The organism is Mariniphaga anaerophila, from assembly GCF_900129025.1.
Lineage (GTDB): Bacteria > Bacteroidota > Bacteroidia > Bacteroidales > Prolixibacteraceae > Mariniphaga > Mariniphaga anaerophila.
This window is the reverse complement of record NZ_FQUM01000001.1, coordinates 115,344-173,014: the sequence shown is the minus strand read 5'-3', so window position 1 is coordinate 173,014 and position 57,671 is coordinate 115,344. Positions and strand designations below refer to the sequence as shown.

Annotated in this window: 39 protein-coding genes, 1 tRNA gene, 1 pseudogene and 1 riboswitch (2 of these 42 cut by a window edge); of the genes and pseudogenes, 22 read left to right on the top strand and 19 right to left on the bottom strand. The window is 40.3% G+C overall.

The window, feature by feature from the left end; translation table 11 throughout:
- The 12 genes and pseudogenes from BUB08_RS00585 to asnA all read right to left on the bottom strand — a co-directional run.
- Positions 1-1,007 carry the 5' portion of a ligand-binding sensor domain-containing protein gene (locus BUB08_RS00585; RefSeq protein WP_139249565.1) on the bottom strand. Its footprint begins 226 nt before the window's first position, so only the first 1,007 of its 1,233 coding nucleotides appear in the window; it begins with the start codon at positions 1,005-1,007; the stop codon falls past the left edge of the window.
- Positions 1,008-1,367: 360 nt separating this feature from the next.
- Complete coding sequence (gene ltrA / locus BUB08_RS00580) at positions 1,368-2,573, bottom strand: group II intron reverse transcriptase/maturase (protein WP_217651521.1); 1,206 nt, start codon at positions 2,571-2,573, stop codon at positions 1,368-1,370.
- Positions 2,574-2,618: 45 nt separating this feature from the next.
- Positions 2,619-2,771 carry a hypothetical protein gene (locus BUB08_RS20290; protein ID WP_175549901.1) on the bottom strand — a complete coding sequence of 51 codons (153 nt, stop codon included), beginning with the start codon at positions 2,769-2,771 and terminating at the stop codon, positions 2,619-2,621.
- Positions 2,771-3,482, bottom strand: a pseudogene (locus tag BUB08_RS20575) (IS630 family transposase); the annotation flags it as partial. The pseudogene BUB08_RS20575 and the gene BUB08_RS20290, both read right to left, overlap by 1 nt.
- A gap of 365 nt (positions 3,483-3,847) precedes the next feature.
- The gene (locus BUB08_RS00565) at positions 3,848-5,059 is read right to left on the bottom strand and encodes a hypothetical protein (RefSeq protein ID WP_139249563.1); all 1,212 of its coding nucleotides are present in this window, start codon (positions 5,057-5,059) and stop codon (positions 3,848-3,850) included.
- A gap of 307 nt (positions 5,060-5,366) precedes the next feature.
- Positions 5,367-7,025 carry a RagB/SusD family nutrient uptake outer membrane protein gene (locus tag BUB08_RS00560; protein WP_072997978.1) on the bottom strand — a complete coding sequence of 553 codons (1,659 nt, stop codon included), beginning with the start codon at positions 7,023-7,025 and terminating at the stop codon, positions 5,367-5,369.
- Positions 7,026-7,054: 29 nt separating this feature from the next.
- Positions 7,055-10,321: a SusC/RagA family TonB-linked outer membrane protein gene (locus BUB08_RS00555; RefSeq protein ID WP_072997977.1), complete on the bottom strand. Its 3,267-nt coding sequence runs from the start codon at positions 10,319-10,321 to the stop codon at positions 7,055-7,057.
- A gap of 171 nt (positions 10,322-10,492) precedes the next feature.
- Positions 10,493-11,485 carry a FecR family protein gene (locus BUB08_RS00550; protein ID WP_072997976.1) on the bottom strand — a complete coding sequence of 331 codons (993 nt, stop codon included), beginning with the start codon at positions 11,483-11,485 and terminating at the stop codon, positions 10,493-10,495.
- 135 nt (positions 11,486-11,620) lie between these two features.
- Positions 11,621-12,196 (bottom strand): RNA polymerase sigma-70 factor, encoded by a 576-nt coding sequence (locus BUB08_RS00545; RefSeq protein ID WP_072997974.1) that lies wholly within the window; start codon positions 12,194-12,196, stop codon positions 11,621-11,623.
- 449 nt (positions 12,197-12,645) lie between these two features.
- Positions 12,646-13,854: a site-specific integrase gene (locus BUB08_RS00540; protein ID WP_072997973.1), complete on the bottom strand. Its 1,209-nt coding sequence runs from the start codon at positions 13,852-13,854 to the stop codon at positions 12,646-12,648.
- Between the two features lie 291 nt (positions 13,855-14,145).
- Positions 14,146-14,219, bottom strand: a tRNA-Arg gene (locus BUB08_RS00535).
- Between the two features lie 125 nt (positions 14,220-14,344).
- Complete coding sequence (gene asnA, locus BUB08_RS00530) at positions 14,345-15,379, bottom strand: aspartate--ammonia ligase (RefSeq protein WP_072997972.1); 1,035 nt, start codon at positions 15,377-15,379, stop codon at positions 14,345-14,347.
- Between the two features lie 176 nt (positions 15,380-15,555).
- Between asnA and BUB08_RS00525 the strand changes: the two genes are divergently transcribed.
- The 22 genes from BUB08_RS00525 to BUB08_RS00415 all read left to right on the top strand — a co-directional run bounded on the left by BUB08_RS00525 (position 15,556) and on the right by BUB08_RS00415 (position 52,242).
- On the top strand, positions 15,556-16,728 hold the full coding sequence (locus BUB08_RS00525; protein WP_072997970.1) for an MFS transporter: 1,173 nt from the start codon (positions 15,556-15,558) through the stop codon (positions 16,726-16,728).
- Between the two features lie 64 nt (positions 16,729-16,792).
- Positions 16,793-18,928: a Tex family protein gene (locus BUB08_RS00520; protein ID WP_072997969.1), complete on the top strand. Its 2,136-nt coding sequence runs from the start codon at positions 16,793-16,795 to the stop codon at positions 18,926-18,928.
- A gap of 50 nt (positions 18,929-18,978) precedes the next feature.
- The gene (locus BUB08_RS00515; protein WP_072997968.1) at positions 18,979-19,548 is read left to right on the top strand and encodes a DUF4256 domain-containing protein; all 570 of its coding nucleotides are present in this window, start codon (positions 18,979-18,981) and stop codon (positions 19,546-19,548) included.
- 225 nt (positions 19,549-19,773) lie between these two features.
- The gene (locus BUB08_RS00510; RefSeq protein WP_072997966.1) at positions 19,774-22,797 is read left to right on the top strand and encodes a PAS domain S-box protein; all 3,024 of its coding nucleotides are present in this window, start codon (positions 19,774-19,776) and stop codon (positions 22,795-22,797) included.
- 65 nt (positions 22,798-22,862) lie between these two features.
- Positions 22,863-24,209, top strand: a complete 1,347-nt coding sequence (locus BUB08_RS00505; protein WP_083570484.1) for a PAS domain-containing protein — start codon at positions 22,863-22,865, stop codon at positions 24,207-24,209.
- A 46-nt stretch (positions 24,210-24,255) separates the two neighbouring features.
- Positions 24,256-24,765, top strand: coding sequence for a transporter substrate-binding domain-containing protein (locus BUB08_RS20570; protein ID WP_072997963.1), 510 nt, complete (start codon positions 24,256-24,258; stop codon positions 24,763-24,765).
- Complete coding sequence (locus tag BUB08_RS20730) at positions 24,732-26,531, top strand: ATP-binding protein (protein WP_139249562.1); 1,800 nt, start codon at positions 24,732-24,734, stop codon at positions 26,529-26,531. Before BUB08_RS20570 ends, BUB08_RS20730 begins: the two co-directional genes overlap by 34 nt.
- A 126-nt stretch (positions 26,532-26,657) precedes the next feature.
- Positions 26,658-27,101 carry a response regulator gene (locus BUB08_RS00490; RefSeq protein ID WP_072997960.1) on the top strand — a complete coding sequence of 148 codons (444 nt, stop codon included), beginning with the start codon at positions 26,658-26,660 and terminating at the stop codon, positions 27,099-27,101.
- A gap of 149 nt (positions 27,102-27,250) precedes the next feature.
- Entirely contained in the window at positions 27,251-29,545 is a 2,295-nt protein-coding gene (locus BUB08_RS00485) for a PAS domain S-box protein (protein WP_072997959.1), read from the top strand.
- Positions 29,546-29,648: 103 nt separating this feature from the next.
- Positions 29,649-30,779 carry a Re/Si-specific NAD(P)(+) transhydrogenase subunit alpha gene (locus BUB08_RS00480; protein WP_072997956.1) on the top strand — a complete coding sequence of 377 codons (1,131 nt, stop codon included), beginning with the start codon at positions 29,649-29,651 and terminating at the stop codon, positions 30,777-30,779.
- A gap of 11 nt (positions 30,780-30,790) precedes the next feature.
- Positions 30,791-31,105: an NAD(P) transhydrogenase subunit alpha part 2 gene (locus tag BUB08_RS00475; protein WP_072997953.1), complete on the top strand. Its 315-nt coding sequence runs from the start codon at positions 30,791-30,793 to the stop codon at positions 31,103-31,105.
- A 6-nt stretch (positions 31,106-31,111) separates the two neighbouring features.
- Positions 31,112-32,551 carry an NAD(P)(+) transhydrogenase (Re/Si-specific) subunit beta gene (locus BUB08_RS00470; RefSeq protein WP_072997951.1) on the top strand — a complete coding sequence of 480 codons (1,440 nt, stop codon included), beginning with the start codon at positions 31,112-31,114 and terminating at the stop codon, positions 32,549-32,551.
- 154 nt (positions 32,552-32,705) lie between these two features.
- Complete coding sequence (locus BUB08_RS00465; RefSeq protein WP_072997949.1) at positions 32,706-33,848, top strand: sensor histidine kinase; 1,143 nt, start codon at positions 32,706-32,708, stop codon at positions 33,846-33,848.
- Between the two features lie 825 nt (positions 33,849-34,673).
- Positions 34,674-37,754: a SusC/RagA family TonB-linked outer membrane protein gene (locus BUB08_RS00455; RefSeq protein WP_072997945.1), complete on the top strand. Its 3,081-nt coding sequence runs from the start codon at positions 34,674-34,676 to the stop codon at positions 37,752-37,754.
- An 11-nt stretch (positions 37,755-37,765) separates the two neighbouring features.
- On the top strand, positions 37,766-39,337 hold the full coding sequence (locus BUB08_RS00450) for a SusD/RagB family nutrient-binding outer membrane lipoprotein (protein WP_072997943.1): 1,572 nt from the start codon (positions 37,766-37,768) through the stop codon (positions 39,335-39,337).
- 16 nt (positions 39,338-39,353) lie between these two features.
- Positions 39,354-40,211 carry a hypothetical protein gene (locus BUB08_RS00445; protein WP_072997942.1) on the top strand — a complete coding sequence of 286 codons (858 nt, stop codon included), beginning with the start codon at positions 39,354-39,356 and terminating at the stop codon, positions 40,209-40,211.
- Between the two features lie 24 nt (positions 40,212-40,235).
- Positions 40,236-41,864, top strand: coding sequence for a PKD domain-containing protein (locus tag BUB08_RS20715; protein WP_072997940.1), 1,629 nt, complete (start codon positions 40,236-40,238; stop codon positions 41,862-41,864).
- Positions 41,865-42,032: 168 nt separating this feature from the next.
- A complete protein-coding gene (locus tag BUB08_RS00435) occupies positions 42,033-44,495 on the top strand; it encodes a phosphodiester glycosidase family protein (RefSeq protein WP_175549897.1) in 2,463 nt (820 codons plus the stop codon).
- Positions 44,496-44,546: 51 nt separating this feature from the next.
- On the top strand, positions 44,547-47,330 hold the full coding sequence (locus tag BUB08_RS00430) for a family 10 glycosylhydrolase (RefSeq protein WP_072997936.1): 2,784 nt from the start codon (positions 44,547-44,549) through the stop codon (positions 47,328-47,330).
- Positions 47,331-47,381: 51 nt separating this feature from the next.
- Entirely contained in the window at positions 47,382-48,293 is a 912-nt protein-coding gene (locus tag BUB08_RS00425; RefSeq protein WP_072997934.1) for a TolB-like translocation protein, read from the top strand.
- Positions 48,294-48,296: 3 nt separating this feature from the next.
- A complete protein-coding gene (locus BUB08_RS00420; RefSeq protein WP_072997932.1) occupies positions 48,297-50,708 on the top strand; it encodes an Ig-like domain-containing protein in 2,412 nt (803 codons plus the stop codon).
- A gap of 154 nt (positions 50,709-50,862) precedes the next feature.
- Positions 50,863-52,242 carry a T9SS type A sorting domain-containing protein gene (locus BUB08_RS00415; protein ID WP_175549895.1) on the top strand — a complete coding sequence of 460 codons (1,380 nt, stop codon included), beginning with the start codon at positions 50,863-50,865 and terminating at the stop codon, positions 52,240-52,242.
- Between the two features lie 113 nt (positions 52,243-52,355).
- Here the strand turns inward: BUB08_RS00415 and BUB08_RS00410 are convergent, their stop codons facing one another.
- The 7 genes from BUB08_RS00410 to BUB08_RS00380 all read right to left on the bottom strand — a co-directional run.
- Complete coding sequence (locus tag BUB08_RS00410) at positions 52,356-52,853, bottom strand: hypothetical protein (protein ID WP_072997929.1); 498 nt, start codon at positions 52,851-52,853, stop codon at positions 52,356-52,358.
- Positions 52,854-52,876: 23 nt separating this feature from the next.
- Positions 52,877-53,428, bottom strand: a complete 552-nt coding sequence (locus BUB08_RS00405) for a PepSY-associated TM helix domain-containing protein (protein ID WP_072997927.1) — start codon at positions 53,426-53,428, stop codon at positions 52,877-52,879.
- A gap of 285 nt (positions 53,429-53,713) precedes the next feature.
- A complete protein-coding gene (locus BUB08_RS00400) occupies positions 53,714-54,127 on the bottom strand; it encodes a DUF134 domain-containing protein (RefSeq protein ID WP_072997925.1) in 414 nt (137 codons plus the stop codon).
- 1 nt (position 54,128) lies between these two features.
- A complete protein-coding gene (gene aroC, locus BUB08_RS00395) occupies positions 54,129-55,202 on the bottom strand; it encodes a chorismate synthase (RefSeq protein WP_072997923.1) in 1,074 nt (357 codons plus the stop codon).
- Positions 55,203-55,287: 85 nt separating this feature from the next.
- Positions 55,288-55,869, bottom strand: coding sequence for an FKBP-type peptidyl-prolyl cis-trans isomerase (locus tag BUB08_RS00390; RefSeq protein ID WP_245820150.1), 582 nt, complete (start codon positions 55,867-55,869; stop codon positions 55,288-55,290).
- A gap of 329 nt (positions 55,870-56,198) precedes the next feature.
- Positions 56,199-57,164, bottom strand: a complete 966-nt coding sequence (locus BUB08_RS00385; RefSeq protein WP_072997921.1) for a DUF4465 domain-containing protein — start codon at positions 57,162-57,164, stop codon at positions 56,199-56,201.
- A gap of 101 nt (positions 57,165-57,265) precedes the next feature.
- Positions 57,266-57,454, bottom strand: a riboswitch (cobalamin riboswitch).
- A protein-coding gene (locus BUB08_RS00380) for a DUF5074 domain-containing protein (RefSeq protein ID WP_083570480.1) crosses the window boundary here: on the bottom strand, positions 57,445-57,671 show its final stretch. It continues 814 nt past the right edge of the window; only the last 227 of its 1,041 coding nucleotides appear in the window; its start codon lies off the right edge, out of view — the gene reads right to left on this strand; the stop codon is at positions 57,445-57,447. (Overlaps the previous riboswitch by 10 nt.)

Below are 57,671 nucleotides of genomic sequence, written 5' to 3'. Positions count from 1 at the left end.
AATACCCCAAAAGCTTCTTCCAGTAACCCATAACCGTGGGTTCCTGCAATAAAGTACAGTCTTTCCCATTTTTCATCCAGTGCTATATTTGGTGTGTAATGGGATTGATCAGGCATGCCTATGATATGTCCCAGGTCTTTTAGCTCATTGGTGTTTGGATTGAAACTCCAGACAAAACCATCTGTGGTAATGCCATAGATGGTGTTCATTGAAGAAACTACTGATGCCCTGAAATCCATCAATTTCCCCGGCAATACAATATCCAGGTCCATAAATTCCTGCGTGTCAGGATCGAACTTTGTCAGACCGCCAACATCATTGGCAAAATAACAATATCCATCATTATCCATAATCATTTCTCTCACCCTGTCTTTTAACCGGCTCATCCTTGCTACTGACTCATATCGGTTAAGTTCCATAGTGGAGACCTTTACACGCCAGAATTTTGCCCTGTCTACAGAAATACCATTGATAATGTCCCTTTTTTCATCGTAGTACATAGCAGCAACAGCCCCATAGGGCACAGGGATGCCTAAATATTCCGCATGTTTTGTTGAAGGGTCATACTTTATCAATGCCCCACCGGCATAACTCTTGGGGAAATATGCATCGGTATATTCATGAATAAAAGAATAGCCCATGTACCCGGCAAAATACAACCTGTCTTTAGAGTCTGTAACAATGTTTGCATGTATCTTACCATGGCCGGGCGTCTGCTCATTTGAATAGATGGCACTGGTAGAATTTAATTCCAACTCTTCAAATGATTGGTCTTGCATTGGATCATAATAACACAAAGTTGTGTTCCCAAAGCCCCATGGTCTTTCATATCGATCACTTTTGTCCCATTTCCCGGTAATTTCGTCTATGCCCCAGTGATCTCCCCCACAGAACCAAATCTTTCCATCACTTGTCTCTGTAATTTTACTCCAGGTTGTATTTTGCGTTGATTCGCCTTTCCATTCTAAGCCCTTTGCCAGGTACATGGGCAACCGAATTTGTTTCAAAGTTTCTACATCTATGGATTGCCCGTGAGCAAAGTAAGGAAAAACACAAAAGCAAATAAAAACAATTATTCCATATTTTTTTTCCATTTTTATAAGATTAAAATTGTTTGTTTTAAAAGGTATCATATGCGACAAAGTAATCCCAATGGGAGAACTCGCATGTATTTAAAAATACTCTTGGTGGTAAGATTTTCCCGGGTAGAGCAGTTCGTTACCTCCCTGCTCCCCCAAAGACCCGGACGAGCGGATTTCTCGCATCCGGTTCCTCGATAGTTAGTTTCGCTAAGTCTGTACATATGGTTTTGCTATAAAAGGTTTTATTAATGGTTGCCACTCCCCGGTTAACTTAACTATGAACTTTCAGTCCCATTTGGTTTTACCTCTCCGGCGTCTTAACCATTTATACAATTTTCGCCTGACTTCTTCATAGTAGCGGTGGATACCATCGTAATTATGGATTATTCCATAATATTGATAATGCCCCCTTAACTTAAGGTTCAACATAACGATTAAATCTTTGAGTTTAATATGTCGGTTTTCTTTTATATAATTGTCGATGTTTATAACAGCCTTTGTGAACTTCCTGGAGCTTGTCTTTCGTTTCAGGACTTTCATCCCTTTACGGCTTTTCCCCAGATAGTGGGTAAAGCCCAAAAAGTCAAAGCTCCGGCCCGACAGGCCACCTGGTTTGTCCAAATCTATCAGTTTAGTTTTCTCAGGGTGTAGTGTGAGGTCATATTTGGCGAACCTTTTCGGTAAGACTTCCATTACCCTCTGAGCATCTGATTTATCTGAAAAGCCCAATACAAAATCATCTACGTATCTGATTATAAAACTCAGCCCTTTTAGCAATGGCTGGATTTGTTCCGAAAACCACTCATCCAGCACATAATGAAGATAAATATCGATCAATATCGGTAATATAATACCACCTTGAGGTGTACCTTCATCAGGGTAACTGATGTTCCCCGATTCCATTATTCCTGCCTTAAGCCACCTATTTATCATCTTTCTTACCACTCCATCATTAACCCTTTTGTCAAGAAAATCCCGGAGAAGGCCTTGATTTATACTCCCAAAATAGTTCTTTATGTCTGCATCAATTATATAATGCATCTTATCAAAACTAACTTTACGAAACATAAAATCTATGGCCTGGTGCGGTGAACGACCCGGTCGAAAACCATATGAAAAGTCCTTAAACCCCCCTTCAAATATTGGCTCAATAACCTTTCGTACACTTGCCTGCAAAATTTTGTCTTCAATGGTCGGGATACCTATTGGCCGCTTACTATGCTTGTCCTTGGGTATATACGCCCGCCTTATGGCTGGTGCCCTGTAACGTCCGGACTTGAACTCTTTTAAAAGATTTTCAAGCTTCTCTTTGAACCCTTCTTCTCCATAGTCCTGCCATGTTTTCCCATCAACTCCCTTTGCACTTTGCCGGTTGAGTTGTTTATAACTCCCCTCCAGCATTGGCAAATCAATGAAGTGGTGAAGATTATGCAAAGCTTCCCCTTCGAACTTCCTTGCCCGTTCGGCTATCTGCAATTCTACTGTTGACATTTCAATCATGTTTCTGGTACATTTTCATGTTTCTAAATTACAGTTCTAACTACCGGCATCCTCCTGTCTGCCCTGACAGGATTTTCCCTTCCCTACTCTCCGGCTTCCATCGGTCATGGTTTCTCGGTTTTCAATCGGTACTATGGGGATGCTAAGACTGCCTTCGTCCATCTCCCTTACTTCAGTTTCCCCTCCCATATCCTTTTTGCTTCTTCCGGCTTATATGTTTCATATAATGAGCCCGGTTTGTGCGTATTATGGTTGTCCATGACCAAGGTGATTTTGTCCGCATCTTTATATCTCACGGCTATTTCAGACAGGAATTCAGCCCAATCTTCCTTTGTTTTTGTTTCCGTGACCTTTACATACCGTTTCCCATTCAGTGGTTCGTTGGACATAAAAATGTTGCATAACCCTTTTCTGATGTATTCATAATCATGTTTCCCCTCGCTGCCCGGCTTCATCTCTATTGGTGTTTTTGTTTCCACGATAAGTTGTTTTGGGGACTCGTCCATACAAACAACCGGACGTGCCGGATTATTTGGACATTTATATACTTCCAATACCTTTTCCATATTTGCCACAAAATCACCGTTTTGCAAGGGTGGTATCACCCATCCTTTTTTCTTCAACGGTTTCAATTCGTTTTTTTAAAACCCTGCGCACGGTTTCATGCGATATTTCATCAACATATTCCAGTTCAACAGCTTTGTCTGCCAACATCCTCAAAGACCACCTTGAGAAACCTTCAGGTGCCTCGCTGCAGCTTAATGCTATAAGGCGCGCCTCAAGATCGCCATCTACTTTCTTTTTATACACCCTTTCCCCTTTGTGCCCTTCCAATGCTATATCCAGGCCTTCTTCAACAAACCGCATCTTTACACGGTCTATCTTTTTCATGATTATATCATTGCCATGACACTAGTGATAAAATATAAAAACATGTAATTACTTGTGGGCATGTCATAAAACTATCTTGTTGGGGAAATTTCTTTGATTATAAACTCATGTCTAAGATTCTCGGTTCTCCTAGAAAGGGTTTTACCAAATAGTTATAAAAACAACTGTCTTAACCTAACCAAAGGTAGCCACTTTGATTTGTTATATTACGTCCAATTCAACTTAAGGCTACCTTTGTTACTATTAATCTATTTTCACAAAAAATACTTTTGTTCAGAAATAATCATTTTCTATTATATCCTATTAATATTATTGCAAGGCATAAGCTTATAACTATTAAATTAATTTGAAGCGTTAAAAAATATTAACTTAATTTAATTCTTATTTTCTTTAATAACAATTTGATATACTGGATCAATATTACGATATAGTGATCCTGGACTAATCCTTTCAGCCATAGAACACATAGAAAACATTGTTAACTCAGTCAATAATTGCTCATCGTATGAGAATATCTCCGCTACAATCCTTTGCAATTCTTTGTCAGCAATTTTCATCATGCTTTTAGGCAAAATATTATGTTGTATTAATATATATATTTGACAAGGCAAATACCCCATCTTCCCACCTACTTTACCTTTACGAACATCATATTTTTCATAAGTTCCACTTTCGCCCTTTCCCAACAAATTTGATTCAAACCATTTCATTATAACATCAATTTGTTCATCAGCAACCTTTTTCACTGTAGGAAATTGACCTGAAAATATGTGTGAGACACCTGCAGTATATGGATCTAGGATTGCACGTATCACTCCTGAGGATGCATCATTATTTATAGGAGGGTTAAATTCAAGATAAAGCGAATCTTTGCTATATATTTCTCTAACTACATTATGATTAGCAAGCCAATTAATTGCATTTATACCTGCATAAAGATATCGCCTTTGCTCTTTTTCATCGAAAAGTTTAAAAAATACCTGGCCAGCATATCCCACAATCCAGGGATTTGAATCATTGGATTTTGACCACATGCCGTCACGAATACCACCTTCAGGATCGATATAGTTTTCTAAAACCAGGTTAGCAAAAGACTCAACAGAGTTAATATAGCGTTCTCTTTCCATTGGAATTCTACACCTTGTAGCAGTTGAGAGCAAGCCCATTGATATCTCGCCACAATCGGCAACGAACCACTCACCATCTGTTTCAAAAGGCTTACGACCGTAATTCATATAATATCCTCCCTTTGGAATCATTTTCTGCTGATTGGTAATCATACGATCTGACCAAATTTTCATTGTGTTAAGGTATTTTTCATTACCCGTTAAGTCGTAAGCGACTCCAAGAGCGCGTACTGCATATGCGTCTGCATAATATGGTACTTTTCGTAAAGGTGTATCTTGTGAATATTGTCTTTCTGGCAAACTCAATTTTCGTACTGCAAGATCACACAATTGAATGAATTTAGTTTCTAAATCACTTAGATTAAGTTCACCTGAAGGATATTGCTGAATATTCGTTTGAGTATATCCAACCATAGCAAGCAATATCATAATTAATGTTAATGTAATTGAATTTCTCATTTTCAAAGTTAAATTTAATGAATACTATTATTTTGTTTTTATCAAATATTATTTTTATCTATTAAACTTATAAACATACAACTGTATTTGTATATGTCCTTTTCTGAGGAACTCCTTTATTAAAATAGTCAATCTAAATATTTCCTATTTTTATTCAACTCGTAAAATATATATTAACTATTTGGAATTTAACCTTTTAATACAAATTTAAGACACTTCCAACAAGGACATATATAATCAGTTCTAATTATAATGAACACACTTTTTCCATATATCCATTAAAAACAAAACTATATTTTATGTTTTCCTAAAATCCTGGATTCTGTGGCATTTCTTTTGTTAAATTAGTATTAATCACCGACTCAGGTATAGGGAATAGTAAATCTCTATCAGTAATAAACTCTCCTCCTCGTTTATTGTATTTTTTTACCCTTTCCAGCCACTTGCCTGTCCTTAATAGTGTATAACGTCGATGCTCTTCCTGTAATAATTCGCGCGACCTTTCATCTAGAATAAAATCCATGTTTATATTATCAGATGTAATATCACTTGCATTAGACCTTCTTCTTAAAATATTAATTGTATTTGCAGCTTCTTGATTTGATCCAAGCATAAATTGAGCTTCTGCCTTTAGCAAATATGTCTCAGCCAACCTCAAATATATTTTATCAACATATTCATATGTATCTGTGAGACTAACAGGAGAACTACCTAAAAACTTCCTGCAAAATGGCCAACTATAACGTTGGGCTGCTTGATTTGTTGTAATATCTCCAGATGTATCAAGCCAAATCGTATCTCCATAATTATATCCGGATGGAAGTAAATCTGCTTTTGATAATTCTCCATTATCTTCTTTTAAAATGAAATATTTCCTTATTACATGTTGAGAACCCCTATCATCTTGTGGCTCATAATTCTCCCAAGCCCACCTTGTTAATGATGCATAGCTCATAGGTCTACCCCCTCTATCAAAAGAAATCTGTAAAGGAGTTACTCCGTTAACTGTAATTGCCCAATATCTGGAACCATACAAATAACGCAAGAAAGAACCTGCTCCACCAGTAACCCCATATTGATATTGCCATACCCATAATGCTTCAGTATTACCTTCCTCACGATTTGTATTACCATCGTAAAACATATCCATAAAAGGTACTCCCGGTTGATCTGCTTTTACACCATATCGCTCTGTGATAAGCTTGTAATTAGAATTTGAAATAACTTGATTTGTCCAATATAATGTACTATCTGGCATATCCAAAGTAATATACATCTCAGCTAAATAATGCTGAGCAGCACCTTTTGATATTCTCCCTCTTACTTTTGGTGAATCATCCAAATATTTTTGCGCAAACAATAAGTCTGATATTATTTGTTTTCTTACTAGTTTTACAGGCGTTCGTTCCCAATCTGTTTTAATTGTCGAACCAAGTGATTCATTCAAGCTCAAGGGCACATCTCCCCAACCATACGAAAGATGACGATATGCCCAAGCACGTATTGCTTTAGCTTCCGCAATGCTTCTATTTTTGTTTTCATCTGCACTATAATTCCCTCCAAACCAATTAATATCATCTCTACTTTCAGCTTGATTGATAATAGTATTTGCAGCGTTTATAACTGAATATAACCATAAAAAAATATTTTCATAGTCAGAAACCTGAGAATTATTGACATCTCCCCAATCCCGGGATATTTGCATAAATGCGCTACCTGTTTGAGCGGCATAATTATCAGTTCCCACCAAGTATAAATTGGCTGGCAGTAAACTTATACTGCTAATCCATTGAAATTCATATCTCACTCTTGAATATAGACCATTAATTCCAGTTTCAAATCCTTCAATTGATGAATACAAGCTTTTTGTAGTAATGGAATTAGGTGGATTTTCAAAAAGATAATCATCACTACAACTGGCTAATATCATTATCATAATTGCTACAATTGCATATAATCTTCTCATGATATATATATTTTATCTAAATATTAATTTTATAAATCTATTTTCAATCCAAATATTAAGGATCTTTCCAAAGGTAATTCGCCTGTAGGATACGTTGATTGGTTTACTTCTGGATCGTAACTAGTCCATTTTGTTAACGTGTACAAATTCCGACCTGTTACGTAAACATTTAACCCAGATAATCCAACTTTTTTTGCTATTTCAGAAAAATTATAGGATAGAACAACATCTTTTAAACGTATAAAACTTGCATTTTGATAAATTCTTCCAGACATATCTATTCCTCCTTGGAATGTAGAATACTTTTCATTCATAGGCCATTCATTTGAAGGATTATCTACTGTCCAGCGATTATAATTCAATATATTACGTCTAGTTTCTGCCGCTTGTTCTACCATTATTTTATTATTTTTGGTTACCCCGTGTACTCCATGTAAAAATATTCTTAGTGTTAAATTCCCATAGCTGAAAATGTTGGTCATTCCCCATAATATTTTGGGATCACTTTGACCTAAAACTTTCATGTCGTTGGTAGTAATTTTATAATCACCATCTAAGTCCTTAATTTTTACATATCCTGGTTTTGAACCCCATTTTGCTGCCTCTTCTGCCTCATCTAACTGCCATACACCATCAAAAACATAATTATAACTTACAGCAATTGGCTTACCGATGAACCACCTATTAGCAATATCATCAATCTCTATTCCACCTTCTTCTAATAAACCGTATAATGAAATTATTTTATTTTTAACATACGATATATTTCCTGATGTTGACCATTTGAAATTATTAATCAAATTCTTTGAATTAATTGAAAGTTCTATACCTTTATTTTGAGTTTTACCTAAGTTTGATGTTATACTTTTTATCCCATGTATTGATGAAATAGTTCTATCTAAAAGTAGATCCTGAGTATTTGTTCTATAGAAATTTAGATCTCCATAAACTCTCCCCATAAATAATCCATAATCCAAACCAAAATTAATTGTCTTGCTGGTTTCCCAACCTAGTTTATCTTGTCCTAATGTCGATGGAAAATAACCTGGCAAAGTTGTTGAACCACTAACATTATTTGCAGATGATAATCTACCAATTGATTGATATGGATTTACTGCCTGATTCCCATTTTCCCCCCAAGATGCCCTTAATTTTAATTGACTGAATAGATCCTTCCACGGGAAAAAGGTCTCTTCTGCAAGGTTCCAACCAAATGCAGTAGATGGAAAAACACCCCATTTATTATTGTCACCAAAACCTGAATAACCATCCCTTCGAGTAGTTAAAGTAATAAGATAACGACCATCGTAACCATAATTTAAGCGAAACATTTGAGACATTAGGACAGTTTTACTATATCCAAATCCAACACTTTTAGTACCAGCTTCGTTTGTTCCATACCAAGTTAAAATGTCATGAGAAAAATTTCTGCCTGATGTTGAAGATGCATTGTAAACATTATTTTCAAAACTATATAATAATGTTCCTGTAATACTATGTGCTTTAAAAACTTTATTATAAGATAATAAGTTTTCAAGAACATTTCTAGTTGAAATAGCAGTTCCTGTACTACTAGTCCCTTTAGATTCTAATCCCCTTTTAGTATTTCTTCCCGAATATGTTGCATTATCGCTGACATTCAATCTTAGTCCCGAATTAATTTTGTATTCTAATCCAGGAATAAAAGGAATATCAATATTTAATGAATTATTTGAAAAAACTCCATAAGCCCTATTTTTATCTTTGTATAGAGTGTATTCAAGAGGATTTGTAAAGTATACATCTTCCGGCCAAATGTAAATTCGGATCGTTCCATCGTCATTATATGGTTTTACTAAAGGATTTAGAACACCTCCGGCATCACCACCAAAATCTGGGCTTGCTCCATCTTGGTCTTCATATAATAATCTTGTATTTGTATTGAATGAAAGCCATTTAGTAATTGATGTTTTAAGGTTTACAGTACCTGAAGTACGTTTATAATTGTCATTGACACGAACACCCTTCACATCTAAATATCTTCCTGATATATAGTAGTTTGTTTTTTCAGTAGCTCCTGAAAATGCAAGATTGTGCTCTTGAGAGAAACCTTTTCTTAACGTAAGATCTTGCCAGTTTACCCAATCACCTGATTCATAAACTTCACGTTCAGTATTAGTCATCTCAGATGGAGAACGTTCCATTTTATATTTATAAAAACCATCACCAGTCAGATACTCTGGCAAATTTGTAGTATTACTAACAGAATAATAACCATCATAGGTAATTTTCGTTTTCCCTTTTATTCCCTCTTTGGTGGTAATAATGATTACTCCATTCGCACCCCTTGAACCATAGATAGCTCCTGAAGAAGCATCCTTTAAAATGTCAATAGATTTTATGTCTTTAGGATTAACATCATTAATAGACCCTGTGATACCATCTATAATTACCAAAGGACCGTTATTGGCTTTTATTGAATTACGTCCCCGAATCATAAGAACTTCATCCGGATTAGCTCCAGCAGAAGTTGTTTGAATCAAAACGCCAGGAACATCTCCTTGTATTGCCTGAGCAACATCAATAATAGGAGTGGAATTCAATCGTTCTTGAGAAACTGAAGCCACGGAACCTGTAATGTCACTTTTTTTCTGGGTCCCATACCCAATTGCCACAACCTCTTCAATCCCAATAGTCTCCTCTTCCATCACCACATTAATTGTAGTTTTACCTTCCATTGGAATTTCCTGTGTTCTCATTCCGATAAATGAAAACTGCAATGTGGCATCATCAGGTATATTCGATATCGTGTATTCCCCGTCTACATTAGTAACAGTACCGTTACTTGTTCCTTTTACTACAACTGTAACTCCGGGAAGGGCTGCACCAGAAGAATCGGTTACTTTACCTGAAATTTTGCTTTGATTTTGCTCTCCACTAGATAATGCCCGTTCGCCATTTTTTGAGATTACGATAATCCGATCAATTATCTGGTAAGAATACAGGTCTCTATCTAGTATTTCCTCTAATACAGTTTGAATTTTAGCATTCTTAAAATCAAAGTTGTACTGCCTATTCAAATCCAGCTGATTGGTTTGAAACATGAAACCATAATCGGTTTGACCTTCAATTTTCTCCAGTACCTGAATAATAGTGGCATTCTCTACGTGTAGATCAAATCGGATGTTTTGGGAATAACTTCCGGTAGCCATTGCCATTGCTGAAAGAAAAAGAAAAAAGCTCGTTAGTTTCATCATTACCAGTAATTTCATTACACCAAGGCTTCCAAAACCTCGGAAAATTCGTTTTTTCTTCATAATTTTGTTTGATTATTCATTAATAATACGGTTTTGGTAATCTGCTTAATTACCTCAACCAAAAATTTAAGTAGCGAAGTCGGGGTGTGACAGCATCCCGGCTTTTATTTTTTTTAAGGTTCTATTTCATAGACTCATAGTTTTAGTTAACTTTTATACGAATACTTAAGTTTAATAAATTATCACTAAATCAGATTTATCCACATTTTCAACAATACGGTACTTAAAATGGGCAGTTGCCTCCAATACTTTCAACACATGCTGTGCCGTGGTAGTTTTTTTTATATTCCCAGTAAATCGATAGTCCCGAAACTTATCATTTTCGAAACGGAATTCAACTCCATACCATCGACTGAGCTCAGTAAAAATGTCTTCAAGTCGTTGGTCGCGGATTACAAACTTTCCATCTCTCCAGGCAGACAGTACATTATCGGCAATTGTCCGGAGCACCATCTCATTTTTATTTGAAAGATACATCGCACTTTCACCAGGTTCAAGCGAAACAATGGGGTTACCTGTTGGCGACAGAATGTCAACCTTCCCCTCGACAAGGGATGTTTCAATATAATTGTCTTCAGGATATGCTTTAATATTAAAAGTTGTTCCCAAATCATGAATAAGGAGATTACCTGCTTTTACCAGAAAAGGAAAGTCGTCTCGGTGCACAACTTCAAAATATGCCTCGCCTGTCAGCTCAGCATAGCGTTGGGTGTTTTTATAATCTTCATGATAAGTGAGTTTAGATTCGGAATTCAACCAAACTTTAGTACCGTCGGAAAGTTCTAGAACGCTAACACTCCCTCGAGTCGCTGTAAACTTTTGTGTTTTGGGATCAGGATACTCAATATTTTTTGTCGTAATGTAATACCCACCCAAACCTCCAATGCCAAGAATAAAAATAAAGATTGCCGCATATCGTAGCATCCGTTTACCTTCTATCCATAACCATGTTCGTTTTTCGCTTTTAATTTTTTGCCACAAATCCTCGAAATCGGAATCAACAACCGCTGTTGTATTCTGCATTGTAACGCGTAACCAAAGACCTTTCATTGTGTAAAACAACTCTTCTTCCTCTTTACTATTTTCAAGGCAACCATAAAACTCCTCTTTTTCTTCATTGGTAGCCTTGCCGGTAATCACATTCAATAACAAATTTTCATTCATTAACAGTTGTTTTATATATGAACAAACAAAGGAAGGAATACCCTAACGGAAAAATCAAAAAAATAGCGTATTTATATTTTTGAGAATTCTGATTATGAACTGGTCAAACGTGCGTAGGAGACTACCAATAGTAATTCAATCAAAAATACTCATGACAACCATTGCAAAAGGCAAATAGTCTTTCAACTCGTTGCGAAGAATTTTAAGGGCTTTGGTCATACGGGCCTCTACAGCTTTTTGCGTAATCCCAAGTTTCTCCGCTATTTCACGGTTTTTCATTTCTTCAAACCGGCTTAGCTCAAAAACAACTCGACAATGTTCAGGAAGATTTTTTATGGCAGTTTCTATTTTATCTTTCAGCTCAGTTAACTCCAAATAGTCGTCATTTATCCTGCTAAGACTCTCATATTGATAATAAATCTCTTTTTCTCTGATCCTTCCATGATGCTTAAGCAGAATCTGCCTTCGTTTTAGAATGTTTAAACAATTATTTTTTACAAGAGTGAACAAAAAGTTTTGCAGATTCGAGTCTGGGTTTAATTCATGCCTGAGTTCCCAAAGTTTTATGAAAGCCTCCTGAACTATTTCCTTTGCCTCCTCTTCGTCATTAAGATAATAATTACCCAAATGATAAAGAGGCTTGTAATAGTCTAAAAATATATTTTTAAAAGCCCCCTTACTATTTTTAGATAATAGTTTCAAGCCTGTCATATAATCAACGGTTTTGGTTAATTCTTGTAGGTCCGCTTTCCAAGGACATACCCCTTACGAATAATACTGAAATTGGACAGTACTTATAGAACGAAGTATCAGATACTTTCCTGATTTGCTTTTTAGTCTTGTTGAATATTATTTTGGCTTCGATATTCACAGGTGAGATTTGTTGAAAAATTAGTTTTTAGCAAACAAATATATTTATATTTTTTTTAGTTTGTTAAAGTTGCTTCTCACGGGGCATATATCGTAATTTCGAGAAACAAACACAATATTCTCAAAATAAAGGGCTAACGAATGTTTGTGAAATTTCAAAATCAGTTTCAAATAGGTTTCGAAAATCGGTTTTATTCTTTGCCCTAAAAAGTTGATTATAGGTCTATTTTTGGTAGACTCCTAATCATATCTGTTCAATATAAAGTCATTTAACGTAGTAAATATCAAACTTAGGACTGCTTCAGTATTGCTTTTAATTTTTGCATATCCTTTGATATTTTCTCATCAACAATTTTTGCATAAACCTGAGTGGTTTTAATTGATCTATGTCCCAACATTTTAGAAACAGTTTCAATTGGAATTCCATTACTTAAAGTAACCGAAGTGGCAAACGAGTGCCTGGCAACATGCATCGTCAGATTCTTGTTAATATGACAAATGTCGGCCAGTTCTTTTAAATAACTATTCATTCGCTGATTAGTTAAAACAGGAAGTAGTAAGCCTTTATTCTCACAAACCGGATAGTTTTTGTATCGTTCCAGAATTTCCTTTGGAACATCTAAAAGAGGCACCCTGCATCTGGTTAATGTTTTCGTTCTGTCTATTATTATCCAATCACCTCCATCGACTCCTTTCTGTATATGTTCCGCATTTAATTTGGCCATATCCACATATGATAAACCGGTATAACAGGCAAACAAAAAAATATCCCGGACAATACTCAGTCTCTTAATGTCAATCTCCTTAGTTCTTATGGTTTTTAATTCATTAAGAGTGAGGTATTCTCTTTTCGTTTCCTGCTTTTTAACCTTAAATTTGAGGTATGGGTTTTTCAAAATATAGTCTAAAGAAACAGCAATATTGAGTATCTTTTTTAAATGCTTATGATACCCCCACACAGTATTTAAATTATTCCGGTATTGTTTCTTCAGAAAAGTATCGAAATCTGCAATAAATGAATAATCAACATTCAGGATATTGACATCTTCTTTTCTATATTTCTTTTTTACAAATTCCTTCAGTCTGTTTTTGGAAGTTTTGTAGTGCTTTAATGTTCCGGCAGAAAATCCGGTGCCAAGCTGATCAGAAATAGTTTTAATGTAATAATCGAATAGTTCAAAAAGCGTATGGATGTCAGATACGCCAGTTAACTCCGATTTCAAGTCGTCTACACTATATTCCTCATTGATGGCTTCAAGACGATAGCAAGCATCCAGGGTTTTACTATATATCTTACTCAATCGGTTATTGATACTTTTTACATCATTCGATTTCCCCTCTACCTGTTGTTTTACCGAGTCCCAAGATTCTTTATCTACAAACAATCCTGTAGATAATTCCATCCTTCTTTTTTTATATGTTACTCTTACATAAACAGGACAATTTCCATTTTGTCTCTTCTTTGATGTTCTTAACAGAAATAAGATTGTAACTCTCATCATAATTAATTTTAAAAACAGGTCCCGATTCGCTGTTTTTCATACATTAAAATTACATTATGGGAGGGCATAAAACAACAGCAAACAAGACCAATTCGAATCATTTAATACGAACTATTTCAAAGAGTTATGAAGCTTTTGGTGACCCTTTTTATTTATTTAACACATAGGTCACCAAATAGTCCCTTCAAAGCTGACGAAAAGAGACCTTTTTTAGTTTTTTACCAAAATAAAAAAGCACTTAAAACATTGATTTTAAGTGCTTTTGACTAAATCTAGTTTGTCTACTAGTACCCCGGACGGGATTCGAACCCATGACCTACTGCTTAGAAGGCAGTTGCTCTATCCAGCTGAGCTACCGGGGCAGCCTTATATTTTGCGGTGCAAAAGTATAAATCAAATCTCAAAAAACAAATCTCAGATAACAATTTCCAACAAAACAAACGTCAATTTTTTGATTTCGTTTGATTTCCTTGTTTTTGAGTTTGTTTTACAACAGGTGAATTCCGTTCTCGTCGCAAGTTTTCACCATTTCATCGGGCCAAATGCTCGACTGTATTTCGCCAATATGGGCTTTGCGAAGGAAATACATGCACAAACGCGACTGCCCTATTCCGCCGCCGATGGTCAACGGCAATTCGCCATTCAGTAACATTTTGTGCCACATAAGTTCGCTGCGTTCTTCCAGTCCGCGTATTTTTAGCTGTTTAAGCAATGCATCCCTGTCTACGCGTATTCCCATTGACGATATTTCAAATGCACGGTTCAGTACATCGTTCCAAAGAATAATGTCACCGTTTAATCCTTTGTATCCGTTCACCGTTGGTGTGGTCCAGTCATCATAATCGGGAGCCCTTCCGTCGTGAATTTGCCCGTTAGGCATTTCGCCTCCGATACCAATTACAAAAATGGCCTTGTATTTTTTTGCCGCTTGGGTTTCGCGTTCAAAAGGCGTAAGTTCCGGATACATTTCGGCCAGCTCTTCGGTGTGCAAAAAGGTGATTTCCTCAGGCAGACCGGGTTCCAGCTCATGGTAATGATTCGTAATATTAAATTCGGTATTCACTAAAACAGAATATATTTTACGAACTATTTTTTTTAGAAAATCGAGAGTTCTTTCTTCTTTTGAGATAACACGTTCCCAGTCCCACTGATCAACATAAAGCGAATGAATATTTGATAACTCCTCGTCGGGGCGGATTGCATTCATATCGGTGTACAGGCCATATCCTGGTTTTGCGGCAATCTCTGCCAATGCCATTCTTTTCCATTTTGCAAGCGACTGTACAATCTCTGCAACCTGGTCATTCATCTCCTTCATTGGAAAAGAAACCGGACGTTCAACCCCGTTTAAATCGTCGTTTATACCTGTTCCTCTTTTTACGAACAAAGGAGCGGTTACTCTCCGCAACCTCAGCTCAGCGGCCAGGTTCAGCTGAAAAAAATCTTTTATGAGTTTAATTGCCTGCTCGGTTTGGGTTACATCTAAAACCGAATGGTAGTTTTTTGGAATAAATAACTTCATTTCATACTTCTTTAATTCTAATGTCTGCAAAAATACGATTGTACTTTCAATATGGAAGTATCCGGAACAAAAACTATTCATAATAGTTGAAATTATTCTTAAAAATTGAATTTCTGTAATTATTTATGAACATGTCAGGTTCTTTTTGATTCTTATTTTTGCAGCTCAATTTGAAAATGATGCAATTCAGAAAAAATATTGCAAGCCTGTATGTGATCAAAATCTCCAAATGGTTTAACCTGGTAATGCCTGTTGTTGTGCTATTTTACCAGGACAACGGAATGGGAATGCACGAAATTTTTATTCTGAAGTCCATTTACTCGTTGGCAATTGTTGGCCTCGAGCTGCCTTCGGGATGGATGGCCGACGTGTGGGGACGCAAAAAAACACTGCTGCTTGGTGCAGTTTTAGGGAGCGCAGGTTTTCTGATGTACAGCTTTTCGTACGGTTTTTGGGCTTTTGCTGTGGCCGAAATTGTTTTGGGAGCCGGGCATTCGTTTGTTTCCGGGGCAGATTCGGCCATGCTGTACGAAAGCCTGAAGGCCGATAAAAAATCAGACGAATACGTAAAACACGAAGGACGCATTACATCTGCCGGAAACTTTGCCGAAGCACTGGCCGGTATTGCCGCAGGTTTTCTGGCTGCTGTAAGTTTACGGTCTCCCTTCTATTTTCAGTTTATTGTGGCTGCTCTGGCGGTTCCGGCAGCACTTGTTTTAAAAGAACCGGTGAATCGTTCCGGCGCACTCAGTTATTCGGTAAAACGGATGGCTTTAGTTATAAAAGGTACACTTCTGAAAAATACCAATTTGCGTGTTTCCATTTTGCTTTCGGCTGTTACCGGAACGGCAACGCTTACATTTGCCTGGCTGGTGCAACCGTTTTTTAAAGCCATTAATTTGCCCGTTGAATGGTTTGGTATTTTATGGACAGTTTTAAACCTGAGTGTCGGGGTTTCATCTGCCTTTGCTTTTCGGTTTGAAGGCCGGATAAGCCGCAAAAACGAAGTGCTTACGATTATTCTTTTACTGGCTTTGGGTTATTTCTTCTCAGGCCTTGCTGTCGTTCGCGAAGGTCTCTTTTTTTTATTTTTATTCTACCTTGTTCGCGGACTGGCTACGCCCATCTTTAAAAATTACATCAACCTTTATACTCCAAGCGAAATCAGGGCAACCATTTTGTCGGTACGAAACCTTTTAATCCGAATCAGTTTTGCCGTTATTGGTCCGTTGTTAGGCTGGATGACCGATCAGGTAAATCTAAAAACAGCATTTATTCTGGCCGGCGCACTCTACATAATTGCAGCATTGTTGGCAGTCTGGCCCTGGTTATCGAAAAATCAACAATGAAACTTTAACATGCCCTCTCGCAAAAAATATCTTTCTACCTTTGTTTCTGTTAAATAGAATTTAAATGAATCCACAGATAATTGAAATTATAGCCCGCCAACTGGGTATAAAAAACATACAGATAAAAAACACCCTCGAACTTCTCAAAGAAGGCGCTACGGTTCCTTTTATTTCGCGTTACCGAAAAGAACGCACCGGGAGTCTCGACGAAGTTCAGGTGCTCCAGGTAAAAGAACTGGGCGAAAAGTTCAGTGAGCTTGAAAAACGCAGGGAAACTATTTTAAAAACTATTGAAGAGCAGGAGGCGCTTACCCCTGAGCTGAAAGCAAGAATTGAGAATTGCTACGATGCTGTGGAGCTGGAAGACATTTACATGCCTTACAAACCAAAAAGGCGAACAAAAGCAACCATTGCCCGGGAAAAAGGTCTGGAACCTCTGGCAAAAATTGTAATGAAGCAGTTTGAGCGCGACGTTGAATCGAGGGCAGCCTCATTTTTAAACGATGAAGTTCCTTCTGTTGACGAAGCATTATCGGGAGCGCGGGATATTATTGCCGAGTGGATTAGCGAGAATGAAAAAGCACGAAGTATTGTCCGTCGCGAATTCGACAGAAATGCCGTTATAAAATCAAAAATTGTTAAAGACAAAGAAGAGGAAGCTGCCAAATACCGCGATTATTTCGATTGGAGTGAGCCGCTGAAAAAATGCCCGTCCCACCGTCTGCTGGCCATGCGCCGGGCAGAAAAAGAGGGTTTTTTGCGTGTCTCGGTAAAACCCGACGAAGATAATCCGCTGAATAACCTGGCTCGTTTTTTTGTAAAAGGAAACACTGCTTGTTCGGAACAGGTAGAACTGGCTGTAAAAGATAGTTACAAAAGATTAATAGAACCTTCTATTGAAACCGAGTTTGCTGCTCTTTCAAAAGAAAAAGCCGACAACGAAGCAATTGGTGTTTTTGCAGAAAACCTGAAGCAACTGCTGCTTGCTCCCCCACTCGGCCAAAAACGAACGCTTGCAATTGACCCGGGGTACCGCACAGGGTGCAAAGTTGTTTGCCTGGATGAACAGGGAAATCTTTTGCACAACGAAACAATTTACCCGCACAAACCACAGGAAGACAAAAAAATGGCAGCCAAAAAGCTTACATCAATGGTTGAAATGTACCAGATTGAAGCTGTTGCAATTGGCAACGGGACTGCCGGCCGCGAAACCGAAGCTTTTGTAAAGAAACTGCGTTACAATCGTGAAATCAGGGTTTACGTGGTGAGCGAAGACGGCGCATCTGTTTATTCGGCATCCTCTGTTGCCCGGCAGGAATTTCCGCAATATGATGTAACTGTGCGCGGCGCCATTTCAATCGGACGGCGCCTGATGGATCCGTTGGCAGAACTGGTGAAAATTGATCCGAAAAGCATTGGAGTTGGACAGTACCAGCACGATGTTGACCAGAAAAAGCTAAAAAACAGTCTGGATTCAGTAGTAGAACTAAGTGTGAATGCGGTGGGTGTAAACCTCAACACCGCAAGCCAGCACCTGCTCACCTACATTTCGGGGCTGGGGCCGCAACTGGCACAAAATATTGTGGATTACAGAAAAGAAAATGGCCTTTTCAATTCACGCGAAGAATTGAAAAAAGTTCCGCGCATGGGGCCAAAAGCATTTGAGCAATCTGCCGGTTTTTTGCGAATTCCCGAGCCGGAAAATCCGCTTGACAACTCAGCGGTTCACCCCGAATCCTATCACATTGTAAAACAAATGGCAGCCAGCTTAAAATGTGAGGTAAAAGATTTAATTCGTAACGAGGAGCTGGTGTCAAAAATTGATCTGCCCCGATATGTAACTCCGGAAGTGGGGCTTCCCACATTAAACGATATAAAAAGCGAGCTGCTAAAACCCGGGCGCGACCCCAGAAAACCCATAAAAGTATTTGAATTTGCCGAAGGAATTTTCTCGATTGAAGATTTGAAGGAGGGAATGATTTTGCCGGGAATTGTAAACAACATTACAAAGTTCGGGGCTTTTGTAGATGTCGGGGTAAAACAGTCGGGACTTGTGCATATTTCCGAATTAGCAGATCGCTTCGTCTCCGATCCAAACGAAATAGTGAAATTGCACGAACACATAAAAGTAAGGGTCAAAGAAGTGGATATTCCACGAAAACGCATTCAGCTCTCGCTAAAAGGAGTGGAGCAGGAATAACTACACCTTTTGTCAGAAATTAAAGCCGAATCGCATTTAATCAGCACATTATGTCAACAGGAAATAAAAACGTATTGTTACCAGACCAACAACGGGAGCTCATTCATCTTTTAAAAGCTCGTTTCGAAGCAAATACGAAGCGTCATGAAAATTGCGATTGGGAAGCAGTAGAAGCTAAATTGACAGCAAATCCGGAGAAACTGTGGTCGCTCAATAAAATGGAACAGACCGGCGGCGAACCCGATGTGATTGGGTATGATAATAAAACAGAAGAGTTCCTGTTTTTCGACTGCTCCAAAGAAAGCCCCAAAAACCGAAGGAGTGTCTGCTACGATTCTGAAGCGCTGGAATCCAGAAAAACGAATAAGCCTCGCAGTAGCGCTGTTTCCATGGCATCGGAAATGGGAATAGAAATTCTAACCGAACAGCAATACCGTGAATTACAACAACTGGGAGAATTCGACACAAAAACATCCAGTTGGCTTAAAACTCCGGCAGGTATAAGAAAGCTTGGCGGCGCTATTTTTGGAGACCGGCGTTACAAAAATGTGTTTACCTACCATAACGGAGCCGAATCTTATTACAGTGCTCGCGGATTCCGCGGGTTATTGCGCGTTTAAATAAACGATTCCGACGAACGCCCTCCTACCAATCGATGCAACTTAACGAAAGATTTCTTATCAGCAGAAACTATTTTCGTTGCTGCTACGTAATACAGTTAGAGCTTCAATCTTACTGAAATAGAGTGACATTACTTTGTTTATTTGCTTTTTCTTTTCTATTTTTAATACGGTTTACGCGTGTTTGTTGCTTAGTCCTTTTTCACCAAGAATAAATTTATGCCCATGAATTCAACCGAAAAACAAAAAAAGAGTAGGATTCTGGATAAATTTTTCCGGAAAATTGCTTCCGCTTTTACAGGGGATAAAACGATTCTAAACCCTACCCAACATAACAACAAGACAGAGGGTGCGAAGCCCGACGTGCTTCACAAAACAGCTGAATTGGAAAAACGAACCAGAGAATTATCTCTGTTTTATCATATGCTGAATCTGGTTACCCAGGATACTCTCACCGCGGAAAATTTTTTACAATCGCTGACCAACGAACTTCCCCAGACATTTCAAAATTCTGAAATTACCTGCGCCCGCATTGTTTACAAAGACAACGAATTTAAAACTTCAAATTTTAAACGAACCCGGTGGCACCTCTCTTCAGAAATTACCGTAAACGATAAAAAAGAGGGTTTTGTGGAAGTTTGTTACCTCGAAAAAATGGCTAAAATTGACGAAGGGCCTTTCTCGAAGCACGAGCGTAACCTGATTGATTCTGTGGCAAATAAAATCGGTCATTTTTGCGAACGGGAACTGATGCGACAAGAGTGTGTAAAAAAAGAAGAAAACCTGCGTACCACACTTAACTCGCTCGGCGATGCGGTAATAACAACCAACAATGTTGGTCAGATAACAAACCTAAACCCCGCGGCAGAAATCCTGACCGGCTGGAAATATGACGATATTCGGAATAAACAGATTGATGAAGCCTGCACCATAAAAGACGCAATTACCGATAATCCGATAGAAAACCCGGCAAAAAGAATCATTAAAACTGGCCAGACACTTGATGAATCACCCCACGTTAAACTGATTTCAAAAGACGGAGAAGAGCACCTGGTAACAAATTCCGGTTCGCCCATTAAAAACAGAGACGGAAAAATGCTGGGCGTGGTGTTGTTTTTCAGGGACATTACCGAAGAGGAGGCATTAAAGGAACAGCTCAGGGAAAGTGACGAGCGGTGGCATTTTGCACTCGAAGGCGCAGGTGACGGGGTTTGGGACTGGAATTTAAAAACCAACGAAATTTATTTCTCAGATCAGTGGAAACGGCAGTTGGGGCACAAACCTGATGAAATCAAAAATGAAGTTTCGGAGTGGGAAAGCAGGGTTCATCCCGAAGATTTAAAACAAGCTGAAGAAGACATAAAAAAGTATATACGGGGAGAAACCGACGAATACAGAAATGAACACCGGCTCAGATGTAAAGACGGTTCTTTCAAATGGATTTTGGATCGGGGGAAAATTGTAGCTCGCGATAAACAAGGTAACCCGCTTCGGTTTATTGGCACACACACAGATATAACTAAATCGAAGGAGATCCAAAAAAACCTTGCTGAAAATGAAGAGAAGTACCGGCTTCTGGTGAAAAACCAAACAGATTTACTGGTAAAAGTTGATGCGGAGGGCAGACTTCTTTTTGTTAGTCCGTCTTATTGTAAAATGTTTGGAAAAACCGAAGACGAATTACTTAACAAAGCTTTTCTGCCGCTTGTGCACGAAGATGACCGAGCTTCTACACAGATGGCAATAAAAGAGCTTTTTCATCCACCTCACAACAGTTATCTGGAACAACGTGCAATGACCAAAGACGGCTGGAAATGGCTGGCCTGGGTTAGCACGGCAATTTTAGATGAAAAGGGAAATGTAAAAGAGATCGTTGGTGTGGGGAGGAATATCACAACAAGGAAAAAAGCCGAAGAGCAGTTAAAATATTCTCACGAACTGATGCGATATATCATCGAAAATATGAACAGTGCGGTTGCAGTTCACGATCGAGATATGAATTACGTATATGTAAGCAAGCAATACTACAAACAGTACAACTTAAAAGAAGAAGATATTATTGGTAAGCATCATTATGAAGTTTTTCCGGATCTGCCTCAGAAATGGCGGGATGTGCATCAGCAGGTGTTAAAGGGCGAAGTTTTGAAAGCCGACCGCGATCCTTTTTTCCGCGGCGACGGTTCACTTGAGTGGATAAAATGGGAATGCCGTCCCTGGTTTGAATCAGATCAATCCATTGGTGGACTTATTGTTTATTCGGAAGTGATTACATCTCAAGTGAAAGCACAGGAAAAACTCAGGGAACGAGAAAGGCAATTATCGTCTATGGTTGACAATCTTCCGGGATTTGTTTACAGGTGCAAAAACGATAAAGAGTGGACCATGATGTACATGAGTGACCAGTGCAAAAAAATAACAGGTTATTTTCCTAAGGATTTTATCAACAATAAAAAAATTTCATTCAATTCCATTATTAAGCCAGAATTTCAGGAGGAAGTCTTTAGTGGCTGGGAAACTGCATTAAAAAACAACTCAACGTTCGAAGGAGAGTATCAAATAATTACTGCATCCAACAAAACAATATGGATTTGGGAAAGAGGTTCCGGGGTTTACGATGCCGAAGGAGATTTGATTTTTCTGGAAGGATACATTGAAGACATAACGCGGCGAAAAACAATGGAAAAAGAGGTTGCCGAAAGCGAAATGAAGTATCGCCATTTAACAGAAAATATTTCAGATGTCGTCTGGTCTTCTGATTTGAATTTTCAAATGACTTACGTTAGCCCGTCAATCGAAAAAATGATGGGTGAACCAGCAGCCGTTCATCTGAAAAAAACGACAGAAGAAAAGTATCCGCCGGAATCCATAAAAAAAATAATGGCAATTCTGGATGAAGAAATAGAAAGTGTAAAAACTAATACCGCAGATAAAAAAAGGTCAAGGCAATTCGAAGTAGAACGTTACAAAGCAGACGGTTCAAAAATATGGGTTGAAATGAATATTTCCCTAATCAGAGATAAAAATGGCACACCAACAGGATTTCAGGGAGTGATGCGGGATGTAAATGAACGAAAAAAAGCAGAGACAGAGCTAAAAGAAAAAGTTGGTGAACTGGAAAGGTTCAACAAATTAATGGTCGGAAGGGAAAACAAAATGATAGAATTAAAAAAGGAAATAAACGAACTATGCACAATTGCCGGTTTTCTTCCGAAATATAAAATACAAGAAGATGACAACGAAAAAGCGTAAGGAGTCCGGTTTGGCACCTAACTCCGGAAAATGAGTATTTAATTGATGTAGAAACATATTAACTTATGAATAAAAATCGATCCCATGATCTTTTCTCACTGATGTTTAACCTATCTAAGCTCAGCGACAAAGAAGAAATTTTACGCGTATTCATTGATGGGTTGAATGAAAGCTTCGGAATACAATTTTTTTTCTCCGAAAGTTCATCGACCAATGTAAAAGCCGGATTTGAACTAAAAACCGCAAAAAACTATTTCGGTATAATTTATCCGGGCAATCAAAATTCCCTTTCAGGCGAAGACGGAACTCTGGTGGAAAATGCTTGTCAGATGTTAGCTGTATTATTACACCGTCTTACCTTGGAAGAAAAACTTACAAAAGAGAAGCAAACGCTGGAAGAAGTAGCCAAACAACGGCTGAACGAAATTGAGGATAAAGTTGAAGAACTAAAAAAAACGAGAAATGCATCGTTAAACCTTATTGAAGATCTGACCGAAGAGATTGAAAAACGAATTAAATACGAAAATAAATTAAAGGACAGTGAAGAAAAATATCGCCTGGTATTAGACAACAGCGTGGATGCCGTTATGGTAACACTTCCCGACGATCGTGCTATCTCTGCCAACCGCGCGGCTTGTGAAATGTTTCAAATGACGGAGGAAGAAATTTGTAACGCAGGGAAAGAAGGTCTGGTTAATTTGGACGACCCTAATTTGCCCAAATTAATTGGAGAACGTAATAAATACGGAAAAGCCAAAGGCGAACTTACATTTTACAGAAAAGACGGGACTCTTTTTCCGGCAGAAATTACCACTGCTGTTTTCTGGACCAGTAAAGGAGAACAAAGGTCAAGCCTTATAATACGAGATATTACAGAACGAAAGCTGATAGAGGAAAAACGAAAAAGCAGCGACCGTATTTTTGAGCATTCCATTGATATGATGGCAATTGCTGGCTTTGATGGGTACTTCAAAGTACTGAATCCTGCATGGGAAAGAACTCTTGGCTGGAGCAACGAAGAATTATTGTCGAATCCTTGGAACAAATTTATACACCCCGACGATATCGTAAATTCAGATAACATAAGTGCCGAAATAATGGACGGGCATGCGGCGTATCGTTTCGAGAACAGGTACATTAGCAAAGACGGAAGCTACAGGTGGTTTTCGTGGAATACTTTTCCCTACCCCGAAGAGAACATCATGTTTGCCGTTGCACGCGATATTACTGAGCATAAAAAAGCAGATGAAGAGCTGAGAAAATTAAAAGACAATCTCCAATACCAAGTAGAACAAAAAACGCAGGAATTAAAACAACGGGTTGCCGAACTGGAAAAGTTTCAGAAGGCAACCATCGAAAGAGAATTCAGAATAAAAGAACTGCGCAGTGAAATTGAAACATTAAAAAAATAGAACCCCTGACACAGATTAAAGTATAACTTATAAAACAGTTTCTGTTATGATGTCGGTTAACGAGATTTTTCTTTCGCAAAACCCTAACCGCTTAAAAAAGGACCGGTGGCAAAATGCCGCAACGCCGTTTTTTTCCCTTTGTTCTTTTTTATTGATTTACGTATCGACTTTCGGAAATGCGTCAAATGCTCCAAGTAATGCCGGCTATTTCAATATCGACACCATTACCATTGCTTCAGAACCTGACTATCCGCCATACTGCATAGTGGATAAAAACGGCAATGCTGATGGATTTGCTATAGAACTTTTTTTGGCGGCAGCCAAAGCAACAGGCCTAAATGTGAAAGTAAAAGTGGGCATTTGGGAGTTGATAAAAAACGACCTTGCTGCAGGAAAAATAGATGCCTTACCATTTGTTGGCCGAACGCCCCCGAACGTGAAGAAGTTTTTGATTTCTCTCTCCCCTATCTCTTTTTCCACGGAGCCGTTTTTGTCAGGGAAAAGGACTCCAAAATTCATTCGATGGAAGACTTGCACGGGAAAGAAATTGTGGTGATGAAAGGAGACAACGCGGAAGAATTCATTAGGCGCGAAAACATTACCGATAAAATTTACACCACCAATACTTTCGAAGAGGCTTTCACCCGACTCGCGGAAGGATATTACGACGCAATTATTGTTCAGAAAATTACGGGAATTCAGTTGCTGAAACAGATGAAAATTAAAACGATTAAACCGCTTGATTTCCGTCTTCCACGGTTCCGACAAGATTATTGCTTTGCGGTACAAAAAGGAAATGAACCTTTACTGAGCAGGTTAAACGAAGGGCTTTCAATAGTAATCGCCAACGATACTTTTGAAGAAATCAGGCTGAAATGGTTTGGCCCTTCCGAAACAAAGCAAGTTTCAACCGGTCAAATTATAAAAATAATACTGATAATACTTCTTCCTGTCAGCATCGTTCTCATATTGCTGTGGATTATTTTTCTTCGTCGCGAAGTAAAAAGAAGAACCAACAGCCTGCAACAGGAAATTTGGGAGCATAAACAAACGTTGAACGCACTTCACATTCATCAATCCCAGCTAAAAGAAAGCGAAGCCCGAATTCGGCTTTTGCTTAACTCAACTGCCGAGGGAATTTATGGGATTGATCAGGATGGCAACTGCTCACTGATAAACAAATCTGCATTGCAAATACTCGGGTTCGAAAATAGAAATCAGGTAGTCGGAAAAAACATTCACAATCTTATTCACCATACCAGAGCCGACGGTTCTCCCTATCCGGCAGAGAGTTGCAATATTTTCAAAACATTTAAAAACGGCGAAAAAATTCACAACAGCGACGAAGTATTTTGGCGAACAGACGGAACCAGTTTTTCCACCGAATATTTTTCTTATCCTATTATTGAAGATGAAAAGGTAACCGGTGCTGTTGTTGCTTTCTGGGACATATCAGAAAGGAAAAAAGGAGAAATGGAATTGTTGAAACTGAAAAACGAACTGGAAGCAAAAGTTGCGCTCCGAACCAAAGAGTTGCAAGAGAAAGTAGTAAAACTCGATAAAAGCCAAAAAGCCATGCTGTTTATGGTTGAAGACCTGAGTAACATTACTGTTGAATTGAAAAAGGAACGGAAGAAACTGGAGTTTTCCAACAAAGAGCTGGAAGCATTTGCCTACTCAGTTTCGCATGATTTGAGGGCTCCGCTGCGTGCTATTAACGGATATTCCAACTTTTTGCTCGAAGATTATGCAAAGCTGCTGGATGACGAAGGGAAGCGGTTTATTAACACAATTCGCGAAAACGCCACAAAAATGGATCAACTGATTTCTGATATGTTGAACCTGTCGAGAGTTTCGCGTGCCAGTTTAAACCTTTCTGAAGTAAATATGGCCAGCATTGTAAAATCTATTTACAATGAAACGGCAAACGAAAAAGAGAAAAAACAGTTTGAGTTTTGCCTAAACGAAATTCCCGATGCAGTTTGCGATTACAGCCTAATAAAACAGGTATGGCAAAACCTAATTAGCAATGCATTAAAATACAGTTCGAAATCGGCAGAGAAAAAAATTGAAATAGGCGCAGAAAAAAGCAACAACGAAGTTATTTATTACATCAAAGATAAAGGCGCCGGCTTTGATTCGAAATACGAAAATAAATTGTTTGGCGTTTTCCAACGGCTGCACAAAAGCAGCGAATTTAAAGGCACGGGAGTAGGACTGGCCATCGTTCAGCGTATTGTCGTCAGGCACGAAGGCAGAATCTGGGCCGAGTCTGAAGTTGATAAAGGGGCAGTTTTTTTCTTTTCGCTGCCTGATAAATAATTGTTTGTCAGAAATAAAAACAAACTTTTGGCGCTATATTTTTGTCATAATTTAACTTATTTTGTTGTAGCAAAAGAAAAGACATAAAAACATTTTTCTATACGTCAAATTTTTAAATCTAACGGAATGGAAAATTATGAGGAAGTAGATATTTTGATTGTTGAAGATAATCCGAATGATGCAGAAATGACGCTCAGGGCGCTAAAAAAGAATAAACTGGCCAACAGTGTAATGGTTTTGGATGACGGCGAAAAGGCGCTCGATTTTATATTTTCAAAAGGCCGGTTCCAGGAAAGAAAAAAAACGGTCCGCCCTAAAATTATCCTGCTCGATTTAAAACTGCCCAAAGTAGGCGGGTTGGAAGTACTTAAGGAACTTAAGCAAAACCCGCAAACCCAGATTATTCCGGTTGTTATTTTAACATCCTCCAAAGAAGAGGCCGATTTAATTGAAAGTTACCGGCTGGGTGTAAACAGTTACATTGTAAAACCTGTTGATTTTAACAAATTTGTAGAAGCTGTTCGTGAACTGGGATACTATTGGTTATTACTAAACGAACAGCCCAAATAAAGTTTTAACAAAACAGATTTTTTAAACCTGACACATTTGAAATTCAAGACAGATGTATGAAAACTAATGTTTTATCGATTTTGAGGAACGTTAATAGTTCATCCAATTTTATATCTTTGTAATAACATGGGAGATAAAATCACACTGCGATGTACAAAAAAAATCAGCCCATAAAAATTTTATTTGTGGAGGACCTCCCCACAGATGCAGAAATGGCCCGGCGAGAGATACAAAAAGAGGGCATCAAATTTACTTACCGGCTGGTCGATTCAGAAAGTGATTTCAGAAAAGAACTTGCTGATTTTAACCCTGACATTGTTGTTTCCGATTACTCCATGCCTTCCTTCGACGGAATGTCTGCGCTGAAAATTACCCGGGCTCATTCCCCTTTTTTGCCATTTGTTGTACTCACCGGGTCCATGAATGAAGAAACTGCAGTGTCCTGTATGAAGGCCGGCGCCAACGACTACGTTATTAAAGAGCAGATTAAACGGCTTCCGTTTGCCGTTGCTGAAACAATAGAAAAAAGCCGTACGCGGATAGAAAAAGTAAGGATGCAGCAACAGCTCCAGTCAAGCCTCGAAGAATACCGCGATTTAATAAACGGAATGAGTGAAACAGTTTGGATTTTTCAGCCCAACGGAAAGCTGCTGGATGTTAACAACACTGCCGTTGAAATTCTGGGATACACTCGTGAAGAGCTTTCTCAAAAAGGACCTTGGGGTGTCAACAGCAATCTGACTAACGAAGCGATGGCAAAAATAGCAGATGCTGTTTTAAATGGGAAAGTACAGTTTTTTCAGACGGTTCATACTACGAAAGCCGGGAAAAATATTCCCGTAGAGGTTGTTTCCAGTCTCATAAAATACCGCGGAGAAAAAGCAATTCTTTCTGTCGTTCGTGATATTACCGATCGCATTGAAATTGAAGATCAGTTAAAACTTTTAAGCCGTTCGGTTGAGCAAAGCCCTGTTGCAACAATAATAACAAACCCTGAAGGTACAATTGAATACGTAAACAAAGCATTTACAAAAATTTCGGGTTATTTATACGAAGAGGCAATCGGAAAAACACCTCGCATACTTAAGTCGGGAAAACACACCAACGAATTTTATAACGACTTGTGGACAACCATAAAATCGGGCAAAGAGTGGCATGGCGAAATGATGAACAGAAATAAATCGGGAGAAATGTACTGGGCTGATGTTTCCATTTCGCCGATGCTTAATTCTAACGGCGAAATCACTCATTTTATATCAGTGAGAGAAGACGTTACCGAAAAGAAAAACATGATTGACAACCTGGTAAAAGCCAAAGAAAAAGCCGAAGAAAGCGACAGGCTGAAATCAGCTTTTTTAGCCAATATGAGCCACGAAATTCGCACGCCGATGAATGGTATTTTAGGTTTTACCGAATTGCTGAAAGAACCAAAACTTTCAGGGAAAGAGCAAAAAGAATACATCAGAATTATACAAAAAAGCGGCGAGCGAATGCTCAACACCATCAACGACCTGATTGAAATTTCCAGAATTGAGTCGGGCACGCTTGACATTCAAACTACCGAAGTAAACGTAAATGTTCTGATTGACTATCTGTATAACTTTTTTAAGGCTGATGCAGATAAAAAAGGACTAATCCTTACTCAGGAAAAAGGAACAACTTTTAGCAACGCTTTTATAAAAACCGACCAGGAAAAGTTAAACAAAGTTTTTGTTAACCTGATAAAAAATGCCATCAAATATACGCACGAAGGAAGTGTCGCTTTCGGTTACCGCATGCAGGATGACGAAATGGAATTCTTTGTAAAAGATACGGGAATTGGTATCGATAAAGAACAGCAAAAAGTCGTTTTCGAACGCTTTGTCCAAGCCGATTTAAGCATCTCAAAACTGTACGAAGGTGCCGGCCTTGGCCTGTCAATTGCAAAAGCCTATATTGGCATGCTTGGAGGTGAGATATGGCTTCAGTCGGAAAAATCAAAAGGCACCCAGTTCTTTTTTACGATACCACAAATGAATGATAAAACAGAATTGGAACATACAAATTCAGTTCACGAACCGGAAGCCGGGAATTCAGTTCTGAACAAATTGACTATTCTGGTGGCAGAAGACGATTTTTCGGGGAAGGTTTATCTATCCGAATTACTCGACGGAAAATGCAAAAAGCTGTTTTTTGCTGAAAATGGAGAGGAGGCAGTGCGGTTGTTTTCCGAACATCCCGATATCGATTTAATTTTGATGGATATTAAAATGCCTGAGATGAACGGATTTCAGGCCACCAGGGAAATAAAGAAAGTAAATCCGGAGGTAGTAGTTATTGCTCAAACAGCCTGTGCCCTTTCCGGCGACAAAGAAAAAGCATTTAATGCCGGTTGCAACGATTACCTCACCAAACCTTTCTCCAGAGAGAATTTGCTGGAAATGGTAACCAAGTATTGTACCTGATCTTGGTGTTCGAAAGAAAATTTAAAAATTATTTACCGTTAACGTTAACGGTAAAACAATTTTATTAGTTTTGTGAGGAAAAATTATCTAAATCAAATTATTTATGATTCTTGGTTTATTAAAAGAACACGGCGACGAAACACGCGTAGCTTTGTTGCCGGAGATAGTCCAGAACCTGATTGAACAAAAAGTCGAAATTTTTGTAGAGCAATCGGCTGGCGAAACGGCATTTGCCCCTGATGAAGCATACAGGGAAGCGGGAGCAAAAATTGTTTCGAGAAAAGAGGTTTTTGACAAGGCCGAAGTATTGCTGCAAATTCAGCCTCCTTCAGAAGAAGATGTGAATAACATTAAGGATTCTCAAGTCTGGATTAGCGCCTTTAATCCCCTTTGGGAAACCGACCTTGTAAAGCAATTCAGGGAAAAGAAAATCACCACATTCAGCCTCGATTCTATTCCGCGTAGTACAAGGGCGCAGGCCATGGATATTCTGTCGTCAATGGCTACCGTCGCAGGTTACAAAGCCGTTCTCGAAGCTGCATTAGAACTACCTACTTTTTTCCCCATGTTTATGACAGCGGCCGGCACCATTCGCCCGGCAAACGTACTAATACTTGGCGCCGGGGTAGCCGGTCTTCAGGCCATTGCTACAGCCCGGAAACTGGGTGCGCAGGTGTATGTTTTTGACGTTCGCTCTGCGGTAAAAGAAGAAGTACAAAGTTTGGGTGGAAAATTTGTTGAAGTAGAGGGCGCTACCGAAGACAAAGCAGCCGGAGGTTATGCCGTTGAACAAACAGAAGAGTATAAAAAGAAGCAACAGGAAGCCATTGATGCGCAGGCCATAAAATCAAATGTTATTATTTGTACCGCACAAATACCGGGAAGAAAAGCCCCGCTACTGGTTGCAAAAGACACAGTAGAAAAGATGAAAGAGGGTTCTGTTATCATCGATTTAGCAGCCTCTACCGGCGGCAATTGCGAATTAACAGAAAACAATAAAACGGTTACTTTCCAGGGGAAAACAATTATCGGGCAATCGAATTACCCGGCAAAAACCCCGCTCGATGCCAGTCGTATGTTTGGCAAAAATGTATTTAACTTTCTTAAGCTTATCATCGGTGAAGGGGGAACACTGAACCTCAATTTCGACGATGACATTGTAAAAGGGACCTGCATTACACACAAAGGAGAGTTATATAACGAGCGCGTAAAATCCGTAATTGAAAACAACTAAAAACACCAGATATGGAACATATTTTACAATACTTTTTTGAATACAAAGAAGCCATTTTTATTATCGCTTTATCCATATTTCTGGGTATTGAAGTGATTTCCAACGTACCTGCTGTTTTGCATACTCCACTTATGTCAGGAGCCAATGCCATCAGCGGTGTAATTATTATCGGAGGTATCATTTTGGTTGGTCATGCCGATCTTTCCAGGTTTTCGCTTGATTTGGTGCTGGGAATCCTTGCACTCATTTTCGGTACGCTTAACGTGGTAGGCGGTTTTGCAGTAACCGACAGGATGCTCGAAATGTTTAAAAAGAAAAAAAAGTAGGAAATCATGGATAAAGTATTAGGAATAGTGAACGGAACTGAATTTACCATAGGCGATACCTTGCTCGAGTTGAGCTATTTGGTAGCCGCCCTTTTATTTGTTTTTGGATTAAAGCTGCTTTCGCATCCCAAAACAGCCCGCAACGGGAACCTTTGGGCATTTGGCGGAATGGCGCTTGCCATGCTTACTACATTATTACTTCATAAAAATCCTGAAGGCGAAGGAATTTCACTAGCCAACATATGGATTATTATGGCAGCTATTGGCGTAGGTGCAGTCATTGGTTGGATTATCGCACGCAGAGTAAAAATGACAGCCATGCCTCAACTGGTTTCATTTTACAATGCTACCGGTGGCGCTGCTTCTGCATTGGTTGCCCTGCTCGAATATCCAAATGCCGTTGCAGGCGATGTTGGTTCTATTTTAGTAACCGTGCTGGGATTAATAATTGGTGCAGTAGCATTCAGCGGAAGTATGATTGCCTACGGAAAACTCGACGGAAAAGTAGGCGATTTGATGAAACCATTTATGACCTATCTGAACCTGTTTTTAATGGTTCTTACCCTTGGGCTGGGAATTTACATTGTGGTCTCCCCTAACCCGCCATCAGAAATGATTTGGGCCATTTATTCGTTGCTTGTATTATCATTAATTTACGGGGTTATGTTTGTTCTGCCAATTGGCGGTGCCGATATGCCGGTTGTTATTTCTCTGTTGAACTCGTTTACCGGTATTGCAGCAGCAATGGCAGGGTTCATCTACAATAACCAGGCGATGATACTGGGTGGTATTTTGGTTGGAGCAGCAGGAACAATTCTTACCGTATTAATGTGTAAGGCAATGAACCGGTCGCTTATTAATGTTATTATTGGTTCTTTTGGAGGAGGTGCTTCTGCCGCCGGTGGCGAACAGGGTACAATAAAGGAAATTACGCTGAGCGATGCTGCTGTTTTGATGAGCTACTCGCAACGCATTGTAATCATTCCTGGATACGGGCTGGCTGTGGCACAGGCACAACATATTGCTCAGGAATTAGATCAATTGCTCGAAAGCAAAGGTGTTGATGTAAAATATGCGATTCACCCGGTTGCAGGTAGGATGCCGGGGCACATGAACGTTTTGCTTGCCGAAGCTGACGTTCCTTATGAAAAACTCGTTGAAATGGACGACATCAACCCGGATATGCCAAATGTGGATGTTGCCATTGTGGTTGGAGCAAACGATGTTGTAAACCCGGCCGCATACGACGACCCGGGAAGCCCGATTTACGGAATGCCAATTATCGATGCCCATCTTGCAAAAAACATCATTATTATGAAACGTGGTATGGGCAAAGGATATGCAGGTATCGAAAACAAGCTGTTTTTCAATGAAAAAACAAGGATGTTATTCGGTGATGCAAAAAGCTCTATTCAAAAGCTCGTTGCTGAAATAAAAACCATGTAAAAATTTCATAGTAAATACCTTACAATATCAGGTTTTGAAAAAGTTAAAAGAAACTTCACTGAGTGGGGTTTCTTTTTTTTTTCAAATAAATCGCCTATTTTTGTGACGCAGAAGAACATACTACATATCAACAAATACATTAATTGCCGAAAGCATGCCAGGAAAGCCGAAAACACATTTTGCCCCGGTTGAACGAGCCGAGCCTTCTCAGATTGAGAAAGATGCCCGGATATTTGCGGACAATATCATATTAAATAGAATTGCCGATTCCGTTTCCACCATGCTTGTCATTCTTAATCAACACCGACAAATTGTTTATGCCAATAAGTTATTTCTGCATTTTTTAAATCTTTCAGACAGCAAACCGGTAATCGGAAAACGGCCGGGAGAGGCCGTTAACTGTATCCACGCCCGTTCCTGTGAAGGTGGGTGCGGCACTTCCGAATTTTGCAGAACATGCGGAGCTGTTGGCGCAATTTTGGAATCACAACTGGGAGTTCAATCCGAGAAAGAATGCCGGATAACCAATTGTTCCAACGATGCCATGGATTTTCGGGTTACCGCTACTCCGTACATCGAAAAAGGAACAGAATATACCATATTTGCCATTCATGACATTAGCAATGAGAAACGACGCCAAACACTTGAGCGTGTGTTTTTTCATGATGTAATGAACAGTGCCGGGGGAATTTCAGGTCTGTCTTCAATCCTCCAGGAATTGGATGATTCGTCGGACATGAAAGAAATTGCACGAACGATAAGCCGTGCAGCCAATAATATGGTGGATGAAATCCAAAATCAACGCCAGTTAATTGCAGCAGAGCGAGGCGACCTTGAGCCGGTATTTTCGGTAACAAATACCATGACACTACTTAATGATGTGGTCGACCTTTTTTCCAAACACGAAATTATTAAAGATAAGGTGTTGTACATTGACAAAAAGATGGATGACCTGGTTGTTTATACCGACCTGGCAATTCTGAGAAGAATTTTGGGGAACATGGTAAAAAATGCACTGGAAGCCTCTCCGGCAAATACCACAGTTACATTGTCAGCACACGGGAAAAAGGATTCCATACTTTTTTCGGTACATAACAGTACCTGGATTGAACGAAAAGTACAACTCCAGCTGTTTAAAAGATCTTTTTCAACCAAAGGCACCGGCAGAGGAATTGGCACATACAGCATGAAACTCTTCGGCGAAAAATACTTAAAAGGAAAAGTTTGGTTTCAGACTTCCCCCGAAAAAGGCACCACTTTTTACATTTCCATTCCTGTTGATTTAAAAAACGAATAATCAATCGGGGAAGGCCGTTCTTTAGTGAGGATAAGCCTAGTGTTTTTTCCCGAGTTTGTGTCAAAATCTAAAATCAACGACCGGAAAAATATATTGCACGCAACCATTATTGGGTAATTTGTGTCTTACTCTCATCAAAACCAAGAGTTTTGAAATGAGTATACAATGGAATTCGCAACAAATTATGCGTTTAGATTTTATGCAAATCCCATCTGTTGCTGGAATAGCTAAAGATTTAAGCCTATGAAAAAACAATTTTGGATTCTGCCCCCTATTTTAAAAAATCTAACAGGTATTGACGGATGTGGTTGGATTACTCAATTGTCAGACTCAACAAAACTTGAACCTCTATATATAGATGACTTAACATCGAGTCAGTTGACAACAAACCTGTATGTATTCAATTTTGGGAGAGGAAAGATTTGGGAAGTTATTGCATGACTGGGAAAGTGGTAGAACTCAACTTCATTGAGAACCGTCATTATTAAAACAAAAAAACACAAAAAATTGCAGTTAGTTGTATAGCTGATCGTAGCCGACAATTCAGTGTTGGCCGATGTTTTTCCGGTAAAAACAAATATTGAACTATGAAATATTTTAAGTTGTTATAAAGAGAGCATCTATTTCTGACGCAAATATATTTATTGGCAAGGGGAAAAATGTTCACGCAAAGTTCTTTAACGTATGCATTGGAAAGTCTGTTTAAACTCATTCTTTATAATAATCTATTTAACTAACGTTGCAAACATTAAGGTATACTGTAATGTTTAAAAAGTTTTAAGACAAATTGTTGAACCAAGTGAAACAGTCCAAAAACATATCTACATGAAACAAAAACTACGAGTTAAAGGGAATATTTATCTATTCAATATTCCCAGGTTATTTATTGTTATTTTGCTGGGATACCTGCTAATGCTTCCGTCGGCTGTATTTTCAAATCAGAGTCGGCAGAATTCCAGAATTCAGGTGCGTGGCGAAGTCAGAGACAACACCGGCGAGTCGCTTCCCGGTGTAAATGTTTTTGAAAAGGGTACTACCAATGGCACAGTCACAAATATCGACGGTGCTTATTCTATTGAAGCTGCGCCAACAGCTACGTTGGTTTTCTCTTTTGTCGGGTTTAAAACCCTCGAAATACCGGTCAATGCGCAAACTTCGTTAAATGTGGTACTGGAAGAAGATGTTGTTGGGTTAGACGAAGTTGTAGTAACGGCCATGGGAATCAGGGCTGAAAAGCGCAAGCTGAATTTTGCGGTGCAATCGGTCGATTCCGAGGACTTAAACGAAGGCAGAGAAACCAATTTCGTCGATGCACTTCAAGGGAAAATAGCAGGTGTCGAAGTTTCCGGCACAGGTGGTTCTCCTACAGCATCATCGCAGATTCTTATCCGTGGAATCTCTTCCATAAATCCTGCTCAGCAAAACGAACCGATTTTCATATTAAACGGTATGCATATTTCCGGTGGAGCATCGAAAGCCGCAGAAATAAATCCGAATGACATTGAAAACATTACTGTTTTAAAAGGTGCGGCAGCGGCTGCTCTTTACGGACAGGAAGCTTCAAACGGAGCCATTATTATCACCACAAAATCGGGAAAAGTAGGTGAAATTCGAGTTGAAGCCAGTGGCTCAGTGCAAGTCGACCAGGCCTTCCGAGTTCCCGAAATTCAGCAAATGTACCTGCGCGGTTCGTACGGTGTTTACCGCGAGCAGTCCATGGGCGGATGGGGGCCTCTTGCTCCCGAAGGAACCGTAATGTACGATAACCCGGGTAATTTTTTAAAAACAGGTTTGTACCAAAAATATGATGTTTCTGTTTCGGGTGGTTCCGAAAAATTCACTTCATACACTTCAGGAAATTATGTTCGTCACGACGGGATTGTTCCATCCGACTACCTTGAACGTTACGGAGTTTTGTTTAAATCGAAATATAATGTTTCAGAGAAAGTTGCGGTTGATTTTATGGCCAACATTGTCTCCCGCAACTCAAGAGGTGGTGCAGGTATCAGCACTGCATACCGTTGGCCGATTGACGACGACATCACCAATTATAAGAATCCTGACGGAACAATTCGCTGGTTGTATATTGATACAAACAATAGATACAATTCGCCACTCAGTCCGTTATGGTCGAGATATGAAGATTCGTCTCGATACGATTCGAACCGCTCGTTATTACAAGCTTCAGTTACTTGGAACGTTATCGAAAATTTTGATTTAACCGGACGGATAAGCTACGACCATACAGAATCTGAAAGTAAAAGTATTGTAACTCCCCGTTGGAGTCTTGAACCCGGGCAAGAACCTACTTCGGAAGATTTGGATTACCTGGGTTCATTTTTCTATTCCGATGGAAAAAGTTCAGTGGTAAACGGAGGAATACTTGCTACTTTCCGCAAAGACTTTTCTGCTGACTTAGGCATGGAGGTACTGGCAGGCGTAGATATTAAAAGCTCTTACGGGCGTTCTGCCGGAATGGGAGGAAGACAGTTTATTGTTCCTGAATTCTACAGTATAAACAACCTGAATGATATTCGAAGGGAAAATATTACGATGAACAGGTCTGAAAAAAACATGTACGGTTATTATGGAGAAGTAAAGTTCGACTACAAAGGAATTGCTCAGTTTAGTGCAACCGGCAGAAACGACCACTCCTCTACCCTTCCGGTAGAACATCGTTCATATTTTTATCCTTCATTTAGTACAGGTGTAATTTTTACCGAATTGATTTCTTTGCCCGAAAACATTATCAGTTTCGGAAAACTCAGGGCAAACTGGGCACGTGTTGGGAAAGATGCTCCGCTTTACCGTCTGGACAATTGGTACAAAGCCATGCCACATCCCGATGGCGGATACGGAGTCGACCCTACACGAAGCAGCAACCCGCACCTCGAACCTGAAATGTCAACATCCTGGGAAATTGGTATTGATGCCCGTCTTTTCGGAGGGAAAACCAGACTCGATATGGCCTGGTACGCAACAGCAGTTGCCAACCAGATTGTTGATGTTCGTGTATCTCCGGCTTCCGGAAACATTCTTCAAACCCGAAACGAAGGAGACATCAAAAATGAAGGAATTGAAATTTCATGGGATCAGACTTTAATTGACACCAGGGATTTTCACTGGAATATGATTACCAATTTTGGGCGCAGCCGCGGCACGGTCGAAAGCCTTCCCGATCAGTTGGTGGAAGTTTATCATTATGCAGGCCAGGTAAGCGATATTAGGCCTACTGCGTATTTGCACGGCTCTACCATGGCACTGTCCGGAAAAGATTATCTGCGTACCGACGACGGACGCATTATTGTGGATGAGATGGGACGACCAAAAATCAATGCGTCCAGTTCACTTCTAATTGGTAACCGTGAACCCGATTTTACCATCGGATGGTTAAACCGGTGGCACTATAAATCATGGTCGCTTTCACTCATGATGAATTTCAGAAAAGGCGGCGACGTGGTTAACGGAACGCTGCGCAGCCTGATGTCGAGCGGACAGGCAAAAGTACTTGAAGACTACCGCAACAGGCAAATTCTAATAAATGGGGTGGTTGAACTTGCTGACGGAACCTACGCAGAAAATACCGTTCCGGTGGTTTTCGATCAAAACTTCTACCTGAACTATTATGCTCCGGTAGGCTCCAATTTTATTGAAGATGGCTCATTGGTTCGCCTGGGTTACGCAACCTTGTCGTACAATGCAGGAAATTTGGCAGAAAAAATCGGAATAAAAGGATTAAACTTCTCAGTAACAGGGAGAAACCTACTGCTATTCACCAATTATTCCGGGTCAGATCCTGTTGTGAATTACACAGGTACTTCCGGTGGTACCGGAACATTCGGAATAGACTATTTGGGAATTCCAAATACCCGAAGCTATACTTTTAATGTAAGTGCAACTTTTTAAAGAAATAAATCATGAGAAAAACAAAATATATACTGATTTTACTTGCATTCCTGACCGCTTTTTCCGGATGTGACGATTTCCTGGGAGATAATCGCGATCCCGACGGAACAGATCAGGTTCCTGTAGATCAAATAATGCCTGTGGTTCTATTTTACACAGCATTGGAAAATTACGACCACAGTGAATACGGGGCATACCTTTCACAGTGTCTGACAACCGCAGGAAAAAGCCAAACCGGCTCGCATGCATACCGTAGCGGTTGGGAGTTTTTGGGTATGAATCGTCACCCGCAGTGGCGTCGGCATTTTTACGATGTAGGCTCAAATGCGAAAGAACTATTACGTTTTGCTGAAGAAGAAAACTCTATGAACTACGTAGCTTTGGTTCGGTTGCTCAGGTTGCTTTCGGTGCAGCAAACCACCGATGCTTTTGGCGATATGCCGCTTACTGAGGCGTACATGTCAGCATCTCCAAAATACGACACGCAGGAAAGCATTTACGAATGGCTGGAAACCGAGACCGAGGCACTTATTCAGTTGTTCGACGGCCCGGAAGTTACCCAAGCGACAAACAGGCCGATGGGACAAAATGTTGACCGGGTATTTGCCGGCGACATGGGAAAATGGAAACAGGTTTTACTGGCTGTAAAAGCTCGCATTTTATTACGCGACCTGCCGAACCTGAACACGGGGAGTGCTGGTGCTATATTAACTGCTGCCGAACAGGCTCTTTCAAACTGGGTTGATCCGCGCTATAAATTTGATGGCGGGTCCAGCGTGGAAAAAAACTGTATGTGGGGAAGGAACAACAAACCCGTTAACTCTTGGGAAAGCCGTTCCAACGACTTACTGTCAGCTATTCCTTCAAAATATTTCATTGAAAATATGATGGGTTTTGATCCGGCAACGGGTGAGTTTACTGACCCGCGCCTGCCCCTGCTTATGGAAGCACGCGCCGATGATAGCGATGAAATCACATACAGATATCTTGAAAACAATTCCGGAATGCCTCCCACACATAAAATTGAATGGTATCCGGATTTATATGAATCTGTTTTAACAACCGACACATCAACCATTACATTCATTACCCGTGAGGAGCTGCATTTTATTGCGGCAGAAGCGGCCTATTGGGCACAGGACAAAAACAGGGCTTCAGAACACCTTCGCCAGGGCATCGAATCACACATGAAAAGAATACTCGTTCCCCAACAGGAAATTGACACGTATTTAAATGACCCGGAACTGGTTCCCGGTTCTTCCAACATTGACCTCAGTCACATTATGGTCGAAAAATACAAAGCAATGTACCTTCAGGTTGAACAATGGAACGATTTACGCCGATACGGATACAGCAACGATGTAAACGACAGAAAATACGACAACACTATTGTTTATCCGGGGTTGAGGCGGCCACATAATTTGTACGAAGCATACTGGTCAAATGAAAATCAGTGGATTCAGCGAATTAACTACGATCCGGAAACAGAAGAGAAATACAACCGCGAAGAACTTATTCGTCTGGATGCATTCAGAAATCCGGAATGGTTGAAGAAACCAATGATTTGGGCACCTCAAAACTAATCAAAAAGGGAAAAACATGAATACGAAAAAATTAAGAACAACAATATTTTGCAGTAGGATTACCAAACCTCTGGCATATATATTTTCAGCATTTCTGCTAATTACTGCGTGTACAATAAACGACCCGATTGACGACATTTCGTCGCCCGGCTATGTTGCTGCAAATATCTATTGGGATGTGCCGGTAACCAATGTTATGGCCGGAAAGGATGTCTCCTTTTATGCAGAGTACTGGTCGGTTGACAATAAATTTAACGATTTGAGCATTTGGTACGATGTAAATAAAAATTTGAAATACACCTTAAGTTATCCTCCAACCGGATATACTTTGACCATCGATTCATCTGCTCTCGTTCGTGAATTCATCGAAATCAAATCGTTGGATCATTCTGACGCCAGTTACGATGCTGAAAAGAAGGCTTATGTAATCGAAAACAGTTTTCCGGTAAGCTATACTCTTTCGTCGTTGGAATATAAAAATCCAATTGCCTTCAATCCGGAACAGTTTAATCAGCTTATTCCCGAATATGTAAAAACCCAGTTTCTTGACAATCTGTTTGAACAGTTTTCCTATAAAGATTTCAAAAGCTTACTGGTTGATGATCAACAAATAGTAGAAGAAGAAATTTTTGAAGGCTATTTTGATACGATTACAGAGGGTGAGGAAACTATACGCGTAATAAAACCCGAAGCGGAAACCAGTTTGAGGGCTCATATGAATGAAGTTTCTTTTGGTGTATTTATTTACAATACCAACAAGCAATTTTATGCGGTTGAATTCACCCAGGGATATCAGTTAAATGCGCGGTTGCGGATAGTTAACGGAAATAACGTAGAGAATTTCTCTGAAACCAAAGCAATTACCGTATCGTAACACTTTCACTAAAAAAATTGGATTATGAAACGATTTAAAATATTTGTTCTTTTTTCGGTAATTATCGCCAGTTTCGCTTTTTGGGCTTGCGAAAATGAAATTGTACCCGAGCTCTTCCCTTCGTCGGAGTTCGATTTCACCTATTCATCCACGTCTCTGCATTATGTGGTAGGCGAAGAAATTCACTTCCTCGACCTTTCCGTTTCTGGCTCTTCGTGGGAGTGGAACTTCGGAGATGGTACTACTTCCAGCGAACAAAGTCCGGTTCATAAATATGAGGAACCCGGAACATACAATGTTACGCTTACGGTTGACGGAACTCACAAAGTAGAAAAGAAGCTAATGATTAGCGACATTGTTCCGGTAGTAAATTATACCGCCTCCGACGAGATTATCGTCTACAACCAGACGCAAATTTCATTCGAGGTGCTGCTCGAAAATCCTGAAAACAAACCGGTCGAATACAGTTGGAATTTTCCGGTTGGTACGATTGGTGAAGGAGTTGATGCAGAAGGTAACAGTTCTTCAGAATCACCTTCGGTTGTATTCGGGAGTATTGGCAGCCAGATTGTTTCCCTCACCGTTACCATTGGCGGAAAACAACTGACCCCGGTAAATGTGAATGTCAGGGTAAATTATAACCAACCTGCCAAAACGCTTTACTACGCTGTAAAAGAAGGCAATATTATGTCGAAAAAAATTATCGACGAAATAGATCCTGAATTGAACAATCCGTTCAACTCTGGTTACCGTTCAGGAAAACACCCGCTTACGCTTCAATATAGTGGCGACTGGCTTTATGTGTTTGACGCGGGCACGCACTTTGGTTATGTTAATGCCCCGGACTACCTTACTGCCGGCGACGGTGAAATTTTCGTAATATCTCACGATGGCCAGCGCAAGGAAACGATTCTTGAGAATTTTGGAGGAGATACGTTCCTCGATTTTTATTACGGTTACATCGACGAAAATACCCAGATGATTTATTGGGCAGATCGCAGAGAGGGTCTTTTCAGAACTTCAACCTCTACCCGAAATAAGAAATTCTCCTTAAGTGAATTCGACTATTTTGTGAGAAACAACTGGCTAGGTTATTACGGACAAGGGATCAGTTGGGGGAATGTAAACGGTAGTTTCACCAAATACAATGGTCAGTGGTGGTGGGCTAAAAACACCACAGGATCCGGTATTTTCAGGTTTACCGACGGAGATATTCTCGGTCGTCCAAAAGAGGACGGAGACCCTGTTCCAGCAGGCGGAGCCATTCATCAAAGTTTCGGAATACGGTCGTTTGTTATTGACGATGCAAACCAAAGGCTCTATTTTGCCGACAGTCGTTACAAAATGGTAATAAGTAGCAACCTCGACGGGTCGGGAATTAAAGTAGTTGATAATAGTCCGTTTGATGGAGAAGGCGGCACCAGTGAACCGCTGTTTATTACAGGAATGGCAATAGACGGAGAGTATGTTTATTGGGCTTACCGTGGTCCGCAGCCTCCCGAAGGCACCGATCCTGAAGAATATTATCAGGCTAATCCGTTACACCGCTCCGGAATCAAACGCGCTAAACTTGGTGAAGATACTCCGGTTGTGGAATATTTTATTGAAGGTGTGGAAGCCTACGGTATTGCCATTGACAAAATGGCCAAATAGCTTCATAATTTGTTGAGTTGTGGAAAAGGCTTTCCCCTAAAAAAGAAAGTCTTTTCCACAATCTTGCTACTAAAACCCTTTTCAATATTACGAATGAATATTAAGATGGAATCCATCAAATTGCATCAAAAAAACATATTCCATCTATTACAAAAAACACAAAAACCAATGAAGAAATTCAATCTCCTGACTCTACTCTTACTGTTTGGATATTTAACAGCCAGTTCGCAGGACAGCATTGCCATACAGGGAGTCAAATATAAAACAGACACTATTATTTACCGCCACGATGTTGGTCTGGGAACAATGCATACCTACTTTCGATTACCCGATATGCCTCTAACGGTAAATGTGCTGGAAGTTGATGTAACAAACCCATACATTCAATTTGAAACGTGCTTAAGCTACGATACGATTAAGGGTTTAGAGCGCCCCTCGGCAATGGCTTCGCGCAAATCGAAACAGGGGCACGTGGCATTTGCTGCAATAAATGGCGACTTTTACAATACCGTATCTCCCAATAAAGGCGACCCGATTAACGGGCAGGTTCTCCAGGGGCAGATGGCAAAAAAAACAGGTACAAATCCGGTAATTGCTTTTGATAACGGTAAAAATCCGTTTATTGATGTGATGTCTTTTTCCGGAACGGTTTATAACGGGGTAGAATCGTATCCTATTACAAACGTTAACAACACGAGGAACACCAACAACATGATTTTGTTTAACAGCTATTTTGGACAAACCACACGAACGAACCAGTGGGGAACCGAAGCTGTTGCAACAGTGGTAGGCGGCTCCTGGAGGCTAAACGGAAAGGTTCAGCTAAAAATTGAGAAAATTAATACAAACCGGGGCTCTACTCCCATTCCCGACGATAAAGTTATTCTTTCCGGACATGGCGACGCTGCTGCATACCTGAACAATCTGAACGTAAACGACATTGTTGAGCTCGACATGAGAATGATCCTGAAAAGTCAGTATCAGCTAACGCCCCAAATAACAGAACTCATTGGTGGCGACAGAATTATTCTGAAAGATGGAGTTGTACAGGAAAATAACTGGAAAGAATTGCATCCGCGAACAGCAGTTGGCTTTTCGGCAGATAAATCAAAGGTAATTATGGTGGTGGTCGATGGTCGTTCGATCTATTCGAAAGGAGTAAGCACCAAACAACTTGCTGACATTATGAGGCAGTCAGGGGCAGCATTTGCGCTGAATCTGGATGGCGGGGGCTCTTCTGCCATGGTCGTTCGCAACGAGGTAAAAAATACTCCTTCCGATGGAGCAGAACGTGCAGTCGCAAACGCACTGATGGTTATTTCTACTGCGATTCCAGACCAGGCAACAACAATGCAACTTAACGCTGACCACATTACCATTCCTTTCGGAAAAAAATTTCAGGTGAAAGCAAGTACATTTGACAACAAAGGGGCAGTAGTTGATTATCTGAATGCAGAAAATATTCAGTACAAATTAACCGGCAACCCGGGAAAGATAGATACGAACGGACTTTTTACCGCATCAGGCACCGGCGAGTCCGGTTCCATTATCGGAACATGGAATGGACTTTCTGATACAATATCAGTCAAGGTTATTCCGGTAGAAGAGGTCTCATTCTCTGTTGAATCCCTTGTTATTGATCATCGGCACGATTACACATTTAAAGTTTTTGGAAAAGGAATCACCGGAGAGCCCTACCAGATGGATAATGACATTATAAATTTCACATCATCTGATGCAACAATCGGGACAATTAGTAAAGACGGCGTTTTCTCTGGAAAAAAAGACGGGATGGTTGATATAATTGTTTCCACCGGCATCGAGAACCAGACAGACACATGCCAGATAAGCGTTGAAATTGGCAGGGGGCATTTATTGCTCGATGATTTTTCTGCCCCTGATTCGTGGACTACTTCGCTAAAACAAATCGATAATGTTACGCTTACAAGAGAAGTGCATCCGGTTTATGGAGAGGAAATGTTGAAGGTGGATTATGAATTTAAGTATTCCAATCGTACCGCCAGCATTACACTCGCCAAAGAAATTGATGTATACGGCATGCCCGACTCCATTCAGATGGAAGCAGCAGGAAGCGGACACTTGTCGTCATACTATTACGTACTGGATCATCAGTATGGAGTATGCCAGACTTCGACATTTTCTGACGATAAACTTCTGAAAAGACAGGTGGCCATCAACACCGCAAAAATTAAACAGGAAGAGTACCCGGTTCCTCTCGTTAGTATTCGCTTAAATGTGGAACGCGACCCGGAATATGTGTCCGGAACTAGCTACAACGGAACGTTTTGGTTAAAAGGTTTATCTGCAGTGTACCCGGAAAAAGACCAGCAAAGTTCAATCCCTATTCGGCAAAAAGCAGAGGAATTAACCGTGTTTCCCAACCCAACAAAAGACGGATTTTTCATTCGGGCAAACCAAATTGAGCAGGGTTTGTTTCATTTATATGTGTATAAAACTTCAGGAGAGGAAGTTAGAAATGAAGCCATTTATATAAATAAAAGCGAAAAAACTGATTTTATTGCGGTTGACGGATTGGCTCCTGGTTCTTATTTCATGGTTTTAAAAGGAGACGATTCAACGTTCACCGGCAAATTAATCGTTTCGCCTTAGCTGTTAGTAAAGGTGGATGAATTCAGAAAAATAAAATTGAAAATATAGCTTATGATTCGAAATTTTACCTTATTCCTCATTACATTTTTTTTAATTAGCGCTTCGTTCTATTCCGGAGCTCAAATTCCCAAACGAGAGCTTCGGTCTTCGTGGCTAACAACAGTTTGGGGGCTCGACTGGCCCGGTATAAAAATACCTTCCGGAGGAGGTCAGATCTATATCGATAGGCAAAAAGAGCAACTCAGTCGTATTCTTGATTCCATGCAGGTAGCCGGCACGAATGCAGTCTTTTTTCAGGTTCGCCCCGAATGCGATGCCATGTATCCTTCCAGCTTTGAACCGTGGTCTGCATACCTCGTGAGTAATCGTGGTGCTGACCCCGGCTACGATCCATTGCAATATGCCGTTGATGAATGCCACAAACGCGGGCTGGAGCTACACGCATGGCTGAACCCTTACCGGTTTGAATCGGTTGCAGGAAAGTACGCCGGCCAACCGGGTGATTATAATCAAACCAATCCGGAGTGGGTGTTGTCCTATTCTGGCGGTGGTTCGATCCTTGACCCCGGAAACCCCGCAGTTCGCCAACGAATTTCTGACATTGTGGAGGAGATAGTTGTTAATTATGATATAGATGGGATTGTGTTCGACGACTACTTTTACGCATATGGAGGTACTCCAAGTTCAATGGATCAATATTCGCAAAATAACTGGAAGCCGGCCAACATGGATTTACACGACTGGCGCAGGCAAAATGTAAACAAAATGGTTGCTGATGTTTACGAAACCATTCAAAAGAATAAACCGTGGGTAACCTTTGGCGTTTCGCCTTTCGGAATCTGGACGGTGGATTCTCAGGTAGCAGCTTCTTACGGATTATCACTGCCGTCGGGAGTGACCGGTATGGATGCGTATAAAACCATTTACTGTGATCCGGTGGCCTGGCTAAACGAAGGTACTGTAGACTATATTTCGCCGCAACTTTATTGGCCGACAACGAGCACTGGCCAGGATTACAAGAAACTTGCCCCCTGGTGGTCGGATGTTGTAAACCATTTTGGCAGGCATCTTTATGTGAGCCACTCCCTGTCAAATCTCGATGAATCGGATTATCCTCCCCCACTTGCATTAAAATCGGCTTATAGCAACTTTCTCAGAACAGATTTGCAAGGGCTTTCCATGATCGAATACTTTTCAAAAATGAGTTCGAAAACAGCTACAGCGGGGTACGATCCGTCGGAGTTTGGCTTGCAGATTCAGTGGAATCGGAATTCCGATAAAAATAACGCTCCAGGCAGTGTATTTTTCCGCTCAACCATGATTTACAGGCAGGGTTTTATGAACTATTTACGCACTCATGAATATGAAAATCGCGCGTTGCCTCCGGTAAAACCATGGAACAGCAAAGAAGACCGGTCGTTGCCCCAAAATATCAGGATTGAAAACGACCGGCTTTTATGGAACTCTGACGAAGAAAATGTGCGATTCGTGGTTTACGCTATTCCTGAACTGCAGATCGAAAACACCGGAAATTTTAACGACGGAAAATACATCAGGGGAATAGCATATTCCACCAGTTTTGATTTGACTGACCTTCAAAGTTTAGTTGACGACCATGTATTTGCTGTTGCCGTATTCGATCGGAACGGCAATGAATTTCCTCCGGTAATAATGGGCAAAGCTCCACAGGAGAATCATCCTGTTACACTTCTTTCTCCGGAAGATGAAGAAAACATCTATCACGGGTTTATGTTTGATTGGGAAGACGTAAATAATGCAGAAAGCTATTTGCTTGAAGTAGCCGCAGATTCGCTGTTTAAATCTGTTGTTGCCCGCCATAATCTGGCTGAATCAGAATTTTCTTCCTCCAACATTCCAATGGAAGAAGACTCTGTTTATTACTGGAGAGTTTACACAAGAATGGCGGGCGTCAAAGACACTGTTTCTGAAAAACGCAGTTTCAAACTTCTGGAACTTCCGAGACCAAGGTTGGTTTATCCGCTCAACGAAACCGCAAACGTTGAACTTACTCCGGTTATTCAATGGGAACCGTTTGAAGAAGGATATACATTCAGGATGCAAATTTCAACGAACAATTCGTTTACGGGAATTATTTTCGATCAGGATTTAATGGAAGGGACTGCTTTTGAGCTCCCGTTGGGAGTGATATTCTCGTATTCGTCGTACTACCTGCGCATGCAGGCTGCTAGTGACCAATCGACCACAGTTTGGTCAGATGTAGTCAGATTTTCAACAGTTACCACTCCTCCATCAATCCCGACAATAATTTCTCCCTCAAAAGGAGAATCGGTTGCAGGGCCGGAAGTTGATCTGACCGTCAGTGCTGATGAGCTGGCTAAAGGCTTTACCTTTCAGTTATCAGGCTCATCAACTTTCCCGTGGAACGATCGCATCCAGCAGTCGATTGACGCTCCTTTGCAAACGCTGACGATGAGTGGGTTGAAAGACGGCACCTGGTACGCAAAAGCACGTGCAAACTATGGAACATCATCTTACACCGACTGGTCTGAGGTGGTTTCATTCTCACTTTTAACAACATCATCCGGTGCCATTGATGATTTAAAATTGTCGCTGTTTGCCCCAACTCTTATCGCCGACGGGCCAATTCGTATTAGTTACACGCTGCCTAAAAACTCAAGGGTAAAATTGTTTATTACTGACCTCACCGGACGAAGAGTAAAACAGGGACAACATTCTTTTAAATTAAAGGGAGAACATTCGCTTTACATGCAAGGCGCAGAGCTGCCCAGAGGGCTTTACTTTTTAACACTTGAAACCGAATATGGAAGGGAAACCCTGAAACTGATAAAATAACTGTTCCAGTTTTTTATACTAAAAATTATCTAAAACTATAAAACTTAAAAAATGAAATACCTGCTTTTCGCACTCATAATTCTTTCGACCATAGCAACAGCACAACAGGTTGAAGTTGTAAAGGTTGAAAAGCTTGAGATCCCCGGAAACGAGCGTTATTATCACCCTAGTTTCGATTATTCGGGAGAACGTATTTTGTTGACTGCTGAGAACTACAAAGGATTGCAGTTGCTTGAACTGCCGACAAAAAGCCTGACAAAAATTTCTGATGCAGATGGTGCAGGCTACTCCCCTCTTTTTTCAAAAGACAATAAAACCGTTCTGTTTATGGAACAGGAATTTATTGAAAAAAGAAGGTTTACAAAACTGAATGCATGGGAAAAAGCAACTGCTACAACCCGTCAGGTTGAACCGGCCGTGCGAACATTATCCGTTCCAATGATTGCCGGAAACAAAGTGTTGTTCCGATCTGACGATGAGCTCAAAAGTACACTGATTGACGATTCTGCACCCGAAAAGAGCGATGAAATTTTTGCCGGCATTGAAAACCGGGAACTCGTTCTTTACCGCGGAGAAAACCGACTTGTAATAAAACCCTACGATAGCGAAAGCTATATTTGGCCTTCGGTATCTCCCGACCGGAAACATATTTTGGCATACGCCATGGGAAAAGGAGCTTTTATATGTGACCTTGCCGGAATGGTTTTGGTTGACCTGGGGCAGATCGAATCTCCTGTTTGGGCCGGAAATAACCTTATTGTGGGCATGGTTACAAAAGACGACGGGCATCAGATTCAGCAGTCGTATATAGTTGCTGTGCACCCCCTCAGCGGAGATCGTCAGGTATTATCGCCCGAAGAACTAATTGCTATGTATCCTGCAGTATCCACAAAAACGCAGCGGATTGCTTTTAATACCCTTGATGGTGAAGTGTGGTTTATTCATTACAAGTTAAATCAGTAAATCATGAAAAAGTATTTAATTCCGTCTCTGTTTTTTGGACTTTTATTTTTTCTGAATGGTTACGGACAAAACCTTGAGGGAGTAAAAATATATGTAAATCCGGGGCACGGAGGTTATAATTCCGACGACCGCAATGTCCCGATTAAACCGTTTGCACTTGGCGATACCGCAGGATTTTGGGAATCGAAAAGCAACCTCGCCAAAGGATTACACCTCCGGATGTTACTCGAAAATGCCGGAGCAGAAGTAATTATGTCTAGGGTTCAAAACCGTACCGAAGACGACCGTCCCTTGTCGGCCATTGCAGAAGAAGCCAACGCCAATCAGGTGGACTTTATGATTTCAATTCACAGCAATGCGTTTAACAGCGTTACAAATTATGTACTTCAGCTTTTTCACGGGTGGGACAACAATCCTATTCTCCCTGCAAGCATGGACGTTGCCAATTTGTTTTGGGAAAGGTTGATTTCAAACCAAACATCGCATTGGACAAACAGTAACAGAATAGTGAGAGGCGACAAATCATTTGCTCCCGAGAATTGGAATGGATATGGAGTTTTGCGCCCGCTGACAGTCCCCGGATTGATTTCCGAAGGCTCGTTTCACGATTACATCCCGGAAACCTACCGTTTAATGAACCGCGAGTACAAACATCTGGAAGCCTGGCATTTTTATCGGGCATTTTTAGATTATTTTGGGGAAGGCAAAGATTCCAACGGTAAAATTGCAGGTTTTGTAAAAGATGACTTCAGAAAAGTAACGGAGTATTACACTACAGCCGGATCTACAGATGCGTGGCTACCTGTAAACAAGGCCAAAATTACTTTGCAGCCCGGAAATAATGAATACACCACAGACAGTCTGAACAATGGTTTTTTCCTTTTCGACAACCTTGAGCCGGGCATTTACCAGCTTAAAATTGAAGCAGAAAAGTATTCCACTAAAGTAATAGACAACATTGTAGTGAAGCCAGACACGGTTACATACCAGTTGTGTTATGTGGAACAAGACCGGTCGGATCCAATGCAGGTGCTGGATTATTCACCGAAAGTAGAGAGCGGTGAACGTGTTTCTGCTGCAACTTCGGTTGTTTTTCATTTCAATTTTGAAGTGGATCATGAGTCATTTGAAAATGCATTTTCCATTTCGCCTGAAGTTGAAGGAACATTTTCCTACGAAAATCAGGAGCGTTCAGCCGTATTTACCCCCAATGCTCCGCTTGCCACTTCAACTCTTTACACGGTTACACTGGATAAAAGTGTGAAACACATTGGCGGCCTTTCCATGGAAAATGATGTTGCGTTTTCATTTCTTACTGCCCTGAAAAACCGTCTGTCGGTGTTGGATATATATCCGCGCAACGGAATGGAAAATGTATATGAAAATACGCAAATGCGAATTCATTTTGACGGACGACTTGTAGAAGAAAACCTGACCACGCTTATTCATGTGGAAGACTCTGAAGGCAAAATTTTAAACCGTGCCGGAATCGAAGTAAACGCCTTTCCCGGAGATGTAGGCTCGTATGCATTCTCTCCCTCAGGGTTGGAGCCTGGAAGTTCGTACACGCTTAAACTAAGTGCAGGATTGACCGATGGTGACGGGCTTCAATTGCAAAATGACGAAGATATTACATTTACGGTAGGGCCTGTTGATGAGCCGGATGCAACTGTTGCTCTCGATTTTGAACAATCGGCCCTCTCGTGGGCAGTAGATTTACAAAATAGCTTTAATATAGTTGAAGGTGCAGGAAACAGGATTTTGCGATATAGTTCAAACCAGTTGTTCGGAAGCTATTCGTACCGCCTTTTATATGAATTTGCCAAACCGGAAGCGCATGTTGTAGTACGCCCGCCTGAAACGCTGTTTAGTGTTACGAGCAGTAGTTACGCAGGGCTCTACATTTGGGGTAATCTTTCAAATAACGAAATAGTTTTACTGTTTGAAAAAGACGGAACCGAATATGAAATTCCGTTAACGGTGGTTGATTTTGCAGGATGGCAATTCAGAACCTGTCAGTTAAACTTTTCTGAAGAAAACGGGCAGTACAATTTCGCCGGATTTAAACTGATATCGGGGCAAACATCCTTTTCGGATAAAGGGATAATCATTTTTGACAACCTGCTTGTTTCCGACGACTTTTCTACGTCAGCAATAGAAATTGTCAAACAGAGCGATGATTTTAGAATTTTTCCTAACCCGGCAACAAATCAGGTTCAAATTGAACTGGAGAAAGCAGAAGGCACCTTTCCATACACTATTTATGATTTACAGGGGAAAACAGTACAAAGTGGCACCTTGGATTTTAGTCGGGGGCTTGCAAAGATTTATTTGAAATTTCCTCAAACCGGCCTTTTTGTTCTTACCGTTAATCAAAAAAACAACAGAAAAGAAAGCAAGTTGTTAAGAGAATAAAATGGCAGTGTGATTAAAAAAGTTCATTGATTTTTTGATAAAAGTCATAAAAAACGATTCGATAATGCAGTTCACTTTTTGTAAATTGCATAGTACCAAAACATAAATAACTACTGTTTTTTAAATATTTATTGTCAAACTAAATTTTATGATTATGAGAATTTTTACTTTGTTACTTTCCTTTTTGTTAATCGGTTCTGTAGCATTTGCTCAGCAACTGAAAGTTACTTCCGTTTGGGATATTTCCGTAAACGGGACGGCCGATTGGAGTTCCGGAATTCCTATTGGAGGTGAAGTTCCCTCATGGATGGGTGCCACCACAGAGCGTGGAATGGCATATTTTGATGGCAAATTGTACATTCTTTCCAGAAAGGTGAGTCCACTGGAAATTGTTGTGCTTGATGCTGAGACAGGCAATGTATTGAGTTCTAAACCGATTGATGCAGAAGTCGTCACCGGTGGAACTTATCCTGCAAACGACATTGTCATCACTCCATCAGGAAAGATTTTGGTTTCGAGCCTTGCAATCGGGCATTCTTCTCCATTTAAAGTATATCAATTGACCGACAATGGCGAGGGATACGACGCAACGCAACTGCTCGAATGGTATTCAACAGAAGTTGTAGACGAAGTTGAACAACCAGCAATGAGACTCGGAGATAGTTTTGCCTATTTTGGTGATATTTCTGAAGAAGAGGACGGCTACATTATTGTTGCTGATGCTACAGCAACTTTAGAACAAAAAGTTCTGAAATGGAATGTTCAGGCTGGAGTTGTAGACCCTGAACCTGAAGTAATTGTCGTTTCCGAGGTGTATCCGGCTCCCACAACCGAAGGTGCTGTTTCCAAGTTCGGGATTACTCCGCGCATTCATCCTATTAGCAACGATTTATTTTGGGCCGACGGACATTCAACCATGCCGGCTCTGTACAATATGCAGGGAGAATTGATTTCGACTTTTACCGGAGAATTCAAACCTTTAACTTCCGGAATTTCAGGAGTAAGATTCTTTTCTTTCAAAGGCAAAGACTTTATTATAGCGCCAACAACCAGTCACGCTGATTTGGGCTATGCTCCTCAGGCTGCGTTTGAACTGTTTCTTATTCCAGAAGCAGGTGCAGAAGAAGCTGATTCTATTGCTCTCTTCCCCGAAAGAGGTCTTGGCGCCAATGTCAATTCTTCTTATGCCGGTCCTGTGCATGTTGACATTCAGGACGATCATGTTATGATGTACATCATGTCTCCCAACAACGGCGTTGCAGCATTTAAACTGGAAGAAATAAACACCGGCTTTGAAACAATTAATCAGGCAACTGTAAATTCTATTTACCCGAACCCTGCAACAGACAAAGTGTTTGTTAACGTAAATAAACCAACCCAGATAGCTGTATTTAATCTGGCTGGAAGTATGGTAAAATCGAAATTTATAGAATCCCGAAACGACTTTATTGATGTAAGCGATCTACATCCAGGAATGTATTTCCTGAAATCTCAAGGGGGTAACAATTTTACTCATAAACTGATTGTCAGATAATTTCTTTGCAGAAAATCTTGCGATTGTATAAAAAAAAAACCGGGAATTAAACTCCCGGTTTTTTCTTTTATTCTTTTGTAATGCACAACAATTAAAATGCTGATGTCTCTATCCTATTCTTCTGCAACGATTTTTACTCCTTCCATAAAATAAACCACCTGAGCTGCTTCCTGAGCCTCGGCAATTACCCGGTGAGCATCATCGGTGTCAGCATCATGTTCGTGTCCGTCTTCTCCGTGTTCGCGAGCCGGATTGTGCGCATCCGCTTCGGTTTTTACCTCTTTAAAAATACCGGTGATGGTAAGGTCGCTTCCCATCTGTTCCTGACTAAATGCTCCAATCTTTTCGCCAGCTTCAATGCGTATGTTGGAGTCTTCTGTACTTCCCATTAAGAAACATCTTCCGCCGCCTTGCTTACAAACATGCATTACCGTCCCTTTTACGGTAACTTCTTTGCCGGCTAGCTCAGCAGCGTTGGCATACAACTCATCAACAGTATAAACAGTAGCAGCTTTTTCTGTATTCTCAACCGTATTTTCAGCCTGCTTTTTCTGATTTCCGCAACTGAAAATCAATGCAGCTACAAATGCTAGTAAAACAATTTTTCTCATTTTTCAATTATTTATTTTGATATTCAAATATACAATATTGCAAAAAGCAGCGGCACGGTTATGCCGGCAATAGTCCACCACAATCCCCAACGGCCAAAACCACGTTTCCCTTTTAGCAGAAACAGGCCAGAAACAGCAACAAAAAGAAGAATGGATGCCATTCCGTCACTTACCCATTTCCACACTGTTCCGATGGAAGCTTTGTGCAGCAGGTTCATTTCAAAAAACAGCGGCCTTCTCCGAAGGTAGCTCATTGTTCCTTTCCCTGTTTCAGGATCAATTACAACCTCTCCGTTTTCAATGAAAACTTTAATATCTCCTTTATTATTAATAAAATGTTTTTTGTAAACAACGTTGTAGTCAAGGTCTGCCAAAACATCTTTTACAGTTTGTGCATCAATTGTTGCAGAGCGGTTTATTTCAGTCTGAAAATCGACATTATAAATTTTGTAATCAGGATTGAAATCGTGCCGGTGGTTCATCAGAATACCTGAAAGGGCATAAACAATTGTCATTCCCACAATAAAATACCCCAAATCACGATGTAAAACTCTTAAAAGCCTGCGTAACTTCATTTAACTAAATCTTTAAGAAAGCAAAAGCCAATTTGCTATTCAAATTTCAAACCGCGAAAATATGGAAATTACTTCAGAACTAAAATATGTTAAAGACCATAAATCGAAAAGAAAAATTCGATATTATCGGAAAAGAATCAGACAAATGATCATTGCCAACTAAATCATTTTCTGTAACTTGTAGTACTAAGTTAATGGGCTCTGGTTTTATCACAACTTAGATGGATTCCACCGGGTGTTGGCCCGGTGGTTTTTTGTGTAATTGGGAATTGTTTTTATCTGATTTTATCTGGAATAAAATTCGTTGAGTGTAATTACGTCTGTTGAATTGCAAACGGGGCAACTCGGGTTGCTGTTTTCGTAATCGTTAAAACTGGCCTGGCAGGAATCACATTTGTACCAGTTTTCATCAAAATAAATATCGCCGCCCTTAAAAATAATATCACGCCCTTCCACAAAAGCAGTAGCTACTTTATTTCGGGCTTCTTCGTAAATCCGGGTAAGTGTGGGCCTGGATACATCCATATGCACCGCAGCCTGTTCCTGGGTAAGGTTTTGGTAATCGAGAAGTCGAATAGCTTCATATTCTTCGAGGCGAAGAATAACTTCGTTTGATTTCCGGCCGCGAACGCCATAAACCGACATTCCTTTTATTACAGGAGGAACCTGAATTCTTCTGTTTCTTTTTCTTCTGGGCATATTAAATGGAATTTAATTTACTTAACAAAAAATGATCGGCAAAAACCAGCGCAGCCATAGCCTCAACAATAGGCACTGCCCGCGGCAAAACGCAAGGATCGTGTCTTCCTTTAGGAGTAATCGTTATTTCGTTACTATTTTTATCTACTGTGTGTTGTTCTTTAAGCAAAGTAGCAATGGGTTTAAAAGCCACTTTAAAATAAATATCTTCTCCGTTGGATATACCTCCCTGAATGCCTCCCGAGTTGTTCGTTTTCGTACGGATTCCTTTGTCTGTGTTTATGAATACATCGTTGTGTTGCGAACCACTAAGTTTTGTTCCTTCAAAACCTGAACCGTATTCAAAACCTTTTACGGCATTAATTCCGAGCATGGCAAATCCCAGGTCAGCATGCAGTTTGTTAAATACCGGTTCGCCCCACCCTGCCGGAACGCCTTTGGCCACACAGGTAATCACTCCTCCCACTGTATCGCGATCTTTGGAAGCGGCTTCAATCCGGGCAATCATTTTTTCTGCAGTTTCTGCATCCGGACAACGGACCATGTTATCTTCAGTTCTCGAAAGGTCCAGCTCGGTGTAGGGTTTATTCAGTTCAACCTCTCCTACCCTCGAAACAAAAGCTTGTATTGACACTCCTGCTTTTACGAGCATTTGTTTGGCGATAGCACCTGCAACCACCCGGGCAATTGTTTCGCGTGCCGACGAGCGTCCACCACCGCGATGATCACGGGTTCCGTATTTCTGCATGTAGGTATAATCGGCATGCGACGGCCGGAAAACGTCTTTTAACTCGTTGTAATCGTTAGAGTGCTGATCTTTGTTCCAAATAGCAAAGGCAATTGGTGTACCCTGTGTTTTTCCTTCGAAAACACCCGACAAAAACTCAACCTGATCGGGTTCTTTGCGCTGTGTAGTAATTTTCGATTGCCCCGGACGACGGCGCGACAAATCTTTTTGAATAAGATCGATATCCAGCTGCAACCCGGCCGGACAACCGTCAATAATGCCTCCAATACCCCGGCCGTGTGATTCGCCGAATGAAGTTAAACGAAATATTTTTCCAAATGTATTCATAACGATAAAAAACCCCGTCTCCTTTTGTTTTCAGAAAGGAAACGGGGTTAAATTAATTAATCTGAACAAATAATCAAAATCTCTTTTAACAACCGCACCCACATCCGTGGTTATGGTCGTGTCCGGAGCCGCAACTATCGTCACCACAGCCGCCTCCTTCGCTTCCGCAACCGCAACCTCCACCAGATAAAATCTGTGCAAGTTCTTCGTCTGAAGCTTCACGAACTTCAAGCACTTTTCCGGCAAAGAAAAGATCTTCTCCTGCCAGCGGGTGGTTGAAATCCATTTTAACCTCTTCATCGTTTACATCAAGTACGATTCCGTTCAAACGCTGACCGTTGCTGCTCATCATCGGAACATTGTTGCCAACGGCAATCAGTTCATCATCAAACTTGCCATCAACTAAAAATACACTTTTGGGCAATTCAACAATGGCATCCTGATTGATTTCACCATAAGCATCTTTTTTTGACAGCTTAATAGTGAAAGGCTCTCCCTGTTTCAACCCGGCCAAGTGCGACTCAAATTTGGGTAACATAGTACCCGCTCCATATAGAAATTGCAATGGCGTTTCTTCTGTTGCCTGTTCTATGACTTCGCCCTGCTCGTCGTCGATGCGTAAATCATAGGTCAGGGTTACCATCGAATGTTTTGATATCTCCAGCATATTCTCTTTTTTTAATTTGCTTACAAATAAACTGTTTTTACAGGATAGAACAAAATACCTTTCTGTCTTTTTATGGTGTTTTCATTCAAATTTTAACTAAAAATGATGTCCGACTGTTCTGATGCGTTCAGTATCTAACCACAAAGATATTCAAACAACAGCATTAACGCTTTTTATATCAAGCTATTTGCACTTTTATTTTATTACATTGAAACACTTAATTTGTCAGTCGGGCATACTCAAAATAGTTAACGTTAAATATTTACTTTTCGTCTGATTTTCTTCTGTTTTTTTAATTAAAAACCTGCGCAGTTAGCAAAGTGCCTTATCTACTTTTTTAATACTTTTTCTGTCCTCCAACCGGTATCTGTTTCAACTTTCAGAAAATAAAGACCGGAAACCAATCGGCCAAGTTCTGAAACCTGCACCTTGCTCTTGTTTGCTACCTGTTCCTGGTAAACTATTCTTCCGGTGCTTTCAGTCAGAATAATGCTTTTTGCGTTAGCAGGCAGCTCAACAGAAAAGTTATCTACTACCGGATTCGGAAAAATTTTCAGTGCGTCGTTTTCAGGATTAAAAGCTACAGAAGAATTGAGGTTTTCGAACGTAAAATTGTCTATACAAAAATAGGTTGGATTATTCATCCCCCATTCACCAACGTCAGTCGATTCCATTCCGAAGTTTAACTCGGTAACGCTCCCCAGACTGCTTAAATCCAACCAAACCCAATCATCAACAAGATAGTCGTCGTCTGAATTTTCAAACCTGAAATCAGCCAGAAAAAAGTCGATTGTGTCCGTTGGATTGCCCGACTCATCTTTGCCCGACACCAGCAGCTTGAAGTAATCAGGATCGGTTCCATCAGTTCCGCCAAACTTTTTTGTAAAACTGTCGCCATCGCGAATGGCCAGATACGCGTAGGTTGAATTGGTTACATGAAAACCCACCATTTGAGTTGGTTCGTCAAATTCAATTTTTAATGCACCAGTGTAATAACCCACCGCATAATTTTCAGAGTTCTCAGCCCCGCCGTCTGCTATCGCACTGTATTGGTTTCCATACCCGGGGGTTGTTACATCTGTAGAGTTAGACACCGCAAAGCCGCTCCAGCTAAAGTACTCGGAATAGTAATCGTTAGGAAACCAGATTCCTCCGCTTGTAAAACCTCCGGCTCCGTCGGAGCCATTGTAGAACGAACCCGGCTCCAGGCTAATTTCTTCAAATGTTGCAACTTGTTGGGCATTAACAGAAAACAGGGCAGCCCAAAGGCCCGCTAACAAGTAAAATTTTTTCATTGTAAAATTTTTTGTGGTGAAACAATCATTTTACAATACCAAAACCATGGGAAAAATTTAAGGTAAATTACCTCCAGCTTTTAATCCCGAAAGCTTACGATATTGTTTATCTCGAAACAGCAGGTCTTCTGACTTTCCCTGATTGGTAACTACCTTCCCGTTTTCTAAAAAAAACAGTGGCTGAGTTTGTTTCCAACATAACAGGATTACAGCTGCGGGTACAGCTCCGGATTTTCACCGGATTCCCTTAACTATTTCGGGATAAAAGTACTGTTAATTTTTAACGAAACAGAAAACACGAAGGATTTATTCCAACCTTAAAAGAGTCTGTTAACGTTGCATTTGGAGAAAACCTATACACCACCGCGTTCTGGGTATAGTCGATGGCATCGGAAATATAAATTTCGTCGGTTTCAGGATGAACACTTAAATTATAAAAGAGCCTTTCACCTTCGGGAATAAATGCCGACTCCGGCAAGCGGCGGCTGTCCACTGCCATTTTCGAAA

Excerpts from the sequence above, each read along its gene's own strand:
- BUB08_RS00510 (WP_072997966.1), top strand. The coding sequence starts at position 19,774 with ATGAATTCAACCGAAAAACAAAAAAAGAGTAGGATTCTGGATAAATTT.
- BUB08_RS00445 (WP_072997942.1), top strand. The coding sequence starts at position 39,354 with ATGAATACGAAAAAATTAAGAACAACAATATTTTGCAGTAGGATTACC.
- BUB08_RS00410 (WP_072997929.1), bottom strand. The coding sequence starts at position 52,853 with ATGAGAAAAATTGTTTTACTAGCATTTGTAGCTGCATTGATTTTCAGT.
- BUB08_RS00400 (WP_072997925.1), bottom strand. The coding sequence starts at position 54,127 with ATGCCCAGAAGAAAAAGAAACAGAAGAATTCAGGTTCCTCCTGTAATA.
- BUB08_RS00465 (WP_072997949.1), top strand. The coding sequence starts at position 32,706 with ATGCCAGGAAAGCCGAAAACACATTTTGCCCCGGTTGAACGAGCCGAG.
- BUB08_RS00425 (WP_072997934.1), top strand. The coding sequence starts at position 47,382 with ATGAAATACCTGCTTTTCGCACTCATAATTCTTTCGACCATAGCAACA.
- BUB08_RS00435 (WP_175549897.1), top strand. The coding sequence starts at position 42,033 with ATGAAGAAATTCAATCTCCTGACTCTACTCTTACTGTTTGGATATTTA.
- BUB08_RS00490 (WP_072997960.1), top strand. The coding sequence starts at position 26,658 with ATGGAAAATTATGAGGAAGTAGATATTTTGATTGTTGAAGATAATCCG.
- BUB08_RS00555 (WP_072997977.1), bottom strand. The coding sequence starts at position 10,321 with ATGAAGAAAAAACGAATTTTCCGAGGTTTTGGAAGCCTTGGTGTAATG.
- BUB08_RS00485 (WP_072997959.1), top strand. The coding sequence starts at position 27,251 with ATGTACAAAAAAAATCAGCCCATAAAAATTTTATTTGTGGAGGACCTC.
- BUB08_RS00420 (WP_072997932.1), top strand. The coding sequence starts at position 48,297 with ATGAAAAAGTATTTAATTCCGTCTCTGTTTTTTGGACTTTTATTTTTT.
- BUB08_RS00450 (WP_072997943.1), top strand. The coding sequence starts at position 37,766 with ATGAGAAAAACAAAATATATACTGATTTTACTTGCATTCCTGACCGCT.
- BUB08_RS00430 (WP_072997936.1), top strand. The coding sequence starts at position 44,547 with ATGATTCGAAATTTTACCTTATTCCTCATTACATTTTTTTTAATTAGC.
- asnA (WP_072997972.1), bottom strand. The coding sequence starts at position 15,379 with ATGAAGTTATTTATTCCAAAAAACTACCATTCGGTTTTAGATGTAACC.
- BUB08_RS00550 (WP_072997976.1), bottom strand. The coding sequence starts at position 11,485 with ATGAATGAAAATTTGTTATTGAATGTGATTACCGGCAAGGCTACCAAT.
- BUB08_RS20715 (WP_072997940.1), top strand. The coding sequence starts at position 40,236 with ATGAAACGATTTAAAATATTTGTTCTTTTTTCGGTAATTATCGCCAGT.
- BUB08_RS00475 (WP_072997953.1), top strand. The coding sequence starts at position 30,791 with ATGGAACATATTTTACAATACTTTTTTGAATACAAAGAAGCCATTTTT.
- BUB08_RS20570 (WP_072997963.1), top strand. The coding sequence starts at position 24,256 with ATGATGTCGGTTAACGAGATTTTTCTTTCGCAAAACCCTAACCGCTTA.
- BUB08_RS20290 (WP_175549901.1), bottom strand. The coding sequence starts at position 2,771 with ATGGGAGGGGAAACTGAAGTAAGGGAGATGGACGAAGGCAGTCTTAGC.
- BUB08_RS20730 (WP_139249562.1), top strand. The coding sequence starts at position 24,732 with ATGGAAGACTTGCACGGGAAAGAAATTGTGGTGATGAAAGGAGACAAC.
- BUB08_RS00505 (WP_083570484.1), top strand. The coding sequence starts at position 22,863 with ATGAATAAAAATCGATCCCATGATCTTTTCTCACTGATGTTTAACCTA.
- BUB08_RS00540 (WP_072997973.1), bottom strand. The coding sequence starts at position 13,854 with ATGAGAGTTACAATCTTATTTCTGTTAAGAACATCAAAGAAGAGACAA.
- BUB08_RS00415 (WP_175549895.1), top strand. The coding sequence starts at position 50,863 with ATGAGAATTTTTACTTTGTTACTTTCCTTTTTGTTAATCGGTTCTGTA.
- BUB08_RS00390 (WP_245820150.1), bottom strand. The coding sequence starts at position 55,869 with ATGCTGGAGATATCAAAACATTCGATGGTAACCCTGACCTATGATTTA.
- ltrA (WP_217651521.1), bottom strand. The coding sequence starts at position 2,573 with ATGTCAACAGTAGAATTGCAGATAGCCGAACGGGCAAGGAAGTTCGAA.
- BUB08_RS00455 (WP_072997945.1), top strand. The coding sequence starts at position 34,674 with ATGAAACAAAAACTACGAGTTAAAGGGAATATTTATCTATTCAATATT.
- BUB08_RS00545 (WP_072997974.1), bottom strand. The coding sequence starts at position 12,196 with ATGACAGGCTTGAAACTATTATCTAAAAATAGTAAGGGGGCTTTTAAA.
- BUB08_RS00565 (WP_139249563.1), bottom strand. The coding sequence starts at position 5,059 with ATGAGAAATTCAATTACATTAACATTAATTATGATATTGCTTGCTATG.
- BUB08_RS00520 (WP_072997969.1), top strand. The coding sequence starts at position 16,793 with ATGAATCCACAGATAATTGAAATTATAGCCCGCCAACTGGGTATAAAA.
- BUB08_RS00385 (WP_072997921.1), bottom strand. The coding sequence starts at position 57,164 with ATGAAAAAATTTTACTTGTTAGCGGGCCTTTGGGCTGCCCTGTTTTCT.
- BUB08_RS00560 (WP_072997978.1), bottom strand. The coding sequence starts at position 7,025 with ATGAGAAGATTATATGCAATTGTAGCAATTATGATAATGATATTAGCC.
- BUB08_RS00480 (WP_072997956.1), top strand. The coding sequence starts at position 29,649 with ATGATTCTTGGTTTATTAAAAGAACACGGCGACGAAACACGCGTAGCT.
- BUB08_RS00515 (WP_072997968.1), top strand. The coding sequence starts at position 18,979 with ATGTCAACAGGAAATAAAAACGTATTGTTACCAGACCAACAACGGGAG.
- aroC (WP_072997923.1), bottom strand. The coding sequence starts at position 55,202 with ATGAATACATTTGGAAAAATATTTCGTTTAACTTCATTCGGCGAATCA.
- BUB08_RS00470 (WP_072997951.1), top strand. The coding sequence starts at position 31,112 with ATGGATAAAGTATTAGGAATAGTGAACGGAACTGAATTTACCATAGGC.
- BUB08_RS00525 (WP_072997970.1), top strand. The coding sequence starts at position 15,556 with ATGATGCAATTCAGAAAAAATATTGCAAGCCTGTATGTGATCAAAATC.
- BUB08_RS00405 (WP_072997927.1), bottom strand. The coding sequence starts at position 53,428 with ATGAAGTTACGCAGGCTTTTAAGAGTTTTACATCGTGATTTGGGGTAT.